Annotated in this window: 51 protein-coding genes (1 of these 51 only partly in view); 16 read left to right on the plus strand and 35 right to left on the minus strand. The window is 75.7% G+C overall.

All coding sequences use genetic code 11. The features are described from left to right. Positions 1-88: 88 nt before the first annotated feature. Both leuS and ACI8AX_RS17785 read right to left on the minus strand, forming a co-directional pair. Positions 89-2,992, minus strand: a complete 2,904-nt coding sequence (gene leuS, locus ACI8AX_RS17780) for a leucine--tRNA ligase (RefSeq protein ID WP_456551174.1) — start codon at positions 2,990-2,992, stop codon at positions 89-91. Between the two features lie 216 nt (positions 2,993-3,208). Then, on the minus strand, positions 3,209-4,138 hold the full coding sequence (locus ACI8AX_RS17785) for an LLM class F420-dependent oxidoreductase (RefSeq protein WP_456551175.1): 930 nt from the start codon (positions 4,136-4,138) through the stop codon (positions 3,209-3,211). Positions 4,139-4,219: 81 nt separating this feature from the next. Between ACI8AX_RS17785 and ACI8AX_RS17790 the strand changes: the two genes are divergently transcribed. The 3 genes from ACI8AX_RS17790 to ACI8AX_RS17800 all read left to right on the plus strand — a co-directional run bounded on the left by ACI8AX_RS17790 (position 4,220) and on the right by ACI8AX_RS17800 (position 7,383). Beyond that, entirely contained in the window at positions 4,220-5,413 is a 1,194-nt protein-coding gene (locus ACI8AX_RS17790) for a hypothetical protein (protein ID WP_456551176.1), read from the plus strand. 98 nt (positions 5,414-5,511) lie between these two features. After that, positions 5,512-6,483, plus strand: coding sequence for a lipoyl synthase (gene lipA, locus ACI8AX_RS17795; protein WP_456551177.1), 972 nt, complete (start codon positions 5,512-5,514; stop codon positions 6,481-6,483). 51 nt (positions 6,484-6,534) lie between these two features. Next, positions 6,535-7,383 (plus strand): DUF4191 domain-containing protein, encoded by an 849-nt coding sequence (locus ACI8AX_RS17800; RefSeq protein WP_456551178.1) that lies wholly within the window; start codon positions 6,535-6,537, stop codon positions 7,381-7,383. Between the two features lie 57 nt (positions 7,384-7,440). Here the strand turns inward: ACI8AX_RS17800 and ACI8AX_RS17805 are convergent, their stop codons facing one another. Continuing rightward, entirely contained in the window at positions 7,441-7,860 is a 420-nt protein-coding gene (locus ACI8AX_RS17805; protein ID WP_456551179.1) for an RDD family protein, read from the minus strand. Positions 7,861-8,027: 167 nt separating this feature from the next. On the opposite strand from ACI8AX_RS17805, the gene glnA (ACI8AX_RS17810) reads away from it, so the two are divergent. Then, positions 8,028-9,464: a type I glutamate--ammonia ligase gene (gene glnA, locus ACI8AX_RS17810; RefSeq protein ID WP_456551180.1), complete on the plus strand. Its 1,437-nt coding sequence runs from the start codon at positions 8,028-8,030 to the stop codon at positions 9,462-9,464. Positions 9,465-9,648: 184 nt separating this feature from the next. Here the strand turns inward: glnA (ACI8AX_RS17810) and ACI8AX_RS17815 are convergent, their stop codons facing one another. Beyond that, a complete protein-coding gene (locus ACI8AX_RS17815) occupies positions 9,649-10,176 on the minus strand; it encodes a hypothetical protein (RefSeq protein WP_456551181.1) in 528 nt (175 codons plus the stop codon). Between the two features lie 105 nt (positions 10,177-10,281). Between ACI8AX_RS17815 and ACI8AX_RS17820 the strand changes: the two genes are divergently transcribed. Both ACI8AX_RS17820 and ACI8AX_RS17825 read left to right on the plus strand, forming a co-directional pair. Next, a complete protein-coding gene (locus ACI8AX_RS17820) occupies positions 10,282-10,935 on the plus strand; it encodes a hypothetical protein (protein ID WP_456551182.1) in 654 nt (217 codons plus the stop codon). Positions 10,936-11,107: 172 nt separating this feature from the next. Then, positions 11,108-13,234, plus strand: a complete 2,127-nt coding sequence (locus tag ACI8AX_RS17825; protein WP_456551183.1) for an MMPL family transporter — start codon at positions 11,108-11,110, stop codon at positions 13,232-13,234. 18 nt (positions 13,235-13,252) lie between these two features. Here the strand turns inward: ACI8AX_RS17825 and ACI8AX_RS17830 are convergent, their stop codons facing one another. The 5 genes from ACI8AX_RS17830 to ACI8AX_RS17850 all read right to left on the minus strand — a co-directional run bounded on the left by ACI8AX_RS17830 (position 13,253) and on the right by ACI8AX_RS17850 (position 16,998). After that, positions 13,253-13,573 (minus strand): hypothetical protein, encoded by a 321-nt coding sequence (locus ACI8AX_RS17830; protein ID WP_456551184.1) that lies wholly within the window; start codon positions 13,571-13,573, stop codon positions 13,253-13,255. Positions 13,574-13,725: 152 nt separating this feature from the next. Then, positions 13,726-13,863: a hypothetical protein gene (locus tag ACI8AX_RS17835; protein ID WP_456551185.1), complete on the minus strand. Its 138-nt coding sequence runs from the start codon at positions 13,861-13,863 to the stop codon at positions 13,726-13,728. Between the two features lie 159 nt (positions 13,864-14,022). Beyond that, positions 14,023-14,211, minus strand: a complete 189-nt coding sequence (locus tag ACI8AX_RS17840) for a YbdD/YjiX family protein (protein WP_456551186.1) — start codon at positions 14,209-14,211, stop codon at positions 14,023-14,025. After that, positions 14,208-16,394: a carbon starvation CstA family protein gene (locus ACI8AX_RS17845; RefSeq protein ID WP_456551187.1), complete on the minus strand. Its 2,187-nt coding sequence runs from the start codon at positions 16,392-16,394 to the stop codon at positions 14,208-14,210. The genes ACI8AX_RS17840 and ACI8AX_RS17845 overlap by 4 nt, the downstream gene beginning before the upstream one ends. A gap of 88 nt (positions 16,395-16,482) precedes the next feature. Continuing rightward, on the minus strand, positions 16,483-16,998 hold the full coding sequence (locus ACI8AX_RS17850) for a DUF1353 domain-containing protein (protein ID WP_456551188.1): 516 nt from the start codon (positions 16,996-16,998) through the stop codon (positions 16,483-16,485). Between the two features lie 79 nt (positions 16,999-17,077). On the opposite strand from ACI8AX_RS17850, the gene ACI8AX_RS17855 reads away from it, so the two are divergent. Continuing rightward, the gene (locus ACI8AX_RS17855; RefSeq protein WP_456551189.1) at positions 17,078-20,371 is read left to right on the plus strand and encodes a BTAD domain-containing putative transcriptional regulator; all 3,294 of its coding nucleotides are present in this window, start codon (positions 17,078-17,080) and stop codon (positions 20,369-20,371) included. A 7-nt stretch (positions 20,372-20,378) separates the two neighbouring features. Here the strand turns inward: ACI8AX_RS17855 and ACI8AX_RS17860 are convergent, their stop codons facing one another. The 3 genes from ACI8AX_RS17860 to ACI8AX_RS17870 all read right to left on the minus strand — a co-directional run bounded on the left by ACI8AX_RS17860 (position 20,379) and on the right by ACI8AX_RS17870 (position 24,316). Continuing rightward, on the minus strand, positions 20,379-21,119 hold the full coding sequence (locus ACI8AX_RS17860) for a hemerythrin domain-containing protein (protein ID WP_456551190.1): 741 nt from the start codon (positions 21,117-21,119) through the stop codon (positions 20,379-20,381). Between the two features lie 25 nt (positions 21,120-21,144). After that, a complete protein-coding gene (locus tag ACI8AX_RS17865; protein ID WP_456551191.1) occupies positions 21,145-23,337 on the minus strand; it encodes an MMPL family transporter in 2,193 nt (730 codons plus the stop codon). Positions 23,338-23,461: 124 nt separating this feature from the next. Beyond that, positions 23,462-24,316 (minus strand): SDR family NAD(P)-dependent oxidoreductase, encoded by an 855-nt coding sequence (locus ACI8AX_RS17870; protein ID WP_456551192.1) that lies wholly within the window; start codon positions 24,314-24,316, stop codon positions 23,462-23,464. Positions 24,317-24,380: 64 nt separating this feature from the next. Here ACI8AX_RS17870 and ACI8AX_RS17875 point away from each other — a divergent pair, with 64 nt between their 5' ends. Beyond that, on the plus strand, positions 24,381-25,403 hold the full coding sequence (locus ACI8AX_RS17875; protein ID WP_456551193.1) for an iron-containing redox enzyme family protein: 1,023 nt from the start codon (positions 24,381-24,383) through the stop codon (positions 25,401-25,403). Between the two features lie 110 nt (positions 25,404-25,513). Continuing rightward, a complete protein-coding gene (locus ACI8AX_RS17880; RefSeq protein ID WP_456551194.1) occupies positions 25,514-27,067 on the plus strand; it encodes a methyl-accepting chemotaxis protein in 1,554 nt (517 codons plus the stop codon). Here ACI8AX_RS17880 and ACI8AX_RS17885 read toward each other — a convergent pair. The 4 genes from ACI8AX_RS17885 to ACI8AX_RS17900 all read right to left on the minus strand — a co-directional run bounded on the left by ACI8AX_RS17885 (position 27,064) and on the right by ACI8AX_RS17900 (position 32,252). Then, complete coding sequence (locus ACI8AX_RS17885) at positions 27,064-27,375, minus strand: CDGSH iron-sulfur domain-containing protein (RefSeq protein WP_456551195.1); 312 nt, start codon at positions 27,373-27,375, stop codon at positions 27,064-27,066. The genes ACI8AX_RS17880 and ACI8AX_RS17885 overlap by 4 nt on opposite strands. A 55-nt stretch (positions 27,376-27,430) precedes the next feature. Further along, entirely contained in the window at positions 27,431-28,219 is a 789-nt protein-coding gene (locus ACI8AX_RS17890; protein WP_456551196.1) for an aquaporin, read from the minus strand. A 102-nt stretch (positions 28,220-28,321) separates the two neighbouring features. Beyond that, the gene (locus ACI8AX_RS17895) at positions 28,322-31,435 is read right to left on the minus strand and encodes a bifunctional [glutamine synthetase] adenylyltransferase/[glutamine synthetase]-adenylyl-L-tyrosine phosphorylase (RefSeq protein ID WP_456551197.1); all 3,114 of its coding nucleotides are present in this window, start codon (positions 31,433-31,435) and stop codon (positions 28,322-28,324) included. Between the two features lie 73 nt (positions 31,436-31,508). Beyond that, positions 31,509-32,252, minus strand: a complete 744-nt coding sequence (locus ACI8AX_RS17900) for a type 1 glutamine amidotransferase (protein WP_456551198.1) — start codon at positions 32,250-32,252, stop codon at positions 31,509-31,511. Positions 32,253-32,378: 126 nt separating this feature from the next. On the opposite strand from ACI8AX_RS17900, the gene ACI8AX_RS17905 reads away from it, so the two are divergent. Then, complete coding sequence (locus tag ACI8AX_RS17905; protein ID WP_456551199.1) at positions 32,379-34,235, plus strand: hypothetical protein; 1,857 nt, start codon at positions 32,379-32,381, stop codon at positions 34,233-34,235. Positions 34,236-34,241: 6 nt separating this feature from the next. On the opposite strand, the gene ACI8AX_RS17910 is transcribed toward ACI8AX_RS17905, so the two are convergent. Together ACI8AX_RS17910 and glnA (ACI8AX_RS17915) are read right to left on the minus strand one after the other, a co-directional pair. Next, complete coding sequence (locus ACI8AX_RS17910) at positions 34,242-36,038, minus strand: hypothetical protein (RefSeq protein WP_456551200.1); 1,797 nt, start codon at positions 36,036-36,038, stop codon at positions 34,242-34,244. A gap of 93 nt (positions 36,039-36,131) precedes the next feature. Then, complete coding sequence (glnA, locus tag ACI8AX_RS17915; protein WP_456551201.1) at positions 36,132-37,472, minus strand: type I glutamate--ammonia ligase; 1,341 nt, start codon at positions 37,470-37,472, stop codon at positions 36,132-36,134. A gap of 199 nt (positions 37,473-37,671) precedes the next feature. Between glnA (ACI8AX_RS17915) and ACI8AX_RS17920 the strand changes: the two genes are divergently transcribed. From ACI8AX_RS17920 to panB, 3 genes are read left to right on the plus strand one after another with little or no spacing between them, the layout of a single operon-like run. After that, positions 37,672-38,202 carry a DinB family protein gene (locus tag ACI8AX_RS17920; RefSeq protein WP_456551202.1) on the plus strand — a complete coding sequence of 177 codons (531 nt, stop codon included), beginning with the start codon at positions 37,672-37,674 and terminating at the stop codon, positions 38,200-38,202. Positions 38,203-38,258: 56 nt separating this feature from the next. After that, on the plus strand, positions 38,259-40,091 hold the full coding sequence (locus ACI8AX_RS17925; RefSeq protein WP_456551203.1) for an NAD+ synthase: 1,833 nt from the start codon (positions 38,259-38,261) through the stop codon (positions 40,089-40,091). After that, complete coding sequence (gene panB / locus ACI8AX_RS17930; RefSeq protein ID WP_456551204.1) at positions 40,088-40,918, plus strand: 3-methyl-2-oxobutanoate hydroxymethyltransferase; 831 nt, start codon at positions 40,088-40,090, stop codon at positions 40,916-40,918. The genes ACI8AX_RS17925 and panB overlap by 4 nt, the downstream gene beginning before the upstream one ends. A gap of 117 nt (positions 40,919-41,035) precedes the next feature. Here panB and ACI8AX_RS17935 read toward each other — a convergent pair whose 3' ends face one another. From ACI8AX_RS17935 to ACI8AX_RS17955, 5 genes are all read right to left on the minus strand, one after another. Then, on the minus strand, positions 41,036-41,965 hold the full coding sequence (locus tag ACI8AX_RS17935) for a type IV toxin-antitoxin system AbiEi family antitoxin domain-containing protein (protein WP_456551205.1): 930 nt from the start codon (positions 41,963-41,965) through the stop codon (positions 41,036-41,038). Positions 41,966-42,154: 189 nt separating this feature from the next. Then, positions 42,155-42,847: an NADPH-dependent F420 reductase gene (gene npdG, locus ACI8AX_RS17940; RefSeq protein WP_456551206.1), complete on the minus strand. Its 693-nt coding sequence runs from the start codon at positions 42,845-42,847 to the stop codon at positions 42,155-42,157. Between the two features lie 69 nt (positions 42,848-42,916). Then, positions 42,917-43,099: a hypothetical protein gene (locus ACI8AX_RS17945; RefSeq protein WP_456551207.1), complete on the minus strand. Its 183-nt coding sequence runs from the start codon at positions 43,097-43,099 to the stop codon at positions 42,917-42,919. 62 nt (positions 43,100-43,161) lie between these two features. Then, positions 43,162-43,437 carry a hypothetical protein gene (locus tag ACI8AX_RS17950; protein ID WP_456551208.1) on the minus strand — a complete coding sequence of 92 codons (276 nt, stop codon included), beginning with the start codon at positions 43,435-43,437 and terminating at the stop codon, positions 43,162-43,164. Further along, positions 43,430-43,900, minus strand: coding sequence for a cupin domain-containing protein (locus ACI8AX_RS17955; RefSeq protein WP_456551209.1), 471 nt, complete (start codon positions 43,898-43,900; stop codon positions 43,430-43,432). Before ACI8AX_RS17955 ends, ACI8AX_RS17950 begins: the two co-directional genes overlap by 8 nt. A gap of 102 nt (positions 43,901-44,002) precedes the next feature. Here ACI8AX_RS17955 and ACI8AX_RS17960 point away from each other — a divergent pair, with 102 nt between their 5' ends. Then, complete coding sequence (locus ACI8AX_RS17960; RefSeq protein ID WP_456551210.1) at positions 44,003-45,130, plus strand: diguanylate cyclase domain-containing protein; 1,128 nt, start codon at positions 44,003-44,005, stop codon at positions 45,128-45,130. A gap of 61 nt (positions 45,131-45,191) precedes the next feature. Continuing rightward, entirely contained in the window at positions 45,192-46,526 is a 1,335-nt protein-coding gene (locus ACI8AX_RS17965; RefSeq protein ID WP_456551211.1) for a M24 family metallopeptidase, read from the plus strand. Positions 46,527-46,532: 6 nt separating this feature from the next. On the opposite strand, the gene ACI8AX_RS17970 is transcribed toward ACI8AX_RS17965, so the two are convergent. Genes ACI8AX_RS17970 through ACI8AX_RS17995 form a run of 6 tightly spaced genes read right to left on the minus strand, consistent with a single transcriptional unit; the run spans position 46,533 to position 49,973 of the window. After that, positions 46,533-46,967: a ChaB family protein gene (locus ACI8AX_RS17970; protein ID WP_456551212.1), complete on the minus strand. Its 435-nt coding sequence runs from the start codon at positions 46,965-46,967 to the stop codon at positions 46,533-46,535. Between the two features lie 32 nt (positions 46,968-46,999). Then, positions 47,000-47,887 carry an alpha/beta fold hydrolase gene (locus ACI8AX_RS17975; RefSeq protein ID WP_456551213.1) on the minus strand — a complete coding sequence of 296 codons (888 nt, stop codon included), beginning with the start codon at positions 47,885-47,887 and terminating at the stop codon, positions 47,000-47,002. Then, positions 47,884-48,288 carry an acyl-CoA thioesterase gene (locus ACI8AX_RS17980; protein WP_456551224.1) on the minus strand — a complete coding sequence of 135 codons (405 nt, stop codon included), beginning with the start codon at positions 48,286-48,288 and terminating at the stop codon, positions 47,884-47,886. The genes ACI8AX_RS17975 and ACI8AX_RS17980 overlap by 4 nt, the downstream gene beginning before the upstream one ends. Next, a complete protein-coding gene (locus tag ACI8AX_RS17985) occupies positions 48,285-48,518 on the minus strand; it encodes a hypothetical protein (protein WP_456551225.1) in 234 nt (77 codons plus the stop codon). Before ACI8AX_RS17985 ends, ACI8AX_RS17980 begins: the two co-directional genes overlap by 4 nt. A gap of 20 nt (positions 48,519-48,538) precedes the next feature. Next, positions 48,539-48,796: a DUF2795 domain-containing protein gene (locus ACI8AX_RS17990; RefSeq protein WP_456551214.1), complete on the minus strand. Its 258-nt coding sequence runs from the start codon at positions 48,794-48,796 to the stop codon at positions 48,539-48,541. Positions 48,797-48,839: 43 nt separating this feature from the next. Then, positions 48,840-49,973: a baeRF2 domain-containing protein gene (locus ACI8AX_RS17995; protein WP_456551215.1), complete on the minus strand. Its 1,134-nt coding sequence runs from the start codon at positions 49,971-49,973 to the stop codon at positions 48,840-48,842. A 165-nt stretch (positions 49,974-50,138) separates the two neighbouring features. On the opposite strand from ACI8AX_RS17995, the gene ACI8AX_RS18000 reads away from it, so the two are divergent. After that, positions 50,139-50,474 (plus strand): hypothetical protein, encoded by a 336-nt coding sequence (locus ACI8AX_RS18000; RefSeq protein WP_456551216.1) that lies wholly within the window; start codon positions 50,139-50,141, stop codon positions 50,472-50,474. A gap of 95 nt (positions 50,475-50,569) precedes the next feature. Here the strand turns inward: ACI8AX_RS18000 and ACI8AX_RS18005 are convergent, their stop codons facing one another. The 6 genes from ACI8AX_RS18005 to ACI8AX_RS18030 all read right to left on the minus strand — a co-directional run. After that, positions 50,570-51,460: a type II secretion system F family protein gene (locus tag ACI8AX_RS18005; RefSeq protein ID WP_456551217.1), complete on the minus strand. Its 891-nt coding sequence runs from the start codon at positions 51,458-51,460 to the stop codon at positions 50,570-50,572. After that, complete coding sequence (locus tag ACI8AX_RS18010) at positions 51,460-52,401, minus strand: type II secretion system F family protein (protein WP_456551218.1); 942 nt, start codon at positions 52,399-52,401, stop codon at positions 51,460-51,462. The genes ACI8AX_RS18005 and ACI8AX_RS18010 overlap by 1 nt, the downstream gene beginning before the upstream one ends. Next, on the minus strand, positions 52,398-53,828 hold the full coding sequence (locus ACI8AX_RS18015) for a CpaF family protein (RefSeq protein WP_456551219.1): 1,431 nt from the start codon (positions 53,826-53,828) through the stop codon (positions 52,398-52,400). The genes ACI8AX_RS18010 and ACI8AX_RS18015 overlap by 4 nt, the downstream gene beginning before the upstream one ends. Positions 53,829-53,895: 67 nt before the next feature. After that, positions 53,896-55,086 (minus strand): AAA family ATPase, encoded by a 1,191-nt coding sequence (locus tag ACI8AX_RS18020; protein WP_456551220.1) that lies wholly within the window; start codon positions 55,084-55,086, stop codon positions 53,896-53,898. Beyond that, positions 55,083-55,832 (minus strand): Flp pilus assembly protein CpaB, encoded by a 750-nt coding sequence (cpaB, locus tag ACI8AX_RS18025; RefSeq protein ID WP_456551221.1) that lies wholly within the window; start codon positions 55,830-55,832, stop codon positions 55,083-55,085. The genes ACI8AX_RS18020 and cpaB overlap by 4 nt, the downstream gene beginning before the upstream one ends. Before the next feature lie 9 nt (positions 55,833-55,841). Next, positions 55,842-56,421: the 3' portion of a pilus assembly protein TadG-related protein gene (locus tag ACI8AX_RS18030; protein ID WP_456551222.1), read on the minus strand. It continues 383 nt past the right edge of the window; 580 of the gene's 963 nt are visible here — the last part of the coding sequence; the start codon falls outside the window, past its right edge — the gene reads right to left on this strand; its stop codon occupies positions 55,842-55,844.

Raw genomic sequence — 56,421 nt, forward strand, 5'->3', positions numbered from 1 at the left:
GGGTCGTCGGCGGGGGGGGGGGGGGGGGGGGGGGGGGGGGGGGGGGGCCCCCGCGCCCCCGCCCCCCCCCCCCCCCCCCCCACACCGCTCAGCCGACGACGAAGTTGACCAGCCGGCCCGGGACGGCGACCACGCGGCGCACGGTCCTGCCGGCCAGCTGCGCGGCGACCCGCTCGTCCGCGCGGGCGGCCGCCTCCAGCGCGGCGGCGTCGGCGTCGGCCGGGACGCTCACCTGCGACCGGACCTTGCCGTTGACCTGGACGGCGACCTGGACGGTGTCCTCGACCAGCCACCGCTCGTCGGCCTCCGGGAACGGCGCCCAGGCCAGCGACTCCTCGTGGCCCAGCCGCGACCACAGCTCCTCGGCGATGTGCGGGGCCAGCGGCGCCACCATCAGCACCAGCGGCTCGGCCACCGACCGCGGCACCGGCGAGTCCGCGCCGTAGGTCTGGGTCAGCGCGTTGGTCAGCTCGGTGATCCGGGCGATGGCGATGTTGAACCGCAGGGTGTCCATGCCGTCGCGGACGCCGGCGATCGCCTTGTGCAGCGCCCGCAGGGTCTCCTCGGCGGGCTCGACGCCGTCGGCCGCGCGCACCGCGCCGGTCTCCTCGTCGACGACCACGCGCCAGATCCGCTGCAGCAGCCGCTGCGAGCCGACGACGGCCTTGGTCTCCCACGGGCGGGACTGCTCCAGCGGACCGGTCGACATCTCGTAGACCCGGAAGGTGTCCGCGCCGTACGCGCCGATCATCTCGTCCGGCGTGACCATGTTCTTCAGGCTCTTGCCGATCTTGCCGTACTCGCGGTTGACCGGCTTGCCCTCGTACAGGAACCGGCCGTCGGACTCGACCACGTCGGCGGCCGGCACGTAGAAGCCCCGCTCGTCGGTGTAGGCGTAGGCGGAGATGTAGCCCTGGTTGACCAGCCGGCGGAACGGCTCCTCGCTGGACACGTGGCCCAGGTCGAACAGCACCTTGTGCCAGAAGCGGGCGTACAGCAGGTGCAGCACGGCGTGCTCCACGCCGCCGACGTACAGGTCCACGCCGCCGACGTCGCCGGGCTCGCGCGGGCCCATCCAGTAGCGCTCGAGCTCCGGGTCGACCATCCGGGTGTCGTCGCCCGGGTCCAGGTAGCGCAGGTAGTACCAGCACGAGCCGGCCCAGTTGGGCATCGTGTTGGTCTCGCGGCGGTAGGGCTTGGGACCGTCGCCCAGGTCCAGCTCCACCGTCGTCCACTCCGTGGCGCGCGACAGCGGCGGCTCGGGGGCGGAGTCGGCGTCGTCGTCGGCGAACGTCTTGGGCGAGTAGTCGTCGACCTCGGGCAGCAGCACCGGCAGCAGCTCGGTGGGCACCGCCCGCGGCAACCCGTCGGTGTCGTAGACGATCGGGAAGGGCTCGCCCCAGTAGCGCTGCCGGCTGAACAGCCAGTCGCGCAGCTTGTAGGTGGTGGTCGCCTCGCCGTGGCCCTTCGCGACCAGCCACTCGGTGATCCGCTCGATCGCGGTGGCCTTGTCCAGGCCGTCCAGGGAGACCTCGTCGTTCGACGAGTTGACCATCTCGCCGGCGCCGGTCCACGCGCCGCCGTCCCAGTCGGCCGGCGGCTGGACGGTGCGCACGTGCGGCAGGCCGAAGGCCTGGGCGAAGTCCCAGTCGCGCGTGTCCTCGGCGGGCACGGCCATGATCGCGCCGGTGCCGTAGCCGGTCAGCACGTAGTCGGCGATGAACACCGGCAGCTCGCGGCCGTTGACCGGGTTGACGGCGGTGACGCCCAGCCAGACGCCGGTCTTCTCCCGCGCCTCGTTCTGCCGGTCCAGCTCGCTGCGCCGGGAGGCCTGCCGCTGGTACTCGCGCACCGCCTCGCGCGGGGTCGCCGCGCCGCCGGTCCAGCGCGGGTCGGTGCCGTCGGGCCACGCGTCGGCGGTCAGCGCCTCGACCAGCGGGTGCTCCGGCGCCAGCACCATGTAGGTCGCGCCGAACAGGGTGTCGGGCCGGGTGGTGAAGACCTCGACGGTCTCCGGACCGGCGGCGAACCGGATCCGGGCGCCGGTCGAGCGGCCGATCCAGTTGCGCTGCATCTGCTTCAGCGAGTCCGACCAGTCCAGCCGGTCCAGGTCGGCCAGCAGCCGCTCGGCGTAGGCGGTGATCCGCATCATCCACTGGGTGAGCGGACGCCGGAACACCGGGAAGTTGCCCCGCTCGGAGCGCCCGTCGGGCGTGACCTCCTCGTTGGACAGCACCGTGCCCAGGCCCGGGCACCAGTTGACCGGGGCCTCGTGCAGGTAGGCCAGCCGGTGCGCGTCGACGACGCGGCGCTTGCCGGCGTCGTCCAGCTCGGCCCAGGGCCGGCCCGTGGGGTTGGTGCCCGGCGCGGGCTCGCGGGCGCCGGCGTCCAGCTCGGCGACCAGCTCCTCGATCGGCCGCGCCTTCCCGGCCTCGGGGTCGAACCAGGACCCGAAGATCTGCAGGAAGATCCACTGGGTCCACTTGTAGTAGCCCGGGTCGATGGTGGCGAAGCTGCGGCGGTCGTCGTGGTCGACGCCCAGCCGGCGCAGCTGGGCGCGGATCGCGGCGATGTTCTGCTCGGTGGTGACCCGGGGGTGCTGCCCGGTCTGCACGGCGTACTGCTCGGCGGGCAGGCCGAAGGCGTCGTAGCCCATCGGGTGCAGCACGTTGCCGCCGTCCATCCGGCGGAACCGGCTGGTGACGTCGGTGCCCAGGTAGCCCAGCGGGTGACCCACGTGCAGGCCCGCGCCCGAGGGGTACGGGAACATGTCCATCACGAAGTACTTGGGCCGGTCGGCGACCCGCTCGAAGCCCTCGGACAGCCGGCCGGTCGGGTTGGGCGTGTGGAACGTGCCCTCGGCCTCCCACCGGTCCTGCCAGGCGAGCTCGATCCGCTGTGCCAGGGCCGGGGTGTACCGGTGCGGCGGCACGCCGTCGCCGGTCGTCTCGGTGCTGGCAGCGCCGGTGTGGCTGCTGGCCGTCTGGCTCATCGTCGGTGCTCCGGTCTCGTGGGGTCGCGCGCGCTCGGGGGCGTCCTGGTCTGCACATGGAAAGACCCCTCGCACAGGAGGGGTCGCCGCGCCGTCCTCGCAGGTGGGGGTCAGCGCGGCCGGGGAAGGAGGGACCGCCCGGTCACGTTCTCACTCTACCGCCGCGCGGGCGCCGCCCCGCGGGAGTTCCCCGGTGGAGCGGCGCCCGCACGGCGGTCAGGCCAGCTGCGGCGCGACCTCCGCCGCGACCAGGTCCAGGTGGTCGAGGTCGGCGAGGTCGAGCACCTGCAGGTACACGCGGGTGGCGCCGGCCTCGGCGAAGCGGCCGAGGACGTCGACGGCCTCGGCGGGCGTGCCGGCGACCCCGTGGGTGCGCACGTCGGCCACGTCCCAGCCGATCGCCGCGGCCCGGCGGGCGACCTCGGCCTCGTCCCGGCCGACGCACAGCACCAGCGCCGAGCTGTAGGTGAGCGACGACGGGTCGCGGCCGGTCTCCTCGCACGCCTCCCGGACACCGGCGAACAGCCGGGCGTTCTCCTCCGCGGACGAGAACGGCACGTTGAACTCGGCGGCGTACCGGGCCGCCAGCCGCGGGGTGCGCCTGGCGCCCTTGCCGCCGATCAGCACCGGGATGCCGCCGGCCTGCACCGGCTTGGGCAGCGCCGGCGACCCGGTCAGCCGGTAGTGCTGCCCGGCGAAGTCGAAGGTCTTCCCCGGCGGCGTCGACCACAGCCCGGTGACGACGGCGAGCTGCTCCTCGTACCGGTCGAAGCGCTCGCCGGTGTCCGGGAAGGGGATGCCGTAGGCGTCGTGCTCCGCCTCGAACCAGCCCGCGCCGATGCCGAACTCGACCCGCCCACCGCTCATCTGGTCGACCTGCGCCACGGAGATGGCCAGCGGGCCGGGCAGCCGGAAGGTCGCCGCCGACATGAGCGTGCCGAGGCGGATCCGGCTGGTCTCGCGGGCCAGCCCGGCCAGCGTCAGCCAGGCGTCGGTGGGGCCGGGCAGGCCGTCGCCGGACATCGCGAGGTAGTGGTCGGAGCGGAAGAACGCGTCGAAACCGGTCTCCTCGGTGCGCTTGGCCACGGCGAGGAGGTCGTCGTACGTCGCGCCCTGCTGGGGCTCGGTGAAGATCCGGAGCTGCACGGCCGACGACGCTAGCGCCGCGAGCTCCCCGCCGCCCGGCCGGATCCGCTCGGGGTGTGCTCGCCGGACGGACCGGGCAGGATGGCGGCCGAGACGATCAACGTGGAGGTACATCCCGTGTTCCGCAAGAAGACCCGAGGTCAGGTCATCGCTGCCGAGCTCCAGGAGGGCTTCAGCCACATCGGGACGGCGATGACCGAGGCCGGTCGTGCGGCCGCGGACGAGCTGGCCCCCCGCATCGCGGCCGCCCGCGACGCCGCCGGGCCCGCCCTGGGCGCGGCCCAGCTCGCCGTCGCCCCCAAGGTCGCCGCCGCCGTGGCGGTCGCCGCGCCCGCCGTCGCCTCGGCCCGCGAGGCCATCGGCCCCCGCGTCGAGACGGCGCAGAAGGCCCTCGCACCGCGGGTCGAGGCCGCCATCGACGCCGCCGGGCCGCGCCTGGAGGCCGCGCGCGAGGCGGTGGACGCCGGCCTCGCCGCCGCCGTCGAGGCGCTCAGCCCCCGGGTGCACGCCGCCCGCGAGGCCGCCGTCCCGGCGCTGACCGGCGCCGTCGCCGCCACCACCGCCGCGGCCAGCAAGGCCGCCGCCGACCTCGGCCCCCGGGTGGAGGCCGCGCAGAAGGCGGCGCAGAAGGCCCTGGCCACCGAGGTGCTGCCGAAGGTCGTGGCGGCGCGCGAGGCCGTGGGGCCGGCGTTCGAGAACGCCCGCGGGACGCTGGTCGCCGGCGTCGAGACCGCGCTCGGCGAGCTGGAGGCCCGCCGCGACGAGCTCGTCGGGGCGACCGCGAAGGCCGGCGGCAGGGCCAAGCGCAAGGCCGCGAAGCAGAAGGCGAAGGCCAAGGCGGTCAAGGCCTCGGCGAAGGCGTCGGCGAGGGCCGGGCGGGGTACGGCTCTGGAGCGCGAGTCGCGGCGGTGGCCCTGGCTCGCGGTGTTCGCCGCGGTCGGTGCCGTGGCGTTCGCGGTGCTCCGGCGCCGCAACGAGCGCAACGACTGGACCCCCGCCCCCACCGGTGACGGGCCGGTCCCCAGCTACCGAGAGGACCCCGTGCCCAGCGCCCCGAGCAACAACGAGTCCGGCAAGACCGTCTCCAGCGCCACGTGGGAGGCGGGCGACTCCGCCCCGGCCGAGTCCGACATGGGCATCCGCGACGCGCAGATGGTCGACTCCGACGGCCCGACCGACCCGGTCGACCCGAAGAACAGCCCCGAGCCGTTCAGCAGCGGTGGCAGCGACGAGCCCGGCCCCACGGCCGGGCCGTCCGGGTCGGGCATGGCCTGAGCGACCCGCACGGAGGTCTCCGAGACCTCGCCCACACCGCCCCCGCTGCCTCCCCGGCAGCGGGGGCGGTGTCGTCGTGCGGGCGTACCGTGCAGGTCATGAGCGAGACGGCGGCCCCCACGTCCTCCGGATCCGCCCTCGAGCCCGCCGGCCGCAAGCTGCTGCGCCTCGAGGTCCGCAACAGCCAGGTGCCGATCGAGCGCAAGCCCGAGTGGATCAAGACGCGCCTGAGGACCGGCCCCGAGTACACCGAGCTGAAGTCGCTGGTGCGCCGCGAGGGCCTGCACACGGTGTGCGAGGAGGCCGGCTGCCCCAACATCTACGAGTGCTGGGAGGACCGGGAGGCCACGTTCCTCATCGGCGGTGACCAGTGCACCCGGCGCTGCGACTTCTGCCAGATCGACACGGGCAAGCCCGCCGCCTTCGACGCCGACGAGCCGCGCCGGGTCGCCGAGAGCGTCGCCTCGATGCAGCTGCGCTACGCCACCGTCACCGGCGTCGCCCGCGACGACCTGGCCGACGGCGGTGCCTGGCTCTACGCCGAGACGGTGCGCCAGATCCACGCCGCCGTGCCCGGCTGCGGCGTCGAGCTGCTCATCCCCGACTTCAACGCCGACGCCGGGCAGCTGGCCGAGGTCTTCTCCTCCGGGCCCGAGGTGCTCGCGCACAACGTCGAGACGGTGCCGCGGATCTTCAAGCGGATCCGGCCCGGCTTCCGCTTCGAGCGCTCGCTGGCCGTGATCACCGCCGCCCGCGAGGCCGGCCTGGTCACCAAGTCCAACCTCATCCTGGGCATGGGCGAGGAGCCGCACGAGGTCGTCGAGACGATGCAGGCGCTGCACGACGCCGGCTGCGACCTGCTGACGATCACCCAGTACCTGCGCCCGTCGCCGCGGCACCACCCCGTCGTCCGCTGGGTGAAGCCCGACGAGTTCGTCGGCTTCCAGGCCGAGGCCGAGCGGATCGGCTTCCCCGGCGTCCTCGCCGGGCCGCTCGTGCGCAGCTCCTACCGCGCCGGCCGGCTGTACCAGCAGGCGGTCGAGGCCCGGGGACTGACCCGCCAGGGGTGACCCCGGGCGTCGTCGTCCGGACGGCGGGGGGCTCGGCCCTATCCTGGGGACATGGCACGCAGCAAGCCCACGGACTCCCCCGCGCCCTCCGGCAAGGCCGGGCGGGCACCCGGCTCCAGCGGCCGCGGTCGGGGCGCGAGCGCCGCGGGCACGGCGGCCGGGACCGGCAAGCCGGCGAAGGCTCCCAAGCTGGGCAAGGACGGGCAGCCGAAGAAGCAGCGGCTGGCCAAGCTCCGCAACAACGCCCGCATGATGAAGCAGGCGTACTCGCTCACCTACAAGAACGACCCGAAGCTCCCCTGGGTCATGCTCATCGCCTTCGTGGTGGTGGCCGGCGTGGTCGAGCTGATCGGCATCCTGCTGGGCATCCCGTTCTTCCTGCTGCCGTTCGCGATCCTGCTGGGGCTGCTGGCCGCGCTCATCGTGTTCGGCCGGCGGGCGCAGGGCTCGGCCTACCGGCAGGTGGAGGGCCAGCCCGGGGCCGCGGCCTGGGTGCTCGAGGGGATGCGCGGTGACTGGCGGGTCACCTCAGGCGTCGCCGGCACCACGCAGCTGGACGCCGTCCACCGGGTGCTGGGCCGGCCGGGCGTCGTCCTGGTGGCCGAGGGGTCGCCGGCCCGCGTGCGGCCGCTCCTGGCGCAGGAGAAGAAGAAGCTCGCCCGCGTCGTCGGCGACACCCCGATCTACGACATCACCGTCGGCGACGACGAGGGCCAGGTGCCGCTCAAGAAGCTGAACACCCACGTGATGAAGCTGCCGCGCAACCTCAGCGCCGCGGAGGTCAACGCGCTGGCCCGGCGGATGAGCGCCCTGGGCGGCCCGAAGATGCCGGTGCCCGGCGGCCCGATGCCCGGCGGCCGGCAGATGTCGGTCAGCCAGCGGCAGCTCCGCCGCCGCTGACCCACGACGACGAGAGCCCCGCACCCTCGAGGTGCGGGGCTCTCCGCGTCCTGCGGCTCAGCGGTCCAGGACGACGGCGGTCTCGGTCAGCCGGTCGTGCAGGCCGCGGCCGTCGGCGTCCACCACGAGGGCGGGGACGAGCAGGCACAGCAGCGCGGTGCGGACGACGGCGCGCCACCAGGCCAGCTGCGCCCCCTCCCGCGGGTGCGCCAGCCGCAGGCCGACCAGCCGCATGCCGGGCGTCTGGCCGAACAGGACAAGCGAGACGACGGTGAGCACCGCGAACGTCAGCAGCGTCCAGAAGCCCCGCCCCGGGCCCGCCACCAGCATCGTGGCCAGGCCGGCGACGACGGCGTCGACGAGGTAGGCCCGGACCCGGGCGCCGAAGGGCGCCAGCGAGCCGGGGCCCTCGGGGGGCAGCCCCAGCGAGGCGCCGCGGCGGCGCTCCTGAGAGGGTGGCTGGGCATCCCTGACCATGCCGCAAGCGTAGGACCCCGCACGACGGGGGCCTGCCGGGCGAGGAGGACGGGTCGCGGCGCGACACGCCGGGGCCGGTGTTACCGGTCCGAAACACCGGAGACACTCCGGGGCAACTCCCCGTCCGTAGGTTCGCCGTCGGCTGTTCGCCCACTCCCGGAGGATCGATGTTCACCAGTCCCGACGAGGTCGCCGCCTACATCCGCGACAACGACGTCGAGTTCGTCGACGTGCGCTTCTGCGACCTGCCCGGCGTCATGCAGCACTTCACCATCCCGGCGTCGACGTTCGGCGAGGACACGTTCACCGAGGGCCTGGGCTTCGACGGCTCGTCGATCCGCGGCTTCCAGGCGATCAACGAGTCGGACATGCTGCTGCTGCCCGACGCCAACAGCGCCTACCTCGACCCGTTCCGCCGGCACAAGACGCTGAACGTCAACTTCTTCATCCACGACCCGATCACGCGGGAGGCCTACAGCCGCGACCCGCGGAACGTGGCGAAGAAGGCCGAGGCGTACCTGGCCAGCAGCGGCATCGCCGACACCGCGTACTTCGGCCCCGAGGCCGAGTTCTACGTCTTCGACTCGATCCGCTACGACACCGGGATCAACGAGGGCTACTACCACATCGACTCGGTCGAGGGCTCCTGGAACACCGGCTCCCTCACCGGCGAGAACGGCGTCGGCGCCAACCGCGGCTACAAGGCCCGGCCCAAGGGCGGCTACTTCCCGGTCGAGCCCTACGACCAGCAGAGCGACCTGCGCGCCGACATGATGAAGAACCTCATCGGCGTCGGGCTGGAGCTCGAGCGGGGCCACCACGAGGTCGGCACCGGCGGCCAGGCCGAGATCAACTACAAGTTCGACACGCTGCTGGCCTCGGCCGACAGCCTGATGCTGTTCAAGTACGTCATCAAGAACACCGCCTGGGCGCACGGCAAGACGGCGACCTTCATGCCCAAGCCGCTGTTCGGTGACAACGGCTCGGGCATGCACTGCCACCAGAGCCTCTGGAAGGACGGCGAGCCGCTCTTCCACGCCGAGACCGGTTACGCGGGCCTGTCCGACACCGCCCGCCACTACATCGGCGGCCTGCTCGCCCACGCCCCCTCGCTGCTGGCCTTCACCAACCCGACGGTCAACAGCTACCACCGCCTGGTCCCCGGCTACGAGGCCCCGATCAACCTCGTGTACTCGGCCCGGAACCGGTCGGCCTGCTGCCGCATCCCGATCTCGGGCGACAACCCGAAGGCCAAGCGCATCGAGTTCCGCGTGCCCGACCCGTCGGCCAACCCCTACCTCGCCTTCTCGGCGATGCTCATGGCCGGCCTCGACGGCATCAAGAACAAGATCGAGCCGCCGGCCCCGGTCGACAAGGACCTCTACGAGCTCCCGCCCGAGGAGGCCCTGGGCATCGAGAAGGTGCCGGCCAGCCTGGACGCCGTCCTCGACCGGCTCGAGGTCGACCACGAGTACCTGATCGACGGCGGTGTCTTCACCCCCGACCTGATCGAGACCTGGATCGACTACAAGCGGGCCAACGAGATCGACCCCATCCGGCTCCGCCCGCACCCGCACGAGTTCGCGATGTACTACGACATCTGAGTCTCGCAAGCCGCTGACCAGCGGATCCATCGCTGGTCAGCGGCCGCGGTCCGCAACGAGTCCGCACGAGCAGCCGGAACCGCACCCACGGCTGCGCGTGCGGACTCGTCGCCGTCCGGCCACGGATGGCCGCACGTGTCGAGCGTGGTCTCGGCGCTGCCGTGCGGCAGGTGGACCGGAGGCCTCAGGGCGCGAGCTCAGCCAGGCGCTTCCCGGCTCGTCCGGCGACCGACTTCCGTCCGTCCTGGCGTAGGCGTCCGAGTTCGCGCACGAGCCAGCTCCTCAGCGGCGGGTCCTCGCGCGCCCAGTCCGTCAGGACGTCCATGGTCACGTTCAGCACGATCCAGTCGGTCGACGTGGTCAGGTTCTGCTGGAGCAACCGGGTGGCCCGCTGCGCCTCGTCGACGGACAGGTCGCGGCGGAGGCGGTGCAGCATCTGCGCGACGTGCCACCGGACCGACGGCTGGTCGAGCTGACCGAGGTCGCCGAGCAGGCGGTCGACGTGTGTCCGGAACCAGCCCGGCTGCTCGCGGCAGACCTTCTCGAGCGCATCGCCGACCCGCATCCGGACGACCTCGTCCGGGTCGGCCACCGCCGCGAACAGCTCCTCGAGACGTGCCCGGTCGGCCAGCACGATGCCGACCACCTCCCCGGTTCGTCCCAGGGAGTTGCGGTGCCCGCCCCTGAGCACGTCGGCGAACGGCTCGGGCACGGCGGCGAGCATCGCACGGAGCAGCCGGCTCCCAGGGACCTCCCAGCTCCACGGCCTAGCATCGGGTGCCCGGCAGCAGGCCCGCCGCGCGAGACGAGGAGCCCGATGGACGACGACGACCTGTCGTGGATCACCACGCTGGACCCGACGCTGATCGCGGTGCTCGGCGGCGTCCTCGTGGTGCTGCTCCTCGTCGCGCTGGTCGCCGGGTGGTTCGTCGTCCGCCGGGTGCGGCGCAGCGCCCTGGTCGCCCGCGGCCGGGAGCTCACCGCGCGGGGCCGCGAGCTCGGCCTGGCCGGCGCGACCGCGGTCGCGGCCCGGCGCCTGCCTCCGGGCGAGCGCCGCTCCGCCGCGGCACTGCAGGGCCGCCTGCTCCGGGCGCGCGGCGAGCTGCGCCGGCAGGTGCAGGTCGCCCAGGCCGCCGGCGCGCACCTGGGCGACATCCCGTCGCTGCTGCCCGCGATCGACGCCGAGGGTGCACGCCTCGAGCAGTGCCTGCGGCAGGAGACCCTGTCCCCCTCCCCGCGCGGGTGCGCCGACGTGCTGGCGGAGGCCTCCGGGTACCTCGACATGGTCGCCGACGTCTCCGACGCGGTACGCCAGGCCGAGCGGGTCCAGCCGCCGGCCGGCCGGCTGCCGGCCGACGTCGCCGACGCCGTCTCGGCCCTGCGGGCGCACACCGACGCCTACCGCGAGCTGACATCGCCGGCCCTGCCGACGCTGCCGCCGCCCCCTCCCCCACCGCCGCCGGCGCGCTGACCTGGGCCCCGGCCGGACCGGGACCGGCGGTCCGTGAGGCGCTGCGGGACCGGAACCCGAACGGGCGCAGGAGGGGGTCGTAAAGCCGGTGACAGGGCGCACCGGGGCTCGCTAGCGTGCCCGCGCACTGTTCGTGCGCCGGGGCGGGGCGGCGCCGTCGGAGGGCGTTCCCATGGGCAGGTCGTTCGCGTCCCGCGTCAGCCACCCCCGGCTCAAGTGGGTGATCCTCGTCGGCTGGCTGGTGCTCGCCGCGGTCTCGGGGCCCCTGGCCGGGGGCCTGACCGACGAGCAGGAGAACGACATCGCGGCGTGGCTGCCCGGTGAGGCGGAGTCCACCAAGGCGCTGAACGCCCAGGCCGAGCTCGGCTCGGACCCCGACCTCATCCCGGCCGTCGTCGTCTACGAGCGGTCCGGCGGGCTGACCGACGACGACGCCGCGGCCGTCGAGGAGGACGCCGCGTCCTTCGCCGAGCTCGACGCGCTCGACGGCGAGGTCACCGGCCCGATCCCGTCCGAGGACGGCGAGGCGCTGCAGCTCATCGTCCCGCTCAACGTGGGGCCCGACGGCTGGGAGGCCATCGCCCCGCTCGTCGACGACATCCGGGCGCAGGTCTCCGACGGCCCCGACGGGCTCGACGCCTACGTGACCGGTCCGGCGGGCAACGCGGCCGACTCCTCCGAGGCCTTCGAGGGCATCGACGGGGCGCTGCTGTTCGCCGCGCTCGGCGTCGTCATCGTCATCCTGCTGTTCACCTACCGCAGCCCCGTGCTGTGGGTCCTGCCGATCTTCTCGGCCGTCATCGCGCTGTTCGTCTCGCAGGCGGTCATCTACCTGCTCGCCCGGTACGCCGACCTCACGGTCAACGCGCAGAGCGCCAGCATCCTCACCGTCCTGGTGGTGGGCGCCGGCACCGACTACGCGCTGCTGCTCGTGGCCCGCTACCGCGAGGAGCTGCGGCTGCACGCCGACCGGCACGAGGCGATGACCGAGGCCGTGCACCGGGCCGGGCCCGCGGTCCTGGCCAGCGGCGGCACCGTCATCCTCGGCATGCTGTGCCTGGTCGCGGCGGAGATGAACTCCACCGCGGGGCTCGGTCCGGTCGCCGCCGTCGGCGTCGGCGTCACCCTCCTGGTCCTCATGACCCTGCTCCCGGCGCTGCTGGTGATCTGCGGGCGCTGGGTGTTCTGGCCGGTTCGGCCGACCCTCGGCAGCGCCGAGCCGAGTGCCACCGGCCTGTGGGCCCGCGTCGGTCGCTGGATCAGGCCGCGGCCGCGCGCCACCTGGGTGGCGACCAGCGTGCTGCTGCTCGCCGCCTGCGCCGGCCTGCTCAACCTGCACCCCGACGGCCTCTCCCAGGCCGAGGGCTTCCGCGGCGAGCCGGAGTCGATCGTCGGCCAGGAGGTCGCCTCGCGGCACTTCCCGTCCGTCGCCGGCAACCCGGTCTACGTGATCACCACCGCGGACGACGCCGACGCGGTCGCCGAGGCCGTGGCGGCGGAGGACGGCATCGCCGAGGTCGCCGAACCGCAGGTCCAGGGCGACGCCGCGCTGGTCGAGGCGACCCTCGCCGACGAGTTCGACAGCGAGGCCGCCGCCGGCACGATCGAGGACCTGCGCGAGTCGCTGGACGACGTGGGCGACGGCGGGGCGCTGGTCGGCGGCAACACCGCCCTCAACCTCGACGTCCAGAACGCCTCGCAGCGGGACAACATCGTGGTGATCCCGCTGATCATGCTGGTCGTGCTCGTGGTGCTCGGCATCCTGCTGCGGGCCCTGGTCGCGCCGCTGATCCTCATCGCGACCGTCGTGCTGTCCTACGGCGCGGCGCTGGGGCTGAGCGCGCTGATCTTCGACTGGACGCTCGGCGTGACCACGACCGACAGCTCGTTCCCGCTGTTCGTCTTCGTGTTCCTGGTCGCGCTCGGGATCGACTACAACATCTTCCTCATGACCCGGGTCCGGGAGGAGGCGTTCGACCACGGCACACGGCGGGCCGCGCTCATCGGCCTGTCGGCCACCGGCGGGGTGATCACCTCGGCCGGGCTGGTGCTGGCCGCGACGTTCGCCGTCCTCGGGACGCTGCCGCTGACGTTCCTCACGCAGCTGGGCATCGCGGTGGCGCTCGGCGTGCTGATGGACACGATCATCGTGCGGTCGGTGCTGGTCACCGCGCTGAACCTGGACGTCGGCCGGTGGATGTGGTGGCCGAGCAGGCTGGCCCACCGCGAGGACGAGCCCGAGCTGCCACCGGGTGAGCTCGTGCCGGCGACGACGCCCCAGCCGAGCGTCCGGAGCTGACCGTCAGGCGGCCGGCGGTCAGGCGGCCTCCGGCGACCCGTCCTCCAGGGCGGCCAGGACGTCGTCCATCTGGAGGCCGACCAGCCAGCCGAAGGTGACCTCCTCGACCGACTGGCCGCTCACCTGGGCCATGGCGTCGAGCTGCGCGGCCAGCACGCCGCGGGCGGCGCGGTAGAGCTCGGCGGCGGTGACCGCCGCACCGACGTCGGCCAGCCACAGCCGCCCGTCGGGCAGCACCCGGACCTCGGGCTCCTCGCCGCAGCCGAGGTCGGCGCCGGCGCTCGCGACCAGCGACGCGCCGGCCCGGTGCTCGGTGCGTCGGCGGCGGTCGGCGCTCACCGGGCGCACCGGGACGTGGTCAGGGGGCGGGGACGCGGCAGGTGCATGGCGGTCTCCTCGACGGCGGGGCGCTGGAAGAGGAGTCGGCAGGCCGCCCGTCCCGCCGCACCGTGGGCGGTGCCGGTGGGGCCGCTGGTGCGGGCGGGGCGCGGTCACGACCGCACGGGGACCTCCCGGCCGGCGCGGTGCAGGAGGTCGACGGCCGCGGGCGGCCACGCCGGCCACCACGCCCGGTCGCGCAGCGCCATCTGCCGGACGACGTCCTCCCACCCCGCGGCAACGGACGCCACCGATGCCCTGGCGGGGGAGCTCGTCCGCCGGCTGGTCGGCGAGCCGGACCGTGGTACCTCGACCCAGCGGGGCGCAGGCCCGCCGGGTTCGGCGGCCAGGGCGGTGCCGAAGCGCACGCCACCATCGTGGTGGGCCGTCCGCCGTCCCCCGACAAGGGCTCAGCAGCAGCGGTCCACGCTCGCCCGCTCGCGGGCGTCGTCCCGCAGGCGCTCGAACTGCCGCCGGGTCATCGGCGCGTGCCCGTGCTCGCGGCAGTGGGCCAGGTAGGCGTCCCACCGGGCCTCGCCGCTCCACTCCCGCAGGTACCAGCGCACCCCCTGCCAGGCACGCGACAGCGCCGCTGTCACCGGCTGCTCCCGGCCAGCTCCCGCTGCTCGGCCATCGCGCGCCGTTCCTCGGCGGTCGCGAACAACCCGGACGGTTCCACCAGGTGCGAGGGCACCGGCGGCTCCTCGGTGGTCGGCAGCTCGCCGCGCGTCCGCAGCGCCCGCACGATGACGACGACGGCGTGGACCGCGACGACGACCACCAGCAGCGCGAACACCGCCTGCAGGACCCCGTTGAGCGTCGAGTTGAAGACGACCTGGTCCATCTGGCCGGCGTCCTGCGCGGGCGCGAGGACCTCCCCGGCGTCCCGCGCGGTGGCGTAGCGGTCGCGCTGGGCGAAGTAGCCGACCGCCGGGTCGTCGGAGAAGACCTTCTGCCAGCTCGCCGTCATCGTCACCACCAGGTCCCACACCAGCGGGATCCCCGGGACCCAGGCGTACCTGACCCGGCCGTGCTTGATCAGCAGGACGGTCACCAGCAGCAGCGCGATCGCGGCCAGCAGCTGGTTGGCGATGCCGAACAGCGGGAAGAGCTGGTTGACGCCGCCGAGCGGGTCGGTGACGCCGATGTAGAGGATCGAGCCCCACAGCGCGACGACCACGGCGCTGGCGATCACGTTGCCCGGCCGCCAGGTGAGGTCGCCGAAGCGCTTCCAGACGTTGCCGATCGTGTCCTGCAGCATGAACCGCCCCACCCGCGTGCCGGCGTCGACGGCGGTGAGGATGAACAGCGCCTCGAACATGATCGCGAAGTGGTACCAGAACGCCGCCAGCGAGCCGCCGAAGGCGTCGGTGAGGATGTTCGAGATGCCGACGGCCAGCGTCGGGGCACCGCCGGTCCGCGAGACGAGGTTCGGTTCCTCGACGGAGGCGGCCGCGCCGGCGAGGTCCTCGGCCGAGGTGTCGAAACCCAGGCCCTGGACGAAGGTGGCCGCCGACTCCGCGGTGCCGCCGGTCGCGCCGGCCGGGGCGTTCATGGCGAAGTAGAGCCCCTGGTCGATGACGACCGCGGCGATCAGCGCGCTGATGGCCACGAAGCTCTCCATCAGCATGCCGCCGTAGCCGATGAGCCGGACGTGGCTCTCCTTGGCCAGCATCTTCGGCGTCGTCCCCGACGAGATGAGGGCGTGGAAGCCCGACAGGGCACCGCAGGCGATCGTGATGAAGACGAAGGGGAACAGCGAGCCGGCGAAGACCGGGCCGGTCCCCTCCCGGGCGAAGTCGGTGACGGCGTCGGCCTGCAGCACCGGCCGGGCCAGCAGCAGGCCGACGGCGAGCAGCACGATGACGCCGACCTTCATGAACGTCGACAGGTAGTCGCGCGGGGTGAGCAGCAGCCAGACCGGCAGCACCGAGGCGACGAAGCCGTAGACGACGAGCGCGACGACCAGCCACTCCTTGGACAGCGTGAGCGCGTCGCCGAGGCCGGAGTCCTCGATGTAGCCGCCGCCGATGACGGCGGCCAGCAGCAGGACGACGCCGATGCCGGTGGCCTCGAGCACCCGGCCCGGCCGCAGCACCCGCAGGTAGATGCCCATGAAGAGCGCGATCGGGATGGTCAGCGCGATGGAGAAGACGCCCCACGGGGACTCGGCCAGCGCGTTCACGACGATGAGCGCCAGCACCGCGAGGATGATGATCATGATGGCGAAGACGGCGATCAGCGCGGCGATGCCGCCGACCAGGCCGATCTCCTCGCGCACCATCTGGCCGAGGCTCTTGCCGTTGCGGCGCATGGAGAAGAACAGGACGGTCATGTCCTGCACGGCCCCGGCGAAGATGACGCCGACGATGATCCAGATCGTGCCCGGCAGGTAGCCCATCTGGGCGGCGAGCACCGGGCCGACCAGCGGCCCGGCACCGGCGATGGCCGCGAAGTGGTGGCCGAAGAGGACCCGCCGGTCGGTGACGTCGTAGTCCAGCCCGTCGGGGTGGCGCTCGGCGGGGGTGGCGCGCGAGTCGTCGACCCGCAGCACGCGGCGGGCGATGAACCGCGCGTAGAAGCGGTAGGCGATCGCGTAGGAGCACAGCGCGGCGAAGAGGATCCACAGCGCCGAGACCTCCTCGCCCCGGGCGACCGCCAGGACCGTCCAGCACAGCGCGCCCACCACGGCGACCGCGCCCCACACCAGCACCGAGCGCACCGTCGGCCGCCGCCGTCCGGTCGGGCCGCCCGTGACCTCCGCCGTCGCCGTCGTGGACATCGCGCCTCCCGCGTCCTGACGCCGCCGCACGGGCGGCAGCGCTGCCGTGTGCAGGGTCAGCATGCGAGCCCCGCGCCGCGGCCACCACTCAGCGGCCGGACCCGCTGCCGCCGGAGACCACCCGCTCGACGGCGCCGTAGACGAGCAGGGCCGGCGCGACCAGCAGGGCCGGCGGCAGGACCAGGGGCGTCGCGAGGAGCGTGATCCCCAGGACGCCGGGCGCGCTCAGCACCCAGCCGCGGCGCCGCCGCGGGTCGGCCAGCGCGCCCCAGCGGACCCCGCACCACATGAGCCAGCGGCGCACCACCGGGACGCCGCTCTCGCGGAGCACGCGCCGGAAGAGCCCGTCGGCGTCCCGGGCGGTCACCGCGCGCGTGGCGATGCCCTCGGTGCACAGCCAGTCGTGCAGGACCGCGGCGCGCGTGTACAGCCCCCAGCGCGGCACCAGCCAGACCACGACGCGCGGCACGGTGGCCAGGTCGGTGCGGAAGCCGGCGGGGACGACGAACCGCTGCCGGTTCCCCCGGTAGGCCAGCGGCTCGAGCAGCTCCCACTCCTCGGCTCCGCTGCTGCGCACCGACACGGTCGGCGTCTCGAACGGCACGGGTCCTCCTCCCCCGGCCGCGAGCGGCCGGCGCCGCGGGGGCCCTGCCGGCGTCCCCGCGCCCCTATGCTCCCGGCCCGTGTTCGTCGGCGTGCTCGGGGACGTCCGGGCCGAGCGGGACGGCGCGGACCTGCCGCTGGGGGTGCGCAGGCACCGCGAGCTGCTGGCGGCACTGGTCCTGTCGCCCCGCCGCTCCGCGACCGGCTCCGCGCTGGCCGGGCTGCTGTGGGGCGAGGCCCCTCCGCCGGGCGCGCACAACACGCTGCAGACCTACGTGGCCGGGCTGCGCCGCGCCCTGCAGCCCGACGCCGTCGTCGTCACCACCCCGCAGGGCTACGCGCTCGACCTGCCCGACGACGCGGTCGACGCGGTCCGGTACGAGCGCGCCGTGGACGCCGCCCGGCGAGCGCTCGGCGCGGCGGCGCACGACCCGCTCGCCGCGCCCCCGGCGGACGGCCCCGCCCGGGCGGCGGCCGAGCTGGCGGCGGCCCGGGCCCTGTGGCGGGGCACGCCGTACGCCGAGCTGGGCGACGCCGCCGCCGCGGTGGCCGAGCGCGCGCGGCTGGAGGAGCTGCGCCTGGTCGCCGCGGAGCTCGGCGCCGTCGTCCGGCTGGCCGACGGCGACCACGCCGCGCTGGCCGCCGACCTGGAGCGGCTGACCGCCGAGCACCCGCTGCGCGAGCAGCTGTGGGCGCTGCGCGCGGTGGCCCTGGCGCGGGCCGGCCGCCAGGCCGACGCGCTGGCCGTGCTGCGCGAGGTGCGCACGGCACTGTCCGGCGAGCTCGGGATCGACCCCGGCCCGGTGCTGCGGCGGGTGGAGGAGGCGGTGCTGCGCCAGGACCCGGCCACCAGCTGGACGCCGACCGCCCTGCCGGACCCGGCACCGGCGCCGGCGGCTCCGCCGGCGGGCTCGCCGTGGGAGCTGGTCGGCCGCGAGGCCGAGCTGGCCCGGCTCACGGAGGTGCTCGCCGGCGCCGCCGCCGGACGCCCCTCGTTCGCGTCGCTGATCGGCGAGCCGGGCATCGGGAAGTCCCGGCTGGCCGCCGAGCTCGCCGCCCGCGCGGCCGCCGGTGGCACCCGGGTGCTCGTGGGCCGGTGCTCGCAGGACGAGGGCGCTCCCCCGCTCTGGCCGTGGGCCGCCGTCCTCGCGGGGCTGCCCGACGTCCCGGCTCCCGAGGCGGCCGCTGAGCCCGGGACCGACCCGCAGGCCGAGCGCTTCCGCACCTGGGACGCCATCTGCCGGCGGCTGCTGGCGGCGGCGGCTCGGCAGCCCCTGCTCGTCGTGCTGGACGACCTGCACTGGGCCGACGCCTCGTCCCTGCGGGTGCTCCGCCACCTGGTCGCCACCGCCGAGACCGGCCGGCTGGCCCTCGTCGCCACGTGGCGGCCCCACCCCGAGCCCACCGGGCCCCTCGCCGAGGTCGCCGAGGCCCTGGCCCGGCGGCACGCGCTGCGGCTGGAGCTGGCCGGGCTGCCCGCCGAGGACTCCGCCCGGCTCGTCGCCGCGGTCGCCGGGACGGCGCCGGCCGGCGGGACCGGGGAGCTGCTGCACCGGCGCACCGACGGGAACCCCTTCTTCCTGGTCGAGTACGCCCGGCTGGTCGGCGAGGGCGGCGCGGTCACCGGCGCCGAGCTGCCGGCCGGGGTCTCCGACGTGCTCGGCCGCCGGCTGGCCGGCCTGCCGGAGCCCGCGCTGGCCGCCGTCCGGGCCGCCGCGGTCCTGGGCCGGGAGGTGCGGCTGCCGCGGCTGGCCGCGCTGCTGGGCACGGACGAGGACGCCGTCCTCGACGCGCTGGACCCGGCGCTGGCCGCCGGCCTGCTGACCGAGGACGGCGTCGACCGCTTCCGGTTCGCGCACGCGCTCGTGCGCGACGCCGCCTACGCCACCCTGCCGCTCTCCCGGCGCGCGCGGCTGCACGCCCGCGCCGCCGAGGCGGCCGAGGACGACCCCGCCGACCCGCAGGCCACCGCCGAGGCGGCGCGGCACTGGCTGGCCGCCGGGCCCGCCGCGGCCGGCCGGGCGTGGCCGGCGGCGGTGGCCGCCGCGCGCGCGGCGATGGACGTGCACGCCCACGAGGAGGCCCGCGACCTCCTGGTGGAGGCGCTGCGGGTGCAGCGGCAGGACCCCGCCGCGGGCTGGCGCGAGCGCTACGACACGCTGCTGGCGCTCGCCGCGGCCCACCGGCTGACGGCGGACTGGACCGGGCTGAGCGAGGCGTCCGACGAGGCGGTCGCGGTGGCCGAGGCCGCCGGCGACGTCGAGCGCACCGCCCGCGCCGCGATCGGCCCCAGCCAGGGCGCGCTGTGGCAGCCGCGCGAGTACGGGGCGGTGCACGAGCCGGTCGTCGCCGCCCTGCGCCGGGTGCTGCAGGCGCTGCCGCCCGGTGACGGCGAGCTGCGCTGCCGGGCGATGACCGCCCTGGCCAGCGAGCTGTACCACGCCGCGGCTCCGCTGGAGCGCGACGCCCTGACCGACGAGGCGCTGGCCATGGCGCGGCGGCTGGGCGACCCGGAGCTGCTGCACGCCGTGCTGATGGGCGCCTACCAGGCGGTGTGGCGGCCGGCGACGGCCGAGCACCGCCTCGCCCTGGCCACGGAGGCGCAGGAGCGGGCGGGCACGCCGGCCGCCCGGGCCACCGCCGCGACGATGCGCGCGGTGGCGCTGTTCGAGCTGGGCCGGCTGCCCGAGCGGGCCGAGGTCGCCCGGGAGGCGCGCGTCCTGGCCGAGCCGCTCCGGCTGGTCTACCTGCTCGCGCTGCTGGACACGATGGAGGCGCCGCTGCTGGCGCTGTCCGGCCGCGCGGAGGAGGCGGAGGTGGTGCTGGCCCGAGCCGTGGAGCGGTTCGAGCGGCTCACCCTCCCCCAGGCCGGCGACGGCATCGCGGGGGCGGTCCTCACCGTGCGGCTGTTCCAGGACCGGCTGGCCGAGGCGCTCCCGCTGGTGGGCGGCTTCCTCGAGCGGGCCTCGTTGCCGGTGACCGCGGTGATGGCCGCGGTCCTGCTCCGCTCCGGCATGGCCGAGCAGGCCCGCGCGCTGCTGGCCGGCGCGCCCCCGATCGACCTGACCGCCGACGACTGGTTCGCGATGCTGACGTGGTGCTCGGCCGGCGAGGTGGCGCTCGGCACCGGGGACGCCGTCCTGGGCGCCGCGGCGCACGCCCGGGCGCTCCCCTACGCCGGCCGGATGTGCAGCGGCGGCTCCGGCGCCCCGCTCGGGCCGGTCGACGCGTTCCTGGCCCTGGCCGCGGCCGCGGCCGGGGACCGCACCGCGGCCGGCGCCCACGCCGACCGCGCCGAGGAGCTGTGCCGGACGTGGCAGCTCCCGCCGGTCGCGCGGTGGCTGCGCGACCAGCGGGAGCGGCACGGCTTCTGACCCGCGCTCAGCCGGCGGCGCCGAACGCCCGCCGGTGCAGCCGGTCGAAGCGCCGGCGGGTGAGGACCCAGGCCACCCGGAGCACCCGGCCTCGGGCGGCGAAGGCCCGGTCCCGCACGTCGGCGGGCAGGCCCCGGCAGACCCAGGGGACGCTGAAGGCGACCTCGGCCGGGGTGCGCGGCGGCGGGAAGGCGGTCCGCTCGAGCTCCTGCCACTCGGCGTCGGTCATCGTGGCCTGCACGATCGCCAGGGCCTCGGTCTCCTCGTGCGCCAGGTGCCGGGCCAGCGCGTCCCGGGCCGCGATCGCCCGGACGGCCAGGGCGCCGCGCCGGTCCGCCGTCCCGCCCGCGGCCATGGCGGCGAGGCCGGCCTCGCAGGCGGCGAGCAGGGGGTCGATCTGCTCGTGCTCGGCGGCCATCGCCTCCAGGGTGGCCCGCCCGACCCGGTCCCCCGCCGCGTCGCAGCGGCGCAGCAGCAGCGGCCACAGGACGGTGTCCTCGCCGGTGTGGTGGTGGTGCAGCACCTCGGCGGAGCGCGTCCAGTAGTCGTGCATGGCCCGCCAGGCGGTGACGTCGGCGACCGGGGTGACCGGCACGGCGGCGGCGACGTCGGCCAGCGTGCGCCGGAAGGCGTGGTGCAGGGCGTACATCATCAGCAGGTCGACGGGGCCCTCGGGTGCGGCCTCCTGGCCGGGGAGGCGGACCTGCGGGACGGCGGGGGCGGTGGTCATCGGTCTCTCGGTGGTCATCGGTCTCTCCTGTCCGTGGGCGGGGTCAGCGGGTGAGGGCGAGGTCGGCGTCGCCGGCGTCGGTGCCGGCGTCGGTGCCGGCGTCGGCGTCGGTGCCGGCGGTGGCGGCGTCCCGCGGCCGGGGGGCGGACGCCTCCAGCTCCAGGTGCGGCAGCCGGCGGTCGGCCCACGCGGGCAGCCACCAGTTCCACCGCCCGAGCAGGGCCATGGAGGCGGGGACCAGCACCAGCCGGACGACGGTGGCGTCGACGAGGACGGCGACGGCGAGCCCCGCGCCGACCTGCTTGAGGATGAGGTCGCCCTCGGTGGCGAAGCCCAGGAAGACGGCGACCATGATGGCGGCGGCGGCGGTGATGAGCCGGCCGGTGGAGGCGAGCCCGGCTACGACGCTGCGGTGGGCGTCGCCGGTGCGCAGCCACTCCTCGCGGACCCGGCCGAGGAGGAAGACCTCGTAGTCCATGGACAGGCCGAAGGCGACGGCGAACATCAGGATCGGCACCCAGCTCGAGATCGGGACGTCCTGGTCCAGGCCGAGCAGCTGCCGGCCCCAGCCCCACTGGAAGACCGCGACCATCACGCCGTAGGCGGCGCCGATGCTCAGCAGGTCCATCGCCGCGGCCTTGAGCGCGACGACCGGCGCCCGGAACGCCACCGTCAGCAGCAGCACCGACACCCCGACGACGACGCCAATGACCAGCCAGATCCGCTCGTCGAGCAGGCCGGTGATGTCGGCGAGGACGGCGGTCTGGCCGGTGACCGAGGCGCCGTCGGGCAGGACGTCGGCCCGCAGGGTGGCCAGCAACTCGGTGGTGGCCGGGTCGGCCGGGGCCGTCGTCGGCTCGACGACGATCAGCGCCGCGCCGCCGCCGGGGCTGACGACCGGCTCGCCGGCGAGGGCGACGCCGGGCGTGGCGGCCAGCTCGTCGCGCAGGGCGGGCAGGTCGGCGACCGGCACGGCGTCGGTGTCGACCGCCACCAGGAACGGGCCCGTGGCGCCGGGGCCGAACGCCGCGGTGGTCAGGTCCGCGGCCTGCCGCGTCGTCGAGTCGGCGGGCTGGGCGCTGACGTCGGCCGGCCACAGCCGCAGGTCCAGGACCGGCGCGGCCAGCGTGACCAGGAGCAGCAGGGCGCCCAGGGCCCAGGGCAGCGGCCGGCGGCCGACCCGCCCGGCCCAGCGGGCGGCCAACGGCGTCCGGGCCGGGCCGGCGGGCGCGGGGCCGCGGCGCGTGCGGCGGGGCAGGACCCGGGCGCCCGCCAGGCCGAGGGCGGCCGGCACCAGGGTGAGGGCCGCGGCCATGACGGCGACCACGCCGAGGGCGGTGGCGATGCCGAAGGTGGCGTAGGTCTGCAGCCCGACCAGGCCCAGGCCGAGCAGCGACACGAGCACGGTGCCGCCGGCCACGACGACCGAGCGGCCGGCGGTGGCCGTCGCCCGCGCCGCGGCGGCCGGGACGTCGAGGCCGGCCCGCAGCCCCTCCACGTGCCGGGTGACCAGCAGCAGGGCGTAGTCGATGCCGACGCCGAGGGCGACCATCGTGGCGACCGTCGGCGCCGAGGTGCTCACGTCGATCACCGCCGCCAGCAGCAGCACCGCCGAGGACCCGACGGCCAGCCCCAGCAGGGCCACCAGCACGGGGAGCCCGGCGGCGACCACCGACCCGAAGGTCAGCACGAGCAGCAGCAGGGCCACGAGCACGCCGAGGGCCTCGCCGACGCCACCGGGGGCGAGGCCGGCGCTGTCGGGCACCTCGCCGCCGAAGGCGACCTGCAGGCCGGCGTCCACGGTCGGCGCCGCGGCCTCCTCCAGCGGCCCGGTGTCGCCGAAGATCGCCTGGTCGGTGACCGGGACGTCGTAGCGCACCTCCAGCAGCACCGTGGCGCCGTCATCGGACACCCGCGGCGGGGAGACGGCCAGCACGTGCGGCAGGTCGGCCAGCCGGCCGGCGAGGTCGGCGACCTCACCGGGGTCGACCGGGTCGCCGTCGCGGTCGTGCACGACCACCCGGTCGACGGCGCCGGCGGCCTCGGGGAACTCGGCGCGCAGCAGGTCGGTGCCGGCCTGGGAGGCGCTCCCCGGCACGTCCCAGTCGTCCTGCGGGGTGCCGCCGGCGGTGGCGGTCAGCCCCAGCGCGACGGCGACGACCACCAGCCAGGCGGCCAGGACGCGCCAGGGGTGCCGGGCGGCGGCACCTCCCAGCCGGTGCAGCGTGCGGGTCATCTCGCTCCTCCTCGATCCGGCGGCCGCGGTCGTCCGCGGCCGGTCGGGAGGAGCGTCGCGAGCGGCGGTGGGGGTCGGCTGGGAGCCGCTGGGGGTCCGCTGGGAGGGGCCTGGGGGCGCCGCCTCAGCGGGTGCGGCGCTGCACCGCGCGGGCGCTGACCCGGCGGATGCGGTCGTGCTGCCGGGACAGGACGGCGTCCAGCGCCCGGTCCACCGGGGGCAGCTCGCCGAGCCGGGCCAGCCCCGCCCACCGGGGCACGGAGACCGACCGGGACCGCGGGGCCTCGAGCAGGTCGGTGATCGCGCCGGCGACCCGCTCGCTGCGGATCCCCCGGGACAGCCGCGGGCGTGCGTCGGCGTCCGACCGCGGCGGGGCGCCGTGGCCGCGGGCGAGCCACTCGGTGGCCACCGGCCCGGGGTGCACCGAGTGCACCCGCACGCCGCGGGAGGTCACCTCGCGGCGCAGCCCGCGGACGAAGCCGAGCAGGCCGGCCTTCGTCGCCGAGTAGACGGTGAGCGGCGGAACCTGCGACCAGGCCGCGACCGAGGAGACGGCGACGACGTCGGCCCGGCCGGCCCCCGCCGCCGCGGCGAGCAGGTGCGGCAGCGCGATCCGGGTCAGGTCGACGGCACCGGTCAGGTTCAGCCCGACCACGGCCTCCACCGCCTCCCCCGGCATGTCCTCGACCAGGCCGGCCCAGCCGAGCCCGGCGTTCAGGACCACCGCGTCGAGCCGGCCGTGCCGCTCGAGCACCGCGGCCACCAGCCGCGCCCGGTCGGCCGCGTCGGCGACGTCGGCCGGGACCCCCGTGACGCCGGGCAGGCCGGCGACGGCCCCGGCCAGCCGGTCGCCGTCCCGGGCGCAGGTGACGACGCGGCAGCCGCCGGCGGCCAGCCGGGCCACCGTGGCCCGGCCGATGCCGGCGCTGCCACCGGTGACGAGGACGACGCGGGCGGCGGGCGCGGGAGCTGCACACATGGGCCGCCTCCTACCCTCGGGCGATCTCCCTCACGTCAACGCATCGAGCACGACAGGAATGGGCATGGCCGATCGCATGCAGCTTCCCGAGCCACGGGGTCCGCTCAGCCGCGCCCTCTTCGCCGACCTGCCGACCGGTTCCCTGTCGGCCTCGACGACCGGCGTGGCGATCGAGTCGGCGGCGACCACCACCGATCCGCTGCTCGACGACGACCTGCAGATCGCCCTGGCCGTCTGCTACGAGCTGCACTACCGCGGCTTCGACGGGGTCGACGACGCGTGGGAGTGGGACCCGGCGCTGCTGGCCCTCCGGGCGCACCTGGAGCGGGCGCACACGGCGGCCCTGCGGGAGCTGGTCGGGCCGCTGGAGGTCACCGCCGAGCCGGTCGACCGGCAGCTGACCGCCCTGATCGCCGCCGACGACGGCCCCTCGCTGTCCCGGTACCTGGCCCGCTCGGGGTCGCTGCCCGAGTGGCGGGAGTACCTGACCCTGCGGTCGGTGTACCACCTCAAGGAGGGCGACCCGCACACCTTCGCCGTCCCGCGGCTGAGCGGGCGCACGAAGTCGGCCATGGTCGAGATCCAGGCCGACGAGTACGGCGGCGGCGCCCCGGCGCGCATGCACAGCGAGCTGTTCGCCGGGCTGCTGCGCGACCTCGGGCTCGACGACGGCTACGGCGCGCTGTGGGACGACGCCCCCGCGGCGGCGTTCACCTCGGTCAACACCATGTCCCTGTTCGGCCTGCACCGGCGCTGGCGCGCCGCGGCGCTGGGCCACCTGACCGCGGTCGAGATGACCTCGTCGGAGCCGAGCCGCCGCTACTCCGCGGGCCTGCGCCGGCTCGGGTTCGGGCCGCGCACCACGGTGTTCTACGACGAGCACGTGGAGGCCGACGCGGTGCACGAGCAGATCGCCGCCGTGGACATGTGCGGCTCGCTGGTGGCCGCGGAGCCCGAGCTGACCGCCGACGTCCTCTTCGGCGCCGCCTGCTCGCTGGCCCTGGACGGCCTGACCGCGCGGTCGCTGCTCGGCGCGTGGGAGGCGGGGCGCTCCGCGCTGCGCGGGGAGCGCCCGCTGGCCGCCTGAGCCGCGGCGCCGCCGGCGGCACCAGCTGAACGGCACGGTCTCGGGTGGAGATGCTGCGTGCACTGCCGAAAGGAGTGTGCCGTCTCTCGACCCCCGGAGGACCACCCGCCATGTGGCGACGCACCGACTCCGCCCCATCAGCCACCCCGGGGACGACGCCGATGCCCCGCGACGTCGAGGCGCTCGAGCAGGTGCTCGCCGCGCTGGACGAGGGCGTCACGAGCGAGGCCGACGCGCACGTCACGGTGACCACCACGATGGTCCGGGCCCTCGGGCTGGCCTACGGCGGCATCTGGATGCCGGCCGACGGCGGCTTCCGGCTCGTCGCCGAGCAGGGCGAGCTCGCCTCCGCGATGGGCGCCCGGTGGCGCCGCGAGGACGTGATGGCCCCCGAGGACGGCCTCGGCGGCCGGGCGGTGCGCGAGCGGCGTCCCGTGCTCGTGGACCCGACCACCGAGACGCGCACCTGCCGGCGCTGGGCCACCGCGGCCGCCGCCGGCGCGCGGCACGGCTGCGTGCTGCCGATCGTCGAGGACGACCGCGTCGTGGCGCTGCAGGAGTACTACTCCCGCAGCGAGCTGCCGTTCTTCGGCGGCCGCTCCGAGAAGTGGGCGGCGATCGGCCGGGTGGCCGCACACGCCCGGCGCTCCGCGCTGACCACCGCCCAGCTGCAGGAGACCCTGCACGACCGGGAGGCCGTCACCACCGTGGTCGGCCGGGTCGGCGACGCCACCGACGCCGAGTCGGCGATGCGCACCGCGCTGGACACCGTCCGCACCGCGTTCGGCTGGGCCTACGGCTCCTACTGGGCGCTGGACGAGGAGGCGGGCGTCCTCCGCTTCAGCGTCGAGTCCGGCTCGGCCGGTGAGGAGTTCCGGAAGGTGACGCTTTCCGCGAGCTTCGCCGAGGGCGTGGGGCTCTCCGGCCGGGCGTGGCGCGAGCGGGACCTCGTCTTCGTCCGCGACCTGGGCGAGGTGACCGACTGCGTGCGCCGGCCGGCCGCCCAGCGGGCCGGCGTCAAGTCCGGCGTCTGCTTCCCGGTCATGTCCGACGGGCGGGTCGTCGGGACCATGGACTTCTTCGTCACCGAGACCATCGACCTGTCCGAGTCACGCACCGCGGCCCTGCGCAACGTGCAGCAGCTGGTCTCGCAGCGGCTCGACGTCCTGCGCCGGGCCGAGGCCGACGCCGCGAACTCCCGCGCCCTGCTGGAGACGGTGTCGCTGCTGCGCGAGGCCGCCGACGAGGCCGGCCGGGTGGCCGAGGGCGCGGTCGCGCAGGCGTCGTCGATGACCGCCGAGGTGGAGGCCCTGGGCACCGCGTCGGCCGCGGTGGGCGACGTCATCCAGATCATCTCCGGCATCGCCGACCAGACGAACCTGCTCGCCCTGAACGCGACCATCGAGGCCGCCCGCGCCGGCGAGCTCGGCCGCGGGTTCGCCGTCGTCGCCAGCGAGGTCAAGGACCTCGCCCGGGAGACGGCCGCGGCCACCAAGAGGGTGTCCGAGCAGATCGCCGGGATCCAGGTCAGCAGCGAGCAGGTGTCGGCGGGCATCCTCGCCACCAGCGAGGTCATCTCCCAGCTCGACGCCGTGCAGAGCCGGATGGGCGAGGTGCTCGGGCAGCAGGAGCGGATGGCGCGGGCCTTCGAGGGCCGCGGCTAGTCCTCCGGGCGGTCCGCGGGCGGGTCCTCCGTGCGCGCTTCGCGGACCAGCTGCGCGGCCGGCCGCGGTCGGCTGGGTGCGCTGGGGGCGGAGAAGCCCGACCGCTTGTGGGTGCCGTCGCAGAAGGGCTTGATGCCCGACTTCCCGCAGCGGCACAGCGCCACCGTGTCGCGACCCGGGTCGATCTCCACGCCGTCGGGGTCGACCAGGCGGAAGTCGCCGCGCACGATCAGTGGGCCGTCGCGGTAGGGCGTGATCGTGGCCCCGCGCTCGTCGTCCGCCGCTGGGCCGGTCTGGGCATGCGTCACTGCTGCACCCTCCCCCCGCGGGGACCGGCTCACACGTGCAGGTCCACCGGACGGGTCACCGACGGCGCGCGGGCCGCCGTCCGTCCGGCTCGGCCGGCAGCTCCGCCCCGGTCCGGTCGACCACCCCGTCGCCCGCCGGGGCGCCCCGTTCGTCGTCGGGCCGCACGGCCGGTGTGGCCAGGACCCGTGCCACGGCCACCGCGGCGAGGGCGCCGAGCAGCGGGGCGAGAACGAACAGCCACACGTGCTCCAACGGCTCGCCGCCCGCGAACAGCGCGGGGCCGAGGGAGCGGGCCGGGTTGACCGACGTGCCGGTGAGCGGGATGCCCACCAGGTGGACGGCGGTCAGCGTCAGGCCGATCGCCAGGCCGGCGAACCCCGGGGCGGCGGCCCGGCCGGTGACCAGCAGGACCACGAACACCAGCACGAAGGTCAGCAGCACCTCGAGCACGAAGGCGCCGCCGCCGCTGATCGTGGCGCCCCAGTCGTTGCTGCCCAGCGCGCCGGTCTGGTCGGTGACGTCCCCGAAGTCGCTGGTCAGGAGCTCCAGCAACGCCGCGCCGGCGATGCCCCCGGCGAACTGGGCGATCCAGTACCCGGCGGCCTCCCGGACGGTCATCCCCCCGGACAGCAGCACCCCGAGCGTGACCGCCGGGTTGACGTGGCACCCGGAGACCGGGCCGATGGCGTAGGCGAGGGCGAGCAGGACGAAGCCGAACGCGAACGCGACCCCGACCGGGCCGAGCAGGTCGAAGCCCGCGACGGCCGAGCCGACGGCGAGGAGCACCAGCAGCACGGTGCCCAGGAACTCGGCAGCCAGCGAGCGCACGAACGTGGGTGGCACGACGGACCTCCGGGTCGCTGCGACTCCCCGGCCCCTCGGACCGGGCTCCCCGTGCGTCCGCCCAGCCTGGTCCCGGTCGACCGCGACACGCCAGTCCCGGAACTAGCCGTTCGGCGGGGTCCCGTAGAACACCTGCTCGACGACCGTGCGGGCGTGCCGCGTGGTGCGCCGGTAGTCGTCGAGGAACTGGCCGGGGTCGACGTCCGGCCCGGCGCCGCTGGCCCGCGCCACCCCGGCGAGCTCCACCCCCGGCCGCGGCAGCTGGTCGCTGGGCCGCCCCCGGACGAGGAACACGGCGTTGCGGGCCAGCGACGCCAGCTCCCAGGCCGCCCGCAGCGCCTCCCCCTGCTCGGTGTCCAGGTGCCCGGCGGCGACCAGCGCGTCCAGGGCCTCCACCGTCGAGGGGACCCGCAGCCGGTCGTCGCCCGCCGCGTGCTGCAGCTGCAGCAGCTGCACGGTCCACTCGACGTCGGCGAGCCCGCCCCGGCCGAGCTTGGTGTGGGTGGCCGGGTCGGCGCCCCGGGGCAGCCGCTCCCGCTCGACCCGGGCCTTGATCCGGCGGATCTCGGCGACCTGCTCGCCGGTGAGCCCCTCGGCCGGGTAGCGGATCGGCTCGACCATCTCCACGAACGCCGCGCCCAGCGCCTCGTCGCCGGCCACCGGCACCGCCCGCAGCAGCGCCTGGACCTCCCAGACCGACACCCACCGCTCGTAGTACTCGCGGAAGGCCTCCAGGCTCCGGACCAGCGCGCCCTGCCGCCCCTCGGGCCGCAGGTCGGCGTCCACCTCGAAGGCGGGGTCGGGCGCCGGCTGACCCAGCAGCCGGCGCAGGGTGTGGGCGATCGTGTTGGCCGCCGCGGTCGCCTTGGACTCGTCCGCGCCCGGGCGCGCCCGGGACACGAAGAGGACGTCGGCGTCCGAGCCGTAGCCCATCTCGCCGCCGCCGAGGCGCCCCATCCCGATGACCGCCATGTCGACCGGCAGGTCCTGCGGCGCGATGCCGGCCTGCGCGGCGTGCGCCCGCACGGCGACGTCGAGCCCGACGCGCAGGGTGGCGACGGCGACGTCGGTGAGCGCGCGGCCCACCCGGACGACGTCGAGGCGGCCGAGCAGGTCGGCCGACGACACCCGCAGCAGCTCCTGGCGGCGCAGCCCGCGCAGCACCCGGATGCCGGCCTCGGCGTCCGGCGCCCGCCCCGCCGCCTGCCGCCAGGCCGAGGTCAGCGCGGCGGCGGAGCGCGGCTCGAGCTCGTCGTCGTCGGCGAGCAGCCGCAGCGCCTCCGGCGCCCGGGACAGCAGTCCCGCCACGTACTGGCTGGACCCGAGCAGCTGGGCCAGCCGCTCGGCCACCTGGCCCTCGTCGCGCAGCAGCCGCAGGAACCACTGGTTGCCGCCGAGGGCCTCGCTGACCTGCCGGTAGGCCAGCAGGCCGGCGTCGGGGTTCGGGCAGGCGGCCAGCGTCTGCAGCACCACCGGCAGCAGGTACTTCTGCATCGATGCCGAGCGCGAGACCCCGCCGGTCAGCGCGCCCATGTGCCGCAGGGCGCCCTCGGGGTCGGCGAAGCCCAGCGCGCGCAGCCAGTCGCCGGCCGCCTTCGAGCCCAGCTGGGCCGCCTCGGCCGGCACCTTCGCCACCGCCGACAGCAGCGGGCGGTAGAAGAGCTTCTCGTGCAGCCGGCGCACCTCGCGGGTGTGCAGCGCCAGCTCGGCGTCGAGCACCGCGACCGCGTCGCCGCGGTGGTCGGGCTTGTAGCCCAGCGAGCGGGCCAGCCAGCGCAGCTGCTGCTCGTCGGTGGGCAGCAGGTGCGTCCGGCGCAGCCGCAGCAGCTGCAGCCGGTGCTCGACGGTGCGCAGGAAGCGGTACGAGGCGATCAACGTGGCCGCGTCGTCCCGGCCCACGTAGCCGCCGGCCGACAGCGCCCGCAGCGCCGGCAGCGTGCCGCCCACCCGCAGGGAGGCGTCGACCCGGCCGTGCACCAGCTGCAGCAGCTGGACGGCGAACTCGACGTCGCGCAGGCCGCCGCGGCCGAGCTTGAGCTCGCGGTCGGCCTGGCCGGCCGGGATGTTGGCCTCCACCCGCCGGCGCATGGCCTGCACCTCGGCGACGAAGCCGGGGCGGTCGCCGGCCTCCCACACCCGCGGCCACAGCTCCTCGACGTAGGCGCGGCCCAGGTCGGGGTCCCCGGCCACCGGCCGCATCTTCAGCAGCGCCTGGAACTCCCAGGTGTGCGCCCACTGCCGGTAGTAGGTGGTGTGCCCGTTGAGGGTGCGGACCAGCGCGCCGGCCTTGCCCTCGGGGCGCAGGGCGGCGTCGACCTCCCAGGCCGCCTCCCGGCACACGCGCATCAGGGCCGCGGCGACCCGGGTGGCGCTGCTGATCGCCGGCGCCTCGGGGTCGGCGGGGTCGACGGGCTCGGCCACGAAGACCACGTCGACGTCGCTGACGTAGTTGAGCTCGCGGCCGCCGGTCTTGCCCAGCGCGATGACCGCCAGCCGGCACGGGGCGGCCGACTCCGGCTGCTCGGCGACGGCGACGGCCAGGCCGGCGGTGAGGACGGCGGCGGCGATGTCGGCGAGCTCGGCCGCGGCCTCCTCGGCGGCCAGCCCGTCGCCGAGGTCGCGGCCGGCCAGCGAGAGGATCGCCCGGCGGTAGGCCAGCCGGAGCGCCGCGACCCGCTGCGGGCTGGCGTCCGGGGCGCCGCGGCCCAGGCGCACGCCCCACGGCGGGTCGTCGGGGTCGGCGCCGACCGCCTCGAGCATCTGCCGCTGCAGGCCCTGCGGGGTGGGCCGGGTGGCGCCGCGGCCCTCGCCGTCGCCGTCGTCGTCCAGCTCCTGCCAGTCGCCCGGGTGGGCGGCCAGGTGGTCGGCCAGCCCGGAGCTCGCGCCGAGCACCGCCAGCAGCCGGCTGCGCAGCTGAGCCGAGCCGCGGAGCCGGGCCAGCAGGGTGGCCGCGGCGCCGCCGGAGGGGTCGTCGCGGTCCAGCGACTCCACCAGCCGGCGCAGGGAGAACAGGGCGAGGTCCGGGTCCCCGGCGCGGGCCAGCGCCGAGACGACGGACCCGGCCTCGGGGTCGGCCGGCTCGTTGCGCTCCAGGTCCCAGAGACCCAGCGCCGGGTCGGACAGCAGCTCGGCGGCCTTCTCGCCGTCCTGGAAGCCGAAGCGGACCAGCCGGACGACGGCCCGCCGCGGGATCTCCCGCTCCTGCGCCGCGGTCACGAGACCTCCTCGCCGGCGCCCGCCGTCCTCGTGCCGGGGCGTGCTCTGCCCGTGCGTGACCCCGCGAGCCCGGTCACGAGCGGGCCTCCGCGACCGCGCGGACGAGCTCGGCGAAGCGGGCGGCGAACGGCTTCCAGACCGCGGCGAGGTCGTCGGCGGTCGCGGCGGCGCGGGCCTCGTGCTCGGCCGGGTCGTACGGCGAGGCGGCCACCCCGACCGGGTCGCTGTCGGCCCAGGCCCGCACCGTCTGCGGCGTCGTCTCGACGTGGAACTGCAGCCCGTAGCCGTGCCGGCCGACCCGGTAGGCCTGGTTCGGGTACTGCGGGCTGCTCGCCAGCAGGACCGCGCCGGCCGGCAGCTCGCTGATCTCGTCGTGGTGCCACTGGACGACGTCCGGCGACAGCGGCAGCGGCCCGAACAGCGGGTCGTGCTCGGCGGCGTCGCGCTTGGCGACCAGCGTGGCGCCCACCTCGGGGCCCTCGACGCCGACCCGGACCCGTCCGCCGCCGGCCATCGCCAGCATCTGGGCGCCCAGGCAGACGCCCAGCACGGGGAGGTCGGCCGCCACCGCCTGCGCGAGCAGGTGCCGGACGCCGACGAGCTCCGGCGAGGTCTCGTCGTCGTCCAGGGACGACTGCGGGCCGCCCATCACCAGCAGGCCGTCGTGGCCGGTCAGGTCGGCGGGCAGCCCGTCGCCCTCCCGCACCGACCGCTCGTCGAGCTCGAGGCCCGCCTCGCGCAGCCACTCCCCCAGCCGGGCCGGCGGGTCGGTCGGGCTCGGGACGACGACGAGCAGGCGCGCGGGGCGGTCGGACACGCGTCGAGGTTAGCCGCGGACCCCCGTCCGGCCGGGAGGACGAGACCGTGCGGGACCTCGGTCGGCCGCCCTACGATCGCGCTCCTGTCCGACCGCGGCCCGCCCGTGGTGTGGAGGAGGCAGCGGATGCCGGTGGCGACCGAGGACCGGGCCACCGTGCCTGCCCCGGAGGGCCCCGCCCGGCCGTCGGCCCGCTGGGTCCGCGACGCCGCCCTGGCCCTGGTCGCCGCCCAGGTGCTCGTCCGCTGGTGGCTGGTGGCCGGGCGCGACTGGTACGGGGACGACCTCCGGATGCTGCACCTGGCCGACGTCGGCTCGCTGCTGTCGCCGTCCTACCTGGCCACCGACTACGACGGGCACTTCATGCCCGGCGCGTTCCTGCTCGCCGGGGTGGTCGAACGCCTCGGGCCGCTGGAGTGGTGGGCGGCGACCCTCGTGCTGGTCGTGCTGCAGCTGCTCGCCTCGCTGGCGCTGTGGCGCCTGCTGCGGGTCCTGCTCGGCGACCGCCCGCTGCTGCTGGTCCCGCTGGCGGTCGGCCTGTTCACCCCGCTCACGCTGGGCTCGCTCACGTGGTGGGCCGCCTCGCTGAACTCGCTGCCCCTGCAGATCGGGCTGGCGTGCTTCCTCGCCGAGGCCGTGCAGCTGGTGCGCACGGGCTCCCGCTGGTACGCGCTGCGCGCGGCCCTGGTCTACGCGGGGACCCTGCTCTTCTACCTCAAGGCGCTCCTGCTGCCGTGGATCGGCGTCGGGGTGGTCGCCGTCGTCCTGGTGACCGAGGGCACGCGGTGGCCGGTCGTCGCGGCGCTGCGCCGCGGGTGGCTGCTGTGGACCGCCGCGCTCGCCGTGACCGGCGCCTGGGCCGCCGTCTACCTCGGCACCCGGACCGACCCGCCCGTGAGCGCCGGCGGCACGGACGACGTCGTGCGCACCGTCCGGACCGGCTTCCGCGTGCTGGCCGCCGCGGTGTCCGGCGGGCCGACGGAGTGGGACACCTTCCCGGGCGCCACCCCGCTGGCGGTGCTGCAGCCGGGGGTCGTCCGGGCCGGCGCGCTGGTCGTCCTGGCCGCGGCGCTCTGGACCTGCGCGCGCCGGCGGGGTGCGGTCCTGCTCTGGCTGCTGGCGCTCGGCACCTGCGCCGCGGGACTGGTCATGGCCGCCGCCGGCCGGGGCTCGCTGGGGCTGGGCGAGGTCCTGCCGCTCGCCGGCCGCTACTACCCGGTGGAGTCCGTCCTGCTCCCCGCCGCGGGGGCGATGCTCGCGGTGCTGCCCCTCCGCGGCCGTCGCGGCACCGCGGTTGCCGGCACGGACCGCGGCCCGGTGCGCCCTCCGGTGCGCCGGGCCGCGACGGCCGTCGCCTGGACCGCGGCCACGGCGGTGTTCGTGGTCAACGCGCTGACGGCGACGGTCTCCCACGGCCGGGCCTGGGAGGACGACCGGACGGGCGCCTGGCTCGCCGCCGCGCGCGTCTCACTCGCGGCCGCGGGCCCCGCCCCGCTGCTCGACCAGCCGGCCCCCGCCGACGTGCTCGGGCCCGACTTCCACCCGCACCACGTGCTCTCGCACGCGCTGTCGCCGTTGGAGGACCGGCCGCCGTTCGCCGCCTGGACCACGGAGCTGCGGATGCTCGACGACGCCGGGGTGCTGCGGCCGGCCGAGGTCGAGCCGGTGGTGACCGTCGTCCCCGGGCCGGTGCCGGTGTGCGGCTGGTCCGTCGTCCCCGGGGCGCCCACCGCGGTCGCGCTGGACGGCCCCGTGCCCGACGCGGAGTGGACGGCCCGGTTCGGCTACGTCGCCGACCGGGACGGCACCGTCGCCGTGGGACTGCCGGCCGGGGACCCGGTGCGCGCCCCGGTCGGGGAGGGCGTCGGCGTCCTCTACCTCCGGCTCACCGGCGGCGGCGGCGAGCTGCTCGTGGCGGTGCAGACCCCGGGACTCCGGCTGTGCGTCGGGGCCGGCGTCGTGGGGGACGCCGTCCTCCGCTGACCGGCCTCAGCCCCGCTGGTCCGGCCACGGCGTGCCGACGGCGACGCCGTCCACGCACACCGTGCCCGGCGCCACGCCCGTTCCCCGCACCTCGACCGGGCCCTGCTGCCCGGTGACGACGAAGCTCGCTCGCCCCAGACCCGGCGGCAGCTCGAGCTGCTGCTGGTCCCCGCCCACCGACAGGTGCAGCGTCGCCTCCGCCCCGCTCAGGTAGGCGACCTGGAGCACCGCGAGGTCCGGGTCGCCCCCGGCCAGCTCCCCCACCCGCTGCCAGCCCTGGCCCAGCCGCCACCCGCACCCGGCCACCGGCCCGGTCGCCTGCAGCCGGGGGGCGAGGAGCTGGACCGGCCAGAGCCGGCCCTCCCCGTCGAACATGCGGACGTCGGTGCCCGGCCGGTCGAACTCCCGCTCCACCCCGAGGGTCTGCAGCAGCTCGCGCACGTCGGCGGGCTCGGGGAAGAGGTTGATCCCGAACGGCAGATCGGTGTTCAGCACGGACGCCGCCGGGTCGCCGTCGATCGCGGCGACCACGCCCTCGACGTAGTCCCGGGAGTCGCGGTGCTGCACGTCCTCGGCCAGGGCCGCGGTGGAGAACAGGCAGCTGGCCACCAGCGCGGCGACGGCGGCCAGGGGCCCGGCAGCGGACCGGGCCGCGGACCGGGCCGCGGTCGCCCGCGGCTGCGCGCCCGGGCCCGCGGGCGGCCGGGCGAACGCGGCGCAGGTCCCGATCGCGACGACCGGCAGGGCGTCGGTGAGGTACCTCGGGTCACGGACGACGTGCTCGAGGAAGTCGGCGCGCCCGACCTGCACGAGCGCGAGGTCGACGGCGACGTAGCCGCACACCAGCACCCACGCCTGCACCGCCCGCCGGCCCCGCAGCCACACGCTGACCCCGACGACGGCCAGCACGACCAGGGCCGCGAGCAGGGCGCGCCGCGACCCGACGTCCGGGAACACCGTGTTCTCCGCGCCGCCGGTCCAGGGACCGCCGAGCACCCCGGGGAGCAGCAGCCGCGAGACCGTCTCGCCGGCCGCCGACAGCGCCCGCCCCGGGTCGACGTCCAGCGACGCGGTGGAGTCCACGACGGAGAGGTACAGCGGGACGTACGCCGCCGTGAGGAGCACGTGCGGCAGCAGCAGGGCCCGGCTGCCGACCAGGAGCCGCAGCCGGGCGCCCGGCGGTTCGCCCGCCCACTCGACCAGCAGCAGGAAGGCCAGCAGCGCGGGGAGGACCAGCAGCGCCTTCTCGTAGAAGAGCAGCCCGAGCGCGTGCCCCGCGACGGCGACCGCGGTCCACCACCGCGACCCGCCGCGCAGCGCCCGGAGCAGGCCCAGCAGGGCGGTGAGCAGGGCGATGTGCAGCGGCAGCGCCTCCAGCCCGGCGGCCCACCACGTGGCGACCGGCAGGGCCAGCGGGGTGAACAGGTACCCGGCGAGGGGGACCAGCAGCCACGGGGACCGGCCGGCGACCTGCCGCAGCACCGCCAGCAGCAGGCAGGAGGCGACGAGCTGGAGGGTCAGCAGGCACAGCGCGGCCGGCAGGAACGACAGGCCGGCGTCGCGGCCGAGCAGCCAGACGACGAGGTTGAGCCCGATCTCCAGGTGCCCGTTGTGGTCCCGGACCAGGTATTCGGCGGACAGCCCCAGCTCGCGGGCCAGGAACATGTGGTGGAAGTCGTCCTGCGAGTAGTACGAGGGGACGACGACCAGGGCGCGCACGACGGTCTGCGCGACGACCAGGAGCGCGCCGGCGAGCAGCACGGGGTCCGGCCGCCGCGCCGTCCCCTTGCGATCGATCGCCACCTGCCCTCCCCGAGCGTCGCCGGGCCCGCGGAGCCTCGCACACGCGAGGCCCACGGGCACGGCCGCGACCGGGTCGGGTGACGCCGCCCGGGGTCAGAGGCCGGGCAGGTACCGCTTGAGCTCGAACGGCGTGACGTTCTGCCGGTAGGAGTTGAACTCCTCCCACTTGTTGCGGAGGAAGAACTCGAAGACGTGCTCGCCGAGGGTCTCGGCGACCAGCTCGCTGCCCTGCATCGCCGTCAGCGCCTCGCCCAGCGACACGGGCAGGTCCTCGTACCCCGCCGCGCGCCGCTCGGTGTCGGTCAGCGACCAGACGTCGTCCTCGGCCTCGGGCGGCAGCTCGTAGCCCTTCTCGATCCCGCGCAGGCCGGCGGCGAGCAGGACGGCGAAGGTGAGGTAGGGGTTGCAGGCCGAGTCCGGCGTCCGGACCTCCACCCGGGCCGACTGCGCCTTGCTCGGCTTGTAGCTGGGCAGCCGCACCATCGCCGACCGGTTGGCCCGCCCCCAGGTGGCGGCGGTGGGCGCCTCGGTGCCGGCCAGCAGCCGGCGGTAGGAGTTGACCGTCTGGTTGGTGACGGCGGTGACCTCGCGGGCATGGGCGAGCAGCCCGGCGATGAACTGCTTGCCGGTCGTCGACAGCTTCATCGGGTCGGCCGGGTCGTGGAAGGCGTTGCGGTCGCCCTCGAACAGCGACAGGTGCGTGTGCATCGCCGAGCCGGCCAGGTCGGTGAACGGCTTGGGCATGAACGTGGCGTACACGCCCTGGCCGAGCGCGACCTCCCGGACCACGTGCCGCAGGGTCATGATGTTGTCGGCCATCGACAGCGCGTCGGCGTAGCGCAGGTCGATCTCCTGCTGGCCCGGCGCGACCTCGTGGTGGCTGAACTCCACCGAGATCCCCATGGCCTCCAGCGCGAAGACCGCCTCCCGGCGGAAGTCGTGCGCCACGTTGTGCGTGGAGAGGTCGAAGTAGCCGCCGGTGTCGGCCGGCTCGGGCGGGCTGCCGTCGGTGGGCAGGTCCTTCAGCAGGAAGAACTCCACCTCGGGGTGGGTGTAGAAGGTGAAGCCCATGTCGGCGGCCTTGCCCAGCGCACGGCGCAGCACGTGCCGCGGATCGGCCCACGACGGCGACCCGTCGGGCAGCGTGATGTCGCAGAACATCCGCGCGGTGTCGCTGGCCCGGCCGGCGCGGGCGGGCATCACCTGGAACGTGCCGGGGTCGGGCTTGGCGAGCATGTCCGACTCGTAGACGCGGGCGAAGCCCTCGATCGCCGAGCCGTCGAAGCCGATGCCCTCGGCGAAGGCCGCCTCGATCTCGGCCGGCGCCACCGCCACCGCCTTGAGGTAGCCCGAGACGTCGGTGAACCACAGCCGCACGAAGCGGATGTCGCGTTCCTCGAGGGTGCGCAGGACGAACTCCTGCTGTCGGTCCATGCTGGCCATGATCCAGTCCGCTCGTTGCCCTTGTGTGAACCGCCGGGGTGTGTCGGCTCCCCCAGCCTGCCCGGTCCGCGCCGCGGGCACACGCCCCGGTACCCCGCGCGTCGGGGACGCCGGACTGAGACCGAGCTCACACCCCGGGGAGCCGGAAGGCCCTGGGGAGGCCGCCGCCGGCTCGGGAGGCTCCGAGGGCATGACCGCCGTACGCGACCTCGTCGCCGAGACCACCGACTCCCTGGCCCGTCAGCAGGCGCGCGTGGACGTCCGGCTGACCCGCGCCCTCGCCTGCGAGAGCTGGGACGCCCGCCTCTCCCCCGCCGCGCGCGCGGAGCTGCAGCGCCTCGGCCACTTCCCGGCGTACTCCGCGGAGCTCGACTGGACCCCGCGCGAGGTCGCCGGCCACCTGCGCGACAGCGCGCTGGTGTTCACCGAGCGCATCTACCGGCTGCGCACCGAGGACCGGCCGCTGCTGCCCGACTTCGTGCCCACCGACCCGGCCCGGCTGGCCGGCTACCGGGCGGTGCCGCCGGTGCAGCTGGTCGAGCACCTGCGGGCGGCCCAGGCGGCGCTGGTCCGCAGCGTGGCCGGGCTGCGGCCCGAGGAGCTGGACCGGGCCGGCGTGCACGAGACCGACGGACCCGTCACCGTGGCCGACCTCCTCGCCTTCCTCCCCGGCCACCAGCGCGACCACGCCGACCAGCTGGCGGCGCTGCTCGGCGGCTGAGTGCGTCACCCGGGACCCGCCTCGCCGCCCCCGGGAGCGCGGAGTTGGATGGGCGCGTGGGAGAACAGCTGCAGCTCAGAGTGGCCCTCGCCCAGGTGGACACCCGCGTCGGCGACGTCACCGGCAACGCCGGGCTAGTCGTCGACTGGACGGCGCGGGCGGCCGAGGCCGGCGCGCACGTCGTCGTCTTCCCCGAGATGACCCTGACCGGCTACCCGCCCGAGGACCTGGTGCTGCGCGAGTCCTTCGCCCGGGCCAGCGAGCGGGCGCTGGTGGAGCTGGCCGCCGAGCTCGGCCGCCGCGGGCTCGGGGACACCGCCGTGGTCGTCGGCTACCTGGCGCACACCGAGGGGCCCGGCCCGGCCGCCGTCGACGAGCCGCCCACGGCCGAGGAGGACCGGCCGGCCGACGCCAACCCGCGGCACGGCGCTCCGCGCAACGCGGCCGCGCTGCTGCACGGCGGCGAGGTCGTCGTCCGCTACTACAAGCGGCACCTGCCCAACTACGGGGTCTTCGACGAGGCCCGCTACTTCGTGCCCGGCACCGAGCTGCCGGTGGTCCGGCTGCACGGGGTGGACGTCGCCCTGACCATCTGCGAGGACCTGTGGGTCGAGGGCGGCCCGTGCGGGGTCGCCGGCCAGGCCGGGGTGGACGTCGTCCTCTCCCCCAACGCCTCGCCCTACGAGCGGGCCAAGGACGACCTGCGGCTGCCGCTGGTGCGCCGCCGGGCGGCCGAGGCGCGGGCCACCATCGTCTACTGCAACCAGGTGGGCGGGCAGGACGAGCTCGTCTTCGACGGCGACTCGATGGCGGTCTCCGCCGACGGCACGCTGCTGGCCCGCGCCCCGCAGTTCGTCGAGCACCTGGCGACCGTCGACCTGGCGATCGACCCGGCGTCGGTGCCCGAGCGGCGGGAGGGCCGGATCGGGCCGATGACCGTGACCCGGCACGTGGTCTCGACCGAGCCGGTGGCGCCGTTCGAGGCGCGGCCGGGGACGGTCGCCGAACCGCTGAGCGACTGCGAGGAGGTCTGGCGCGCGCTGGTCCTGGGGCTGAAGGACTTCATCGACAAGAACGGCATGCCCTCGGTCGTGCTGGGGCTGTCGGGCGGGATCGACTCGGCGGTCTGCGCCGCGCTCGCCGTCGACGCCCTGGGCGCCGACCGGGTGCACGGGGTGGGGCTGCCGTCGCGGTGGTCGACCGAGCACTCGCTGTCCGACGCCGAGGACCTGGCCCGGCGGACCGGGCTGCACTACTCCGTGGTGCCGATCAAGCCGATGGTCGACGCGTACGAGACGTCGGTGGAGCTGTCCGGCGTCGCCGCGGAGAACCTGCAGGCGCGGGTGCGGGGCACGCTGCTCATGGGGCTGTCCAACCAGCACGGGCACCTGCTCCTGACCACCGGGAACAAGAGCGAGGTCGCCGTCGGCTACTCGACGCTGTACGGCGACTCCGCCGGCGGCTTCGCGCCGATCAAGGACGTGCCCAAGACCCTGGTGTGGGAGCTGGCCCGCTGGCGCAACGCGTACGCCCGCGACCGCGGCGAGACCGAGCCCATCCCGCAGAACTCGATCGACAAGCCGCCGTCGGCCGAGCTCGCGCCCGGGCAGGTCGACACCGACTCGCTGCCCTCCTACGAGGAGCTCGACGCGGTGGTCGCCGACTACGTCGACCGCGACCTCGGCATGGCCCAGCTGCTCGAGCGCGGGCACGATCCCGAGGTCGTGGCGCGGGTGCTGCGGCTGGTCGACGCCGCGGAGTTCAAGCGCCGGCAGTCGGCCCCCGGCACCAAGATCAGCCTCAAGGCGTTCGGCCGGGACCGCCGGCTGCCGATCACCAACCGCTGGCGGGAGACCCTGCCGACCGTCCGCGAGGGAGCCCAGGCATGACCGAGTCGCCGCTGTACGGGGGGACGTCGACCGCGCGGGTGCGCGTCCACCACCTCCAGCAGGCCAAGGAGCGCGGCGAGAAGTGGGCGATGCTCACCGCCTACGACACCGTCAGCGCGTCGGTGTTCGAGGAGGCCGGCATCCCGGTGCTGCTCGTCGGCGATTCGGCGGGCAACGTCGTGCTCGGGCACACCTCCACCGTGCCGGTGACCGTCGAGGACATCCTGCTGCTCACCAAGGCCGTGACCCGCTCCACCTCGCGGGTGCTGGTCGTGGCCGACATGCCCTTCGGCAGCTACGAGGCCGGCCCGCAGCAGGCGCTGGAGAACGCCTTCCGGCTGATGAAGGAGGGCGGGGCGCAGGCGGTCAAGCTCGAGGGCGGGGTGCGGGTGGCCGCGCAGATCCGGGCGCTGGTCGACGCGGGGATCCCGGTCATGGCGCACATCGGGTTCACCCCGCAGAGCGAGCACGCCCTGGGCGGGTTCCGGGTGCAGGGCCGCGGCGCCGGCGCCGAGCAGCTGCGCGCCGACGCGCACGCGGTCGAGGAGGCCGGCGCGTTCTCCGTCGTCCTGGAGATGGTGCCCGCCGCGATCGCCGGCGAGGTGACCAAGGAGCTGCGGATCCCGACGATCGGCATCGGCGCGGGCGTCGACACCGACGCGCAGGTGCTGGTGTGGCCCGACATGGCCGGGTTCACCGGCGGGCGGGTGCCGCGCTTCGTCAAGAAGTACGCCGACCTGCGCGCCGAGCTGCTGCGCGCGGCCCGGGAGTACGCCGACGACGTCCGCGGCGGCACCTTCCCCGGCCCCGAGCACTCCTTCGAGTAGTCCCCGGTTCCCGGCCCCACTCTGCGGCGCCCGCCCGCCCCCACTCTGCGGGCGGTCTCGGGACGTTGCCGGCGGGATCGGACCCGCAACGTCCGGACACGCCGGCAGAGTCCCGTGTCAGGCGCGGCGGCGACGACCTCGTTCCAGGGCGCGGTGGACGCGCGGGCCGAGGACCTGCGGGGTCAGCTCGCGCCAGATCCAGCGGACGACGCCCAGGTCCCGGTCGCGGATGGCGTCCTCGCGGAGCTTCTCGTCGAAGACGGCGTCGCCGGGGTCCTGACCGGGCCGGAGCAACCCGCCGTACTTGACGCGGCCGTCGAACTCCCCGACCACCCGCTCGTCCTCCCACGCGAAGTCCGCGCGGCCCAGGCTGGTGCCCGCGGCGTCGGACACCTCGTACTGGATCGTCGACGGCATCATCCCGAGGTGGTGCAGGAGCACCCGGCTGCGGCTCTCGCCGACGCTCTCGCTGCGGCCGTCGGCGAACCGGACGGCGCGCGTGGCGGACCGGACCCCGGGCACCCGGCCCAGCTCGGCCAGCCCCTCCGCCAGCCGCACCGGGTCGAGCCGACGGCGGTGCAGTGCCGCGTCGAGAGTCACGACCGCCGCCTCGAACGGGAGGGTGCGGGCCAGGTCGAGGACGGTGCGCACGACGCCGGTCACGGCCACGCCGTCCACGACCACGACGTCGTCCTCGCGCAACCGGGCGACGTGGCAGTGCAGGGCACGGCCGACCTCCGCCGTCGCCGGCGGGATGCGGGTGACGTGCACCCGGCCCAGCGGGACACCCCACAGCGGCAGGCCGTGGACGACGGCCGCGGACTGGTGGCTCACCACGGCCGGCCGGCGGAGTGCTGCGAGAGTGGCGTCGACCAGCCGGCGGTGCCGTCGTCCGGCGTCCCGGGCGACGTCGGGCGGGACGTACGCACCAGGACGGAGCCGCGTCAGCTCACCGCGACGGATGCGCCTGTCCAGCTCCTCGTCCGACCAGCCCTCGGCGAGGGCGGCGCGGCGCAGGACGAGCTCGGACGGCTCCCAGGTCTCCATGGCCCGACCATCGCCCGCGCTCCGTGGCGAGGGGGCGCCACGGCGCCGACGGGGGACGGCCGCGCAGCGTGTGGACGGCCACTGTGCCGGTGGTCTCCGCACTCTGCCGGCGGGATCACACCGGCGGAGTGCGGACGTCGCCCGCAGAGTGCCCGGCGCGGCGGCGCGGCGGTCGCGCGGGCGGACGGGTCAGACGTCGGTGATGCGGACGCCGGCGTGCGCCTTGTAGCGGCGGTTGACCGACACGAGGTTGATCGTCAGGGCCTCGACCTGGAACGCGTTGCGCAGCCGGCCGGCGTAGATGCCGCGCATGCCCGGCAGCCGGCCGGCCAGCGCCTGCACCAGGTCGGTGGAGGCGCGGTCGTCGCCGACCACCATCACGTCGCCGTCGAGGGTGGGCTTCGAGAGGTCCTCGAGCAGGACGGCGGAGAGGTGGTGGAACGCCCCGACCACGTGCGAGTCGGGCAGCAGCCCGGCCGCCTGCTGGGCCACGGAACCCTCCGGCACCTCGAGCACGTAGGCGCCGAGCTCGTCGAAGCCCATCGGCACCACGCAGTCGACGACGACCTTGCCCGCCAGCGGCTCGGCCAGTTCCGCCAGCGTCGCGGCGTGCCCGGCGAACGGCACGGCGACGATCACCAGGTCCGCGGCGCCGGCGACGTCGGCGTTCCCGCCGCCCCGCACCGAGGCCTCCAGCCCGCCGGCGGTCGACGCGCGCTCGGCGACCTGGGTGGCGACCTCCGCGGCGCGGTCGCCGTCCCGCGAGCCGAGCAGCACCCGCTGCCCGGCGGCGGCCAGCCGCACGGCCAGGCCCCGCCCCTGCGGTCCGGTGCCCCCGAGCACCCCGACGACCAGTTCCTCCACGGCGCGTCCGTCCGACACGGTGCCTCCTCGCGACCCCGGACCCTCCGGCGCCCCCGGCCGATCATGCCGGGGGCGGTGAGGGGTCGTTCAGTCGCCCTCCCAGGCGCGGTCCTCCCGGGAGAGCTTCTCCTCCCGCTCGGCGACCGACTGCAGCGCGTGCTCGGCCTCCTGGCGGGTCGCGTACGGCCCGAGCCGGTGCCGCTCGGCGCAGCCGTCGCGGTCCTCCACGGTGTGGTGCTTGAGGCAGTAGAACCACGGACCCTCGGCCACGGACACCTCCATCTCGACGGCTCCCCGGAGCGGGAGCACCCCCTGCAACGGACCGTAGGACCTCAGCCCTTCCCGCGCCGGTCCTCCACCGGCCCGGGACGGTTCCCCGTGTAGTCCCACAGCGACACCAGGCCGATGCCGAGGCGCACCTGCAGGTCCTCGGTCAGCTCGACCGACTCGTCGGGCTCGGTGGCCTCCTCGGAGTCCGGCCCGAACGCCGCCGCCATCTCCGCCCGGTGGGCGGCGGTGTCGCGCAGCACGTAGCGGGGGCCGTCGTCCGTGGCCTCCACGACCACGGTCACCCGGTCGTTGAGCAGGTAGGCCTGCGGCTCAGACATCGACCATGACCTGGTCGTGCCGGGCGTAGAAGGCGGTCATCTCCTCCGGGCTCGGCGTCCGCCCGCTGCGGCGCAACTCGGCCATCTCGGCGAAGAAGGCCTCCCGGGCGATGCCCGGCGTGAACAGGATCAGGAAGGTCGCCGGCTCGTCGGAGTCGTTGCGGAAGCCGTGCACGCCGCGCTCGTGGGCCAGCGCGAAGTCCCCCGCCCGGCACGCCTGCCACCGGTCGCCGGCGAAGAGCGTGAGCTCGCCGGAGACGACGTAGAAGGACTCGGAGAACGTCTGGTGGTAGTGCGGGTCGGCGCCGCGGCTGTGCGGGGCCAGCCGGTACTCCACCAGCCCGAAGCGGCCGGCGGTGACCTTGCCGGGCGCGACCATGCGCAGGGCCGACGAGCCGGCCTCCCGCAGCGGGTGGTCGGCGAGGGTGCGGACGTCGACGAGGGCGGGGTCCAGGTGCGTCACCCCTCCAGCCTGGCCCCCGGTCAGGTGTCCTGCCCACCCGGTCGTGCGTCCCCGGCGACGGCGGCGTCCCGATCCGTCGGAGCCGTGCGGCATCCTGCACCGGTGCGAGGACGACGGGGCGCGGGGGCGTCGACGACCACAGCGGGGCCGGCGCGTGCCGACACCCGGATAGCGGCCCTGACCATCGCGGTGCTGCTGCTCAGCGGGGCCCTGATGGGCTCGGTCAACCTGCTGGTCGACGGCGTGATCCGGGAGGGCGCCCCGCGGGGGGTGTACGCCGCCACGATGGCGCTGCTGGTGGCCGTGGCGGTGCCGCTGGCGATCGGGCAGCGCACGGGGCGCTGGACGGTCTTCGGCCTGGTCCTGCTCGGTGACCTCGTCTACCTGGTGGTGGCGCTGTCGATCACCGACCCGGCTCGCTACGCGACACCGCTGATGATGCTCCTGGCCGCCTTCGTCGCGGCCTGGTTCCTCGACGGCTGGATGCTGGGCCTGCACCTGGTCGTCACGCCGGCGGTCCTGACCGGGGCGCTGTGGGGCAACTACGACAGCGTCAGCGGCCTGGTCGTGCAGGTCTGCGTCAACGCCGCGGTGCTCGACCTGGCCGCGGCCGGCGTCTACCTGCTGCGCCGGCGGGTCCAGCGGCTGCTGGCGGCGACCCAGCAGCTGTCCCTGCACGACCCGCTCACCGGGCTGAGCAACCGCCGCCACCTGGAGGAGCAGGCCGGCCGCGTCTGGCGGCAGGCCCGCCGCGAGGGCAGCCGGGTGGTCGCCCTGGTGCTCGACCTCGACCACTTCAAGCAGCTCAACGACACCCACGGGCACGCCGCCGGCGACGCCGTCCTGCGGGCCGTCGCCGCGGCGCTGTCGGCGAGCGTCCGCCCCGCCGACGTGCTGGCCCGGCTCGGCGGCGAGGAGCTCGCCGTGCTGGGCGTGGTCGGGGACGCGGCCGAGGCCAACCGGCTGGCCGAGCGGCTACGCGCCGCGGTCGCCGCCGCGCGCACCGACGACGGGCACGCGGTCACCGCCTCGATCGGCATCGCGCTGGTCCGCCCGGCCGACGGCGAGGACGCGACCGACGGGCTGTGGCGGCTGATCGACGGCGCGGACGCCGCCATGTACCAGGCCAAGCAGGCCGGCCGGGACCGCGTCGCCGCGATCCTCACGCCGCGTCCGCGCAGCGCGCCGGCCCGCACGACCGCCCCGGAGCCGGAGGCGCAGGCGGGCTGACCGGTTGCGGGACCTCGCCGTCCGGAAGGTGCGTTCGGCGGTTGTCTGCTTCCCTGTCTGCGTGGTCCTCGTCCGCACACCCGGGGTATCGCTCCAGGTCGCCGACCCGACGCGGGTGGTGCCGCTCCCGCTGCGGGAGCAGGCCGACGTCCGCGACCGGTGGCTGACCGAGCGGCTGCTCGACGTGCTGCCCGGGCTGATGGACGACGCCGGCATCGACCTCTGGCTGGTGGTCGGGCGCGAGAACGCGGAGGACCCGGTGCTCGGCACGTTGCTGCCCGCCACCTGGCTGTCGGCACGCCGCCGCACGATCCTGGTGCTGCACCGCAGCGACGACGGGGTCACCCCGGTCGCGGTCTCCCGCTACCCGGTCGGCCAGTTCCTGCCGGCGTGGTCGGACGACGAGCTGCCCGGCCTGCCCTACGAGTGCTCGCAGTGGGCCGCGGTGCGCCGGTTCGTCGAGCAGGCCGCGCCGCGGGCGATCGGGGTCGACGTCTCCGGGGCCTTCGCGGCCGCCGACGGGCTCTCGCACTCCGATCACGGCCTGCTCCTGGCGGCGCTCGGGCCGTGGGCCGACCGGCTGGTCCCCGCCGAGCCGCTCGCCGTCCGGTGGCTGGAGACGCGGCTGCCCGAGGAGACGGCGGTGCTGCGGGCCCTGGGCACCCGGCTGCAGGAGGTCGTCGGCGAGGCCTTCTCCCCCGCCGTCCTCCGGGTCGGCGAGACCACCGCCGCCGACCTGGCCTGGTGGCTGCGGCAGCGGCTCACCGATCTGGGCCTGGCCCCGTGGTTCCACCCCGTCGTCGACCTGCAGCGCGCGGGGGCGCCGCCGGCCGCCGAGCGCGGCACCCTGCTCCCGGCCGTGCCCTACGACGAGCCCGTCGCCCCCGGCGACCTGGTGCACTGCGACGTCGGCGCCACGACCCTCGGCCTGTCCGGTGACCTGCAGCGGACCGCCTACGTGCTGCGCACGGGCGAGGCGGCCGCGCCGGCGGGGCTGGCGCGGGCGTTCGCCCTGGGCACGCGGCTGCAGGACCTCACCACGGCGCAGATGCTGCCGGGTCGCACCGGTGACGAGGTGCTGGCCGCGACCCGGGCGGCGGCCGCGGCGGAGGGCATCGAGGGCGAGGTGTACTCGCACCCGATCGGGGTGCACGGGCACGGCGCCGGGCCGGCGATCGGGCTGTGGGACGAGCAGGACGGCGTCCCGGGGTCCGGCGCCGCCGTCCTGCACCCGGACACCGCGTTCGCCCTCGAGCTGTGCGTCCGCGCGCCGGTGCCCGAGTGGGGCGGGCAGGGCGTGCGGATGGGGCTGGAGGAGGGCGTCGTCCTCACCGCGGCGGGCGTGGAGTACCTCGGTGGCCGGCAGGAGGAGCTGCTGCTGGTCCCCACCGGCTGACCGGGCCTACTTCTTCTTCTTGCGGGCCTTCGCCGTCTCCTTGGTGTTCGCCTTCTGGATGGCGTCGACCAGTTCCTTCTTCTTCATCTTCGTGCGGCCGGAGATGTCCAACTCCTTGGCCAGCTCCAGCAGGTGGGCCTTGGGGGCGTTGGCGTCGACGCCGCCCTTGGTCTTTTTCTCGGTGTCCCGGCCGCCGGCGGCCTGCGCGTCGGAGGGGCCCTTCTTGCCGCCCGCCTTGGGCTGCCAGTGGTCGCCGACCTTCTCGTGGGTGTGCTTGACCGCCGCCCACGCGGTCTGGTTCGCGCGGCGCTCGTCGTCGTAGGAGTCCATCGCCGAGTCGTGGGCCTTGGCGAAGGTCCGCTGCGCCTTGGCGTCGGAGCGCTGCAGGGTGCTGGGGAGCTCGCTCTTCTTCGCCTTGCCGGCCTTGGTCGTCTTGGGCATGCCCGTGCCGTACCCCGGGTCGAGCCCCGCGATCACATGTCACCCAGGAAGGGGACGAGCGCGGCGACCAGGGCGTCCGGCGCCTCCTCGGCGACGTGGTGGCCGCTGTCGACCGGCCCGCCGCCGCGCAGGTCGTCGGTCCAGTGCGCCCAGATCGCGCGCGGGTCGCCGTGCAGCTCCTCGAGGTCGTCCCGGGCCGACCACAGCACGAGGGTCGGGCAGCGCACCCGCCGGCCGGCCGCGCGGTCGGCCTCCTCGTGGGCGCGGTCGACGGTGAGCCCGGCGCGGTAGTCCTCGAGCATCGCCCGCACCGTGTCGGGGTCCCGGACGGCGGCGACGACGTCGGCGTGGTTCTCCTCCCCCATCGCCTCCGCCGCGCCCGGGACGTCGAGCCCGTACCAGGCCACCGGGTCGGCACCGATGGCGCGCTCGGGCTTCTCCGGCTGGGCGAGGAAGAACCAGTGCCACCAGGCCGTGGCGAACCGCGCGTCGGCACGGTCGAGGTGCTCGACGATCGGGATGCAGTCGACCACCGCGAGGTGGCTGACCGCGGCGGGGTGGTCGAGCGCCAGGCGCAGCGCCACGTAGCTGCCCCGGTCGTGCCCGACGACGGCGAAGCGCTCGTGGCCCAGGGCGTGCATCAGCGCCAGCACGTCACCGGCCACCGCCCGCTTGGACTGCTGCCGGTGGTCGGGCTCCGGGGGCGGCGCCGTGGACCGGCCGTAGCCCCGCATGTCCGGGCAGACCACCGTGTGCCCGGCCGCGGCGAGCAGCGGCGCGACCCGGTGCCAGGTGGTGTGCGTGCGGGGGTGCCCGTGCAGGAGGACGACGGGCGGGCCCTCGCCGCCGACGCGCACCCGCAGGGTCACGTCGCCGGCGACGGCCACCCGGCGCTCCGCGAACCCGCTGGAGGACGTCACGCCTGGAAGCCGCTCCAGTACGCGCGCTCGGCCTCGGTCAGCGGCCGGCTCGCGTCGGTGGCGAAGTCGAAGAGCACGAGGACGGCGTCGGCCCGGATCGCCACCTCGCCGTCCTGCTCCAGCTCCTGCCGGACGGTGAGCGACTTCGTGCCCAGCCGCAGCACCCGGCTGCGGACGCACAGCCGCTCGCCCAGCCGGTAGCGCAGCTGACGCAGGTAGTCGACCTCGAGCCGGGCCAGGATGACGTCCGGCTCGCGGCCGTCCGCCGTCCCGGGGCTGCCGGCGGCCATCGCCAGCCGCGCGTCCTCCAGCGGGCCGAGCGCGCGGGCGTGGTTCACGTGCCCGTACGCGTCGGCGTCGCCCCAGCGCAGCTGGACCTCGTGCTCGTGCGGCCCGCTCAGGGCAGGTCCGCCGTCTCCTCGGAGCTGCGGTGGGCGCCCTGGGCGTCGTCGGGGTCGGTGTTGACCGTCCGCTCCTCCGACTCCGCGAGGATCACCTCGGCGGCGACCTCGGCCATCCCGCGGTCGCCGTCCGCGGCGCCGACCGACTGCTCCTCCGGGAGGAGCTGCGAGCGGGTGCGGACGTTGTCCTCCGTGACGTTCGCCAGCGCCTCCGGGCTGGGCTCCTTCATCGTGACCACGTCGTCCTCCTTCAGAACCGCTGCTGCTCGGTGCCCAGGCCCAGGGCCTCGGCGACCTCCTGCACGTTGCCGAACGTCTGCCCGGCCGGCAGCCGCTGCAGCTCGCCCAGCACCCGGTCGGGGGCGTTGCCCTCCTGCGCCTTGGCGAGCAGGGCGTCGCGGTCGGCGGGCCACACCTCCTTGCCGAGCGCCTCGGCGATGGCGGCGCGCCGCTCGATGCTGCCCTGGTCGGTGCCGGGCGAGGTCGCGGACTGATGCGGGTCGGTCACGGGGTCTCCTGGGTCCGGGGGGTACGGGTCGGGGGTGTGCCGGTCACTGCGGCGAGGGCGTGGAGTCGTCGGTGTAGCGGAGGATCGCCGCCACCGGGATGTCGCCGGGCATGGCCGACCGCGGGACGACGACGACGGCGGCCGAGCTGGCCACGGCGGCGGCCAGCAGCGCCCGCTCGGCCGGTACCCGGTGCGCCTCCTGGCTGCCCAGCGCGTCGATGTCGCCCTGGCTGACGCCGAGCTCGAGCGGCGAGCCGCCGACCAGCAGCTGCTCGTCGTCGGGCCGGTCGGCCAGCACGAGGGTCTCGACCTGGCCCTTGCGCAGCGCCTCGACGACCGACGCCGTCCCGGTGACCGCGAGCCCGTGCGCGCCGGCCGAGGCGATCTTCTCGACGGTCTCGGCCTCCTCGTGGGCCTCGTGCTCCGCGACGAGCTCGGCGGTGCGGCGCTCGACCGGCTCGCGGTCGGCGCCGGCGGCCCGGCCGCCCTCGTCCATCGAGACGATCAGGTCGTTCCACAGCTCGCTGGCCCGGTCGCTGAGGATCTGCCGCGCGCGCACGTCGCCGGCCAGCAGCACGAAGCGGGGCGAGAGCCGCCGCACCATCGAGCTGATGGTCTGCCCGACCTGCTCGGCGTTGTGGATCCACTTGTTCTCGGCGTTGTGCTGGTACCGGTGGTGGGCCCAGCCGCCGCCCTGGAACTTGCGGATCTGGAAGCTGTCGCCCTCGACCTGCTCCTCCTCGACGACCTGCCCGGGCAGCGCGAGGAAGGAGATGTCGGCGCCGACCCGGTCGACGATCGCGACGACGTGCGGCACCCGGCCGGGCAGCTGGCGCAGGACCGGCAGGAGGTCCGGGTAGGGCGACCACTCGGCGACCTCCGTCCGCGGCGCGTCGGCCAGGGCCTGGTCGAGGACGACGCTGCCGTCGGCGGCCACGACCAGCGCCCGGCCCCGGAGGGTGGCGACCTCGCCGCCGTCGTTGGCCTCCAGCAGCCGGCTGCGGACCGCCTCGACGACGGCCTCGGGCGCGCCCTGCTCCGTCAGCCGCTCGGCGACGGCCCGGACGCGGAGGTCGAGCTCCGTGTCGGCGTTCTCGGTCGTGTGGGTGACGTCGGCGCAGACCGTGGCGAAGGGCCCGCTCGCGGCGAACACCTGCTGCAGGAAGGACACGTCCATGACGGTGGGGCAACTCCTCGGTCGAGCTCGTGCAGGCGCCGCGGGGGCTGGGCGGCGCGAACTGTCGTGACCGCCGCCTACCCACCGACCCCCGCCTCACACCCGGCCCCGACACCCGCACCGGACACGGTGTCGGAACGCGGGGGCAGGGGTAGCGGGTGCGGCATGACCCAGCACGACGAGCTGCCGATCCCGGACTACGACCACCTCCAGACGGGGACGCTGGTCTCCCGCATCCGCACCCTGGACGCCACGGGTCTCGAGACGCTCCTGGCCTACGAGCGGGGGCACGCCAACCGCATCCAGGTGGTGACGGCGATGCAGCACCGGCTCAAGGGACTGCAGGAGGGCGCGCAGCCCTCCGGCGGCGACCCGGCCGCCACGGGCTCCGACGACCCGGTGGCCGCGAGCACCGGCTCGAAGGTGTCGGAGGCGACCAGCGGCCCGCCGGTGAACCCGCCGTCCCAGGGCGACCCCACCAACCCCGCCCAGCCGCGATGACCCCGCCGGCCTGACCGCCGGCCCACCTCCTCGACGGGTTCTGCACGCTCGTCGCCGTCAGCGGCCGGTGGCGACGAGCGTGCAGAACCCGACGCTCAGAAGTTGCGCATCATCTCCATGGCCGTGGGGCCGAGCAGGACGATGAACAGCGTCGGGAGGATGCACAGGATCAGCGGGAAGATGACCTTCACCGGGATCTGCATCGCCTTCTCCTCGGCCCGCTGCCGCCGCTTGAGCCGCATCTCCTGCGCCTGGGTGCGCAGCACGTCGGCGATCGAGACGCCGTAGGCGTCGGCCTGCACGATGGCCCGGATGAAGCGCGACAGGTCGTCGACGCCGGTGCGCTGCGCGAGGTCGAGGTAGGCGTCGCGGCGCGGGCGGCCGACGCCGATGTCCTGCAGCGTCCGCACCAGCTCCTCGGCCAGCGGGCCCCGGCCGTTGCGCCCGGCACGGGCGAGCGCGGACTCGAAGCCCAGGCCCGCCTCGACCGCGATGGTCATTTGGTCGAGGGTGTCGGCCAGCTCGCGGGCGATCTCCTCGCGCCGCTCCTGCGCGCGGCTGACCAGCAGCAGCTCCGGCACGAAGTACGCCACCACCGTGGCGACGAGCATGACGACGACGACCAGCGGCTGCGCGCCCGCGGCCAGCACCACCAGGAACAGGACGACGGCGATCGACGCGAGCACCAGCTTGGCCGCGACCACCCGGCCGACCGGCCACTCGGCGGGACGCCCGGCGCCACCGAGCAGCCGGTCGATGCGGGCGAACGTGCTCCGCGGCGTCAGGAGGCGGACGAGCCGCCGGCCGGCCGACGGGCGCGCGCGCCCCCCGGGCCCGGCCGCGTCGGGGGCGAGGCCGCGGGCGAGGTTGTCCCGGGCGGCGACCGTCGCCGCCGCGGGGCGGGCGAGCAGCGACCAGCCCAGCAGCGGCAGCGCGAGGGCGACCGCGACGGCGGCGGCCAGGACGGGGATCGGCAGCGTGTCCATCAGAACCTGATGCTCACGGTCTTCTTGAGCCAGACGGCGCCGGCGGTCAGCAGGACCGCGATCACGGCGATCATGACGTAGCCGGCGGTCGACTCGGTGAAGCGGCCCAGGTACCCCGGGTTGGTCAGCGCGATGAACCCGCCGACGCCGAAGGGCAGCGTCATGAGCACGATCGCCGACAGCTTCCCCTCCGCCGACAGCGCCTTCACCTGGCGGCGCAGGGCGTTGCGCTCGCGGATGGTGTGCCCGACGACGTCGAGCACCTCGGCCAGGTTGCCGCCGACCTCGCGGTGGATCGCGATGGCCTGGGCGACCCAGCGGAAGTCGTCGCTGTCCACCCGGGCGGAGACCTCGTCCAGCGCCTCCACCAGGTCCCGGCCCACCCGGGTCTCGTTGACGATCCGGGCGAACTCCACCGAGGTGGGCGCGGCGGCCTCGACGGCGACGGAGTCGACCGCGCGCAGCAGGCTGTGCCCGGCGCGCAGGCTGCTGGCCATGAGCTGCAGCGAGTCGTCGAGCTGGTCGGCGAAGGCCGACTGCCGGCGGCTGGTCCGCAGCGCGATGGACAGCCGGACGCCCAGCGGGGCGGCGAGGGCCAACAGCACCGCCAGCAGCGGCCCGCCGGCCACGGCGCCCAGCACCCCGAGCACCAGCGCGGCCAGGCCGGTGAGCAGCACGAGGTCGGGCAGCCGGACGGCCAGCCCCGCCCGCTCGAGCGCGAGCACCCCGGCGGCCATCCGCCCGCGGCGCACCAGCGCCCGCTGCACCGCCGCGCCGGCGGCGAGGCCGGCCCCGGCCAGCGCCGAGGCGGGCGCGGGCACCGTCGGGTCCAGCCGGGACAGCGGCACCCGCGCCGCACCGGCCGGGACGACGGCGAGCGCCAGCAGCACGAGCGCTCCTCCGGCCGCGGCCAGCCCGACGACGAGCAGTGCCGCGCTCACGACGCCCACCCGCGGCCGCGGACCGGCTCCGGCACGCCGAAGACGCGCGGGGACAGCGTGATGCCGAGCTCGGCGAACCGGTCGGAGAAGCGGGGCCGCACGCCGGTCGGCACCGGCCGGCCGAGGAACCGGCCGGCCGCGTCGACGCCCGCCGAGTAGTCGAACAGGAACGCGTCCTGCAGGGTGACCGTCTCCCCCTCCATGCCCTGCACCTCGGTGACGTGGGTGACCCGGCGGGTGCCGTCGCGCAGCCGGGTGAGCTGGACGACGACGTCGACCGCGGAGGCGATCTGCTCGCGGATGGCGCGCAGCGGCAGGTCCATGCCGGCCATGAGCACGAGCGTCTCCAGGCGGGCGACCGCGTCGCGCGGGGAGTTCGCGTGCACGGTGGACAGCGACCCGTCGTGGCCGGTGTTCATCGCCTGGAGCATGTCCAGGCTCTCGCCGCCGCGGCACTCGCCGACCACGATCCTGTCGGGCCGCATGCGCAGCGAGTTGCGCACCAGGTCGCGGATGGTGACCGCGCCGCGGCCCTCGATGTTGGGCGGGCGGGACTCCAGCCGCACCACGTGGTCCTGCTGGAGCTGCAGCTCCACGGCGTCCTCGATGGTGACGATCCGCTCGTCCTCGGGGATGAACGAGGACAGCACGTTGAGCAGCGTCGTCTTCCCGGTGCCGGTGCCGCCGGAGACGATGACGTTGAGCCGTGCCTCCACGCAGGCGTGCAGCAGCTCGGCCATCTCCGGGGTGAGGGTGCCGAAGCCGATCAGGTCGTCGACGGTGAACGGGTCCCGGGAGAACTTGCGGATGGTCAGCGTCGAGCCGCTGAAGGCCAGCGGCGGGATGATCGCGTTGACGCGGGAGCCGTCGGCCAGGCGGGCGTCGACCAGCGGCGAGGACTCGTCGATCCGCCGTCCCACCCGGGAGACGATCCGGTCGATGACCCGGCGCAGGTGCTCCTCGGAGGTGAACCGGGAGCCGGTGCGGACCAGCTTGCCGCCCTGCTCGACGTAGATCATCTCCGGCCCGTTGACCATGATCTCGCTGACGGTGTCGTCGTCGAGCAGGCGCTGCAGCGGGCCGAAGCCCAGCACGTCGTCGGCGAGCTCGGCGGTCAGCCGGGCCCGCTCGTCGGCCGACAGCGGGACGCGCTCCTCCTCGACCACCTCGTCGAGCTCGCCGAGGACGATCGCGCGCAGCTGGTCCTCGGCCAGGCTCGGGTCGTTCATCCGGCTGCCCATCCGCTCGAACAGCGCCTTGGCGACGCGGTCCTTGAGCCGGGCCAGGGCGTCGACCGGCGGCGGGGCGGCCGGCTGCGGGCGCGGCACCGCCCGCGGCGCGGGGACGGGGACGCCGGCGGGCGCGTCGGGCTCCGGCAGGGCGTGCCGGCCCCGGCCCGCGGCGGAGAGGCGGTCGGCGAGGTTCACGAGGCCCTCCGTCCGGTCGGAGTCGCTCGAGTGCGCGGAACGCGCTCGAGCGACTCCGCACGGGTGGTCACGACGCCGCCCGGTGCTTGGCCCGGTACCGGCCCGGGCGGACGATCGGCGTGGCGGCGAAGCGCGCCACCAGTCGGCGCAGCTCCTTGGTCATCGGGTCGCGGACGCCGCTCTGCAGCAGCGGCACGCCCTGGTTGGTGGACACGGGCACGGCGGCCGAGCGGGGCAGGACGACGTCCACCCCGGTGCCGATCGCCGTCTCCACGTCGCGCACCGACAGCCCGTTCTTCGGGTCGGCGAAGTTCATGACCACGTGCCGGCCGGCCGGGATCATGCACAGCTCGCGGAGCACGTCGAGCTCCTTGCGCAGCCCGCGGACGCCGGGCACGTCCATCGAGCTCAGCATCACCACGTCGGTGGCGCGGTCGAGCGCGGCCAGGGTCTGCTCGGACAGGCCCGGGGCGGTGTCGACGACGACGTAGCGGAACTCGCGGGCCAGCGCGGCGAGCAGCCGGCTGACGTCGTCGGCGGTCACCCGGTCGCCGGCGGCCGGGGACTCGGCGCCGCAGACCGCGTACAGGCCGGTCGGGTGCTGGGTGAGGAAGGTCTTGAGGACCATCGTGTCCTCGCTGGCCGGGCCGTGGACGGCGTCGGGCAGCGTGTGGTCCGGCGTCAGGCCGAGGGCGTAGGCCACGTCGCCGAACTGGACGTCGAGGTCGACCAGCACGGTCGACTGCGGCGCCGCCGCGGTGAGCCCGACGGCCAGGTTGGTGGCGACGGTGGTCTTGCCGACGCCGCCCTTGGGCGAGGCGACGGTCAGCACCCGCCCGGTGTAGCGGGCGGTCTCCTCGACCGGGCGCAGCACGCGGCGGCGTCCGGTCGCCGCCGCCCCGGCCCGGTCGATCGCCGTCCGCAGCTCGGCCGGGCCGGCCGCGGGCGACACCAGGTCGCGGATGCCGGCCCGCATGGCGGCCTGCCACAGCTCCGGTCCGGGGTCGGCGACCAGGACGACGCTGATGCCGGGGCACTGGACGTCGAGCCGCTGGGCCAGGCCGAGGACCTCGACGGCAGGGGCGTCCGGGCCGACGACCAGCACCTCGGGCAGCTCGCCGTCGACCAGCTGCTCGAACAGCCGCGCGGGGTCGGCGGGGAGCCGGCCGGGCGGCAGCTCGTGCACGTCGCCGTCGGCGGCGGCACGGACCCGGGCGGCGAGCTCCGGGTCGGCGGCGGCGAGCACGACGCGGCTCATCGGGGCGCCACCGGCTCGCCGTAGACGTTGCCCTGGGTCAGCACCTGGGTGCCGCCGACGTCGGCGCCCTCCGGCTCGAGCGAGAGCCACAGGGTGCCGTGCTCCTGGCCGAAGACGATCTGCTCGGCGTCCCGGGCGACCACCGCGAGGGTCACCATGAGCGCGGTGGCCCCGCCGGGGTCGGCCCCGCCGGACGCCGCCTGGGTCCCCTCCTCGCCCGCGGTCGTCGCCCCCTGCACGCGGGTGACCAGGACGAAGTGCTGCACGGCGTGCGTGGTCACCGTGCCGTCCTGGAACCGCAGCGAGAGGAAGACGCCGACGGTGTCGCCGGCGAGGAGGCGGCCGCCGACCACCCGCTGGGGCTCGAGCAGCACGCTGACCTCCTGCATGCCCTCGGGGACGGGGACGGTGCCCGGCGTCGCCAGCTGCTCGGGGTCGACGAACCGGGACGCGAGCAGCTGCTCGCCCGGCTGCAGGTCGACCTCGGCGACCTGTCCGCGCAGCTGGGCCAGGTCGGTGACCCGCCCGTCGACGGCGGTCTTGGCCGGCACCAGCGTGGTGCGCACGAGGTCGTCGAGCTCGTCGCCCGGCGTGCCGGCCGGGACCGGCTGGTCCACGACGAGCACCTCGACGGACTCCACACCCTCGAGGGCGCGCTCGTCGGCGTCGCGGACGTACGCGACGAGCACCACCGCACCGACGGCGGCGAGCAGCAGGGCGGCCAGGGCGGCCAGCAGTCGTCTCACTCAGGACACCTATCGGATGAGGCGGAGGATCTCCGCGCCCAGGTCGGGCGCGGTCGGGGAGGTCGTGAAGTCGTCGGAGAGCTCCACCCAGCGGGTGAAGTAGCCGGAGATGCACCGGTCGTTGCCGCTGCACGGGCGCGGCGTGGTGCCGAACTGGCCGCCGAGGAAGTAGCCGGTGATGCGGAAGGCCGCGTAGCCGTAGACGTGGTACCAGGCGTTGCTGCCCGTGCCGCCGAACTCGTCGAAGATCGGCAGCAGCACCGTGCGCCCCACGAGCGCCGAGAAGTCCGCCGGCGCGCAGTCCGACGACGGGGTGTTGCCCGTCGAGGAGTAGGACCTGCCGTTGACCGCGCTGGTGGCGCGGCAGTGGCCCGGGTCGGTCACCAGGTAGCCGAAGCCGCCCGGGACGATGTTGCGCGAGGGCCCGGTGCAGTCGACGGTGCCCGAGGTCTTGGTCAGCCGGATGGTCCGCACCGTCGTCCCCGAGGGCAGGCCTCCCCCGGTCTGCTGGGCGAACTCGCACCAGGAGAAGGTCAACGGCAGCCGCGCCGTCCCGGCGTTCGGCGCGCCCCACGTGACGGTCGCGCTG

The organism is Blastococcus sp. SYSU D00813, from assembly GCF_054050735.1.

Coding starts and splice junctions, on each gene's coding strand:
- leuS (WP_456551174.1), bottom strand. CDS start 2,992: ATGAGCCAGACGGCCAGCAGCCACACCGGCGCTGCCAGCACCGAGACG.
- ACI8AX_RS17790 (WP_456551176.1), top strand. CDS start 4,220: ATGGCGGCCGAGACGATCAACGTGGAGGTACATCCCGTGTTCCGCAAG.
- lipA (WP_456551177.1), top strand. CDS start 5,512: ATGAGCGAGACGGCGGCCCCCACGTCCTCCGGATCCGCCCTCGAGCCC.
- ACI8AX_RS17800 (WP_456551178.1), top strand. CDS start 6,535: ATGGCACGCAGCAAGCCCACGGACTCCCCCGCGCCCTCCGGCAAGGCC.
- ACI8AX_RS17805 (WP_456551179.1), bottom strand. CDS start 7,860: ATGGTCAGGGATGCCCAGCCACCCTCTCAGGAGCGCCGCCGCGGCGCC.
- glnA (WP_456551180.1), top strand. CDS start 8,028: ATGTTCACCAGTCCCGACGAGGTCGCCGCCTACATCCGCGACAACGAC.
- ACI8AX_RS17820 (WP_456551182.1), top strand. CDS start 10,282: ATGGACGACGACGACCTGTCGTGGATCACCACGCTGGACCCGACGCTG.
- ACI8AX_RS17825 (WP_456551183.1), top strand. CDS start 11,108: ATGGGCAGGTCGTTCGCGTCCCGCGTCAGCCACCCCCGGCTCAAGTGG.
- ACI8AX_RS17845 (WP_456551187.1), bottom strand. CDS start 16,394: ATGTCCACGACGGCGACGGCGGAGGTCACGGGCGGCCCGACCGGACGG.
- ACI8AX_RS17860 (WP_456551190.1), bottom strand. CDS start 21,119: ATGACCACCGAGAGACCGATGACCACCGCCCCCGCCGTCCCGCAGGTC.
- ACI8AX_RS17865 (WP_456551191.1), bottom strand. CDS start 23,337: ATGACCCGCACGCTGCACCGGCTGGGAGGTGCCGCCGCCCGGCACCCC.
- ACI8AX_RS17870 (WP_456551192.1), bottom strand. CDS start 24,316: ATGTGTGCAGCTCCCGCGCCCGCCGCCCGCGTCGTCCTCGTCACCGGT.
- ACI8AX_RS17875 (WP_456551193.1), top strand. CDS start 24,381: ATGGCCGATCGCATGCAGCTTCCCGAGCCACGGGGTCCGCTCAGCCGC.
- ACI8AX_RS17880 (WP_456551194.1), top strand. CDS start 25,514: ATGTGGCGACGCACCGACTCCGCCCCATCAGCCACCCCGGGGACGACG.
- ACI8AX_RS17905 (WP_456551199.1), top strand. CDS start 32,379: ATGCCGGTGGCGACCGAGGACCGGGCCACCGTGCCTGCCCCGGAGGGC.
- glnA (WP_456551201.1), bottom strand. CDS start 37,472: ATGGACCGACAGCAGGAGTTCGTCCTGCGCACCCTCGAGGAACGCGAC.
- ACI8AX_RS17920 (WP_456551202.1), top strand. CDS start 37,672: ATGACCGCCGTACGCGACCTCGTCGCCGAGACCACCGACTCCCTGGCC.
- panB (WP_456551204.1), top strand. CDS start 40,088: ATGACCGAGTCGCCGCTGTACGGGGGGACGTCGACCGCGCGGGTGCGC.
- ACI8AX_RS17935 (WP_456551205.1), bottom strand. CDS start 41,965: ATGGAGACCTGGGAGCCGTCCGAGCTCGTCCTGCGCCGCGCCGCCCTC.
- ACI8AX_RS17950 (WP_456551208.1), bottom strand. CDS start 43,437: ATGTCTGAGCCGCAGGCCTACCTGCTCAACGACCGGGTGACCGTGGTC.
- ACI8AX_RS17970 (WP_456551212.1), bottom strand. CDS start 46,967: ATGCCCAAGACGACCAAGGCCGGCAAGGCGAAGAAGAGCGAGCTCCCC.
- ACI8AX_RS17985 (WP_456551225.1), bottom strand. CDS start 48,518: ATGAAGGAGCCCAGCCCGGAGGCGCTGGCGAACGTCACGGAGGACAAC.
- ACI8AX_RS17995 (WP_456551215.1), bottom strand. CDS start 49,973: ATGGACGTGTCCTTCCTGCAGCAGGTGTTCGCCGCGAGCGGGCCCTTC.
- ACI8AX_RS18000 (WP_456551216.1), top strand. CDS start 50,139: ATGACCCAGCACGACGAGCTGCCGATCCCGGACTACGACCACCTCCAG.
- ACI8AX_RS18005 (WP_456551217.1), bottom strand. CDS start 51,460: ATGGACACGCTGCCGATCCCCGTCCTGGCCGCCGCCGTCGCGGTCGCC.
- ACI8AX_RS18020 (WP_456551220.1), bottom strand. CDS start 55,086: ATGAGCCGCGTCGTGCTCGCCGCCGCCGACCCGGAGCTCGCCGCCCGG.